At 47.9% G+C, this 56,892-nt stretch carries 57 protein-coding genes (2 of these 57 only partly in view); 21 read left to right on the top strand and 36 right to left on the bottom strand.

What is annotated here, in order from left to right; genetic code table 11:
* The 10 genes from SD53_RS13620 to glyA all read right to left on the bottom strand — a co-directional run.
* On the bottom strand, positions 1-2,584 hold the 5' portion of the coding sequence (locus SD53_RS13620; RefSeq protein WP_241481806.1) for a ligand-binding sensor domain-containing protein. Its footprint begins 452 nt before the window's first position; only the first 2,584 of its 3,036 coding nucleotides appear in the window; its start codon is at positions 2,582-2,584; its stop codon lies beyond the left edge, outside the window.
* Between the two features lie 32 nt (positions 2,585-2,616).
* On the bottom strand, positions 2,617-3,111 hold the full coding sequence (locus tag SD53_RS13615; RefSeq protein WP_046520724.1) for a phosphatidylglycerophosphatase A family protein: 495 nt from the start codon (positions 3,109-3,111) through the stop codon (positions 2,617-2,619).
* Positions 3,111-4,070: a thiamine-phosphate kinase gene (gene thiL, locus SD53_RS13610; protein ID WP_046520723.1), complete on the bottom strand. Its 960-nt coding sequence runs from the start codon at positions 4,068-4,070 to the stop codon at positions 3,111-3,113. The genes SD53_RS13615 and thiL overlap by 1 nt, the downstream gene beginning before the upstream one ends.
* Before the next feature lie 32 nt (positions 4,071-4,102).
* Positions 4,103-4,516 (bottom strand): transcription antitermination factor NusB, encoded by a 414-nt coding sequence (gene nusB / locus SD53_RS13605; RefSeq protein WP_046520722.1) that lies wholly within the window; start codon positions 4,514-4,516, stop codon positions 4,103-4,105.
* 9 nt (positions 4,517-4,525) lie between these two features.
* Positions 4,526-4,990 carry a 6,7-dimethyl-8-ribityllumazine synthase gene (gene ribH / locus SD53_RS13600; protein WP_046520721.1) on the bottom strand — a complete coding sequence of 155 codons (465 nt, stop codon included), beginning with the start codon at positions 4,988-4,990 and terminating at the stop codon, positions 4,526-4,528.
* A gap of 129 nt (positions 4,991-5,119) precedes the next feature.
* A complete protein-coding gene (gene ribBA / locus SD53_RS13595; protein ID WP_046520720.1) occupies positions 5,120-6,229 on the bottom strand; it encodes a bifunctional 3,4-dihydroxy-2-butanone-4-phosphate synthase/GTP cyclohydrolase II in 1,110 nt (369 codons plus the stop codon).
* A 23-nt stretch (positions 6,230-6,252) separates the two neighbouring features.
* Positions 6,253-6,903, bottom strand: coding sequence for a riboflavin synthase (locus SD53_RS13590; protein WP_046520719.1), 651 nt, complete (start codon positions 6,901-6,903; stop codon positions 6,253-6,255).
* Positions 6,888-8,012: a bifunctional diaminohydroxyphosphoribosylaminopyrimidine deaminase/5-amino-6-(5-phosphoribosylamino)uracil reductase RibD gene (ribD, locus tag SD53_RS13585; RefSeq protein ID WP_082101871.1), complete on the bottom strand. Its 1,125-nt coding sequence runs from the start codon at positions 8,010-8,012 to the stop codon at positions 6,888-6,890. Before ribD ends, SD53_RS13590 begins: the two co-directional genes overlap by 16 nt.
* Positions 8,013-8,465 (bottom strand): transcriptional regulator NrdR, encoded by a 453-nt coding sequence (gene nrdR / locus SD53_RS13580; RefSeq protein ID WP_046520718.1) that lies wholly within the window; start codon positions 8,463-8,465, stop codon positions 8,013-8,015. It lies immediately after the preceding gene.
* A gap of 75 nt (positions 8,466-8,540) precedes the next feature.
* Complete coding sequence (gene glyA / locus SD53_RS13575) at positions 8,541-9,794, bottom strand: serine hydroxymethyltransferase (protein ID WP_046520717.1); 1,254 nt, start codon at positions 9,792-9,794, stop codon at positions 8,541-8,543.
* 235 nt (positions 9,795-10,029) lie between these two features.
* Between glyA and dinB the strand changes: the two genes are divergently transcribed.
* Positions 10,030-11,082 (top strand): DNA polymerase IV, encoded by a 1,053-nt coding sequence (gene dinB, locus SD53_RS13565; RefSeq protein WP_046520715.1) that lies wholly within the window; start codon positions 10,030-10,032, stop codon positions 11,080-11,082.
* A gap of 117 nt (positions 11,083-11,199) precedes the next feature.
* Here dinB and SD53_RS13560 read toward each other — a convergent pair whose 3' ends face one another.
* Both SD53_RS13560 and SD53_RS13555 read right to left on the bottom strand, forming a co-directional pair.
* Positions 11,200-11,412: a cold-shock protein gene (locus tag SD53_RS13560; RefSeq protein ID WP_008898286.1), complete on the bottom strand. Its 213-nt coding sequence runs from the start codon at positions 11,410-11,412 to the stop codon at positions 11,200-11,202.
* Positions 11,413-11,701: 289 nt separating this feature from the next.
* Positions 11,702-13,018, bottom strand: coding sequence for a DEAD/DEAH box helicase (locus SD53_RS13555; RefSeq protein ID WP_046520714.1), 1,317 nt, complete (start codon positions 13,016-13,018; stop codon positions 11,702-11,704).
* A gap of 138 nt (positions 13,019-13,156) precedes the next feature.
* On the opposite strand from SD53_RS13555, the gene SD53_RS13550 reads away from it, so the two are divergent.
* Genes SD53_RS13550 through SD53_RS13530 form a run of 5 tightly spaced genes read left to right on the top strand, consistent with a single transcriptional unit; the run spans position 13,157 to position 15,952 of the window.
* Complete coding sequence (locus tag SD53_RS13550) at positions 13,157-13,699, top strand: DUF2058 domain-containing protein (RefSeq protein ID WP_046520713.1); 543 nt, start codon at positions 13,157-13,159, stop codon at positions 13,697-13,699.
* Positions 13,693-14,121 (top strand): alternative ribosome rescue aminoacyl-tRNA hydrolase ArfB, encoded by a 429-nt coding sequence (gene arfB, locus SD53_RS13545; protein WP_046520712.1) that lies wholly within the window; start codon positions 13,693-13,695, stop codon positions 14,119-14,121. Before SD53_RS13550 ends, arfB begins: the two co-directional genes overlap by 7 nt.
* Positions 14,114-14,998, top strand: a complete 885-nt coding sequence (locus SD53_RS13540; RefSeq protein WP_046520711.1) for a TraB/GumN family protein — start codon at positions 14,114-14,116, stop codon at positions 14,996-14,998. The genes arfB and SD53_RS13540 overlap by 8 nt, the downstream gene beginning before the upstream one ends.
* Positions 14,995-15,513: a GNAT family N-acetyltransferase gene (locus SD53_RS13535; protein WP_052749379.1), complete on the top strand. Its 519-nt coding sequence runs from the start codon at positions 14,995-14,997 to the stop codon at positions 15,511-15,513. The genes SD53_RS13540 and SD53_RS13535 overlap by 4 nt, the downstream gene beginning before the upstream one ends.
* The gene (locus tag SD53_RS13530; protein WP_046520710.1) at positions 15,497-15,952 is read left to right on the top strand and encodes a YaiI/YqxD family protein; all 456 of its coding nucleotides are present in this window, start codon (positions 15,497-15,499) and stop codon (positions 15,950-15,952) included. The genes SD53_RS13535 and SD53_RS13530 overlap by 17 nt, the downstream gene beginning before the upstream one ends.
* Here SD53_RS13530 and SD53_RS13525 read toward each other — a convergent pair.
* Positions 15,949-16,689, bottom strand: a complete 741-nt coding sequence (locus SD53_RS13525) for a class I SAM-dependent methyltransferase (protein ID WP_046520709.1) — start codon at positions 16,687-16,689, stop codon at positions 15,949-15,951. The genes SD53_RS13530 and SD53_RS13525 overlap by 4 nt on opposite strands.
* 46 nt (positions 16,690-16,735) lie before the next feature.
* Between SD53_RS13525 and gloB the strand changes: the two genes are divergently transcribed.
* The 3 genes from gloB to SD53_RS13510 all read left to right on the top strand — a co-directional run bounded on the left by gloB (position 16,736) and on the right by SD53_RS13510 (position 19,656).
* Complete coding sequence (gene gloB, locus SD53_RS13520; protein ID WP_046520708.1) at positions 16,736-17,491, top strand: hydroxyacylglutathione hydrolase; 756 nt, start codon at positions 16,736-16,738, stop codon at positions 17,489-17,491.
* 67 nt (positions 17,492-17,558) lie between these two features.
* Positions 17,559-19,133, top strand: coding sequence for a LysM peptidoglycan-binding domain-containing protein (locus SD53_RS13515; RefSeq protein WP_046520707.1), 1,575 nt, complete (start codon positions 17,559-17,561; stop codon positions 19,131-19,133).
* A gap of 34 nt (positions 19,134-19,167) precedes the next feature.
* The gene (locus tag SD53_RS13510; protein ID WP_046520706.1) at positions 19,168-19,656 is read left to right on the top strand and encodes a hypothetical protein; all 489 of its coding nucleotides are present in this window, start codon (positions 19,168-19,170) and stop codon (positions 19,654-19,656) included.
* Between the two features lie 11 nt (positions 19,657-19,667).
* Here SD53_RS13510 and SD53_RS13505 read toward each other — a convergent pair whose 3' ends face one another.
* The 14 genes from SD53_RS13505 to pspA form a co-directional block, all read right to left on the bottom strand.
* Entirely contained in the window at positions 19,668-19,877 is a 210-nt protein-coding gene (locus SD53_RS13505) for a hypothetical protein (protein WP_046520705.1), read from the bottom strand.
* A 60-nt stretch (positions 19,878-19,937) separates the two neighbouring features.
* On the bottom strand, positions 19,938-20,576 hold the full coding sequence (gene maiA, locus SD53_RS13500) for a maleylacetoacetate isomerase (RefSeq protein WP_046520704.1): 639 nt from the start codon (positions 20,574-20,576) through the stop codon (positions 19,938-19,940).
* Between the two features lie 83 nt (positions 20,577-20,659).
* On the bottom strand, positions 20,660-21,676 hold the full coding sequence (locus SD53_RS13495) for a fumarylacetoacetate hydrolase family protein (protein ID WP_046520703.1): 1,017 nt from the start codon (positions 21,674-21,676) through the stop codon (positions 20,660-20,662).
* A gap of 9 nt (positions 21,677-21,685) precedes the next feature.
* The gene (locus tag SD53_RS13490; protein WP_046520702.1) at positions 21,686-22,828 is read right to left on the bottom strand and encodes a homogentisate 1,2-dioxygenase; all 1,143 of its coding nucleotides are present in this window, start codon (positions 22,826-22,828) and stop codon (positions 21,686-21,688) included.
* A gap of 2 nt (positions 22,829-22,830) precedes the next feature.
* Positions 22,831-23,895, bottom strand: a complete 1,065-nt coding sequence (gene hppD / locus SD53_RS13485; RefSeq protein WP_046520701.1) for a 4-hydroxyphenylpyruvate dioxygenase — start codon at positions 23,893-23,895, stop codon at positions 22,831-22,833.
* Positions 23,896-24,110: 215 nt separating this feature from the next.
* Positions 24,111-25,673: a transcriptional regulator TyrR gene (tyrR, locus tag SD53_RS13480; RefSeq protein WP_046520700.1), complete on the bottom strand. Its 1,563-nt coding sequence runs from the start codon at positions 25,671-25,673 to the stop codon at positions 24,111-24,113.
* A 347-nt stretch (positions 25,674-26,020) separates the two neighbouring features.
* Positions 26,021-26,362: a 4a-hydroxytetrahydrobiopterin dehydratase gene (locus tag SD53_RS13475; RefSeq protein ID WP_046520699.1), complete on the bottom strand. Its 342-nt coding sequence runs from the start codon at positions 26,360-26,362 to the stop codon at positions 26,021-26,023.
* Between the two features lie 27 nt (positions 26,363-26,389).
* Positions 26,390-27,190 carry a phenylalanine 4-monooxygenase gene (phhA, locus tag SD53_RS13470; protein WP_046520698.1) on the bottom strand — a complete coding sequence of 267 codons (801 nt, stop codon included), beginning with the start codon at positions 27,188-27,190 and terminating at the stop codon, positions 26,390-26,392.
* 137 nt (positions 27,191-27,327) lie between these two features.
* Complete coding sequence (gene megL, locus SD53_RS13465) at positions 27,328-28,545, bottom strand: methionine gamma-lyase (protein ID WP_046520697.1); 1,218 nt, start codon at positions 28,543-28,545, stop codon at positions 27,328-27,330.
* 269 nt (positions 28,546-28,814) lie between these two features.
* A complete protein-coding gene (locus SD53_RS13460) occupies positions 28,815-29,828 on the bottom strand; it encodes a TIGR01620 family protein (RefSeq protein ID WP_046520696.1) in 1,014 nt (337 codons plus the stop codon).
* Positions 29,825-31,204 carry a YcjX family protein gene (locus SD53_RS13455; RefSeq protein WP_046520695.1) on the bottom strand — a complete coding sequence of 460 codons (1,380 nt, stop codon included), beginning with the start codon at positions 31,202-31,204 and terminating at the stop codon, positions 29,825-29,827. Before SD53_RS13455 ends, SD53_RS13460 begins: the two co-directional genes overlap by 4 nt.
* 49 nt (positions 31,205-31,253) lie before the next feature.
* A complete protein-coding gene (gene pspC, locus SD53_RS13450) occupies positions 31,254-31,664 on the bottom strand; it encodes an envelope stress response membrane protein PspC (protein WP_046520694.1) in 411 nt (136 codons plus the stop codon).
* Complete coding sequence (gene pspB / locus SD53_RS13445; RefSeq protein ID WP_008898263.1) at positions 31,657-31,893, bottom strand: envelope stress response membrane protein PspB; 237 nt, start codon at positions 31,891-31,893, stop codon at positions 31,657-31,659. The genes pspC and pspB overlap by 8 nt, the downstream gene beginning before the upstream one ends.
* 25 nt (positions 31,894-31,918) lie before the next feature.
* Positions 31,919-32,587: a phage shock protein PspA gene (gene pspA, locus SD53_RS13440; protein ID WP_046520693.1), complete on the bottom strand. Its 669-nt coding sequence runs from the start codon at positions 32,585-32,587 to the stop codon at positions 31,919-31,921.
* 183 nt (positions 32,588-32,770) lie between these two features.
* On the opposite strand from pspA, the gene pspF reads away from it, so the two are divergent.
* From pspF to SD53_RS13410, 6 genes are read left to right on the top strand one after another with little or no spacing between them, the layout of a single operon-like run.
* Positions 32,771-33,853 (top strand): phage shock protein operon transcriptional activator, encoded by a 1,083-nt coding sequence (pspF, locus tag SD53_RS13435; RefSeq protein ID WP_046520692.1) that lies wholly within the window; start codon positions 32,771-32,773, stop codon positions 33,851-33,853.
* Positions 33,850-35,466 (top strand): ABC transporter substrate-binding protein SapA, encoded by a 1,617-nt coding sequence (sapA, locus tag SD53_RS13430; RefSeq protein ID WP_046520691.1) that lies wholly within the window; start codon positions 33,850-33,852, stop codon positions 35,464-35,466. Before pspF ends, sapA begins: the two co-directional genes overlap by 4 nt.
* A complete protein-coding gene (locus SD53_RS13425; RefSeq protein ID WP_206539940.1) occupies positions 35,463-36,482 on the top strand; it encodes an ABC transporter permease in 1,020 nt (339 codons plus the stop codon). Before sapA ends, SD53_RS13425 begins: the two co-directional genes overlap by 4 nt.
* A complete protein-coding gene (locus tag SD53_RS13420; protein ID WP_046520690.1) occupies positions 36,483-37,376 on the top strand; it encodes an ABC transporter permease subunit in 894 nt (297 codons plus the stop codon).
* A complete protein-coding gene (locus tag SD53_RS13415) occupies positions 37,376-38,365 on the top strand; it encodes a peptide ABC transporter ATP-binding protein (RefSeq protein ID WP_046520689.1) in 990 nt (329 codons plus the stop codon). Before SD53_RS13420 ends, SD53_RS13415 begins: the two co-directional genes overlap by 1 nt.
* Positions 38,362-39,135 carry an ATP-binding cassette domain-containing protein gene (locus SD53_RS13410; RefSeq protein ID WP_241481805.1) on the top strand — a complete coding sequence of 258 codons (774 nt, stop codon included), beginning with the start codon at positions 38,362-38,364 and terminating at the stop codon, positions 39,133-39,135. The genes SD53_RS13415 and SD53_RS13410 overlap by 4 nt, the downstream gene beginning before the upstream one ends.
* Before the next feature lie 71 nt (positions 39,136-39,206).
* On the opposite strand, the gene ppiD is transcribed toward SD53_RS13410, so the two are convergent.
* From ppiD to tig, 6 genes are all read right to left on the bottom strand, one after another.
* Entirely contained in the window at positions 39,207-41,120 is a 1,914-nt protein-coding gene (gene ppiD, locus SD53_RS13405; protein WP_046520824.1) for a peptidylprolyl isomerase, read from the bottom strand.
* Positions 41,121-41,307: 187 nt separating this feature from the next.
* Positions 41,308-41,580 (bottom strand): nucleoid-associated protein HU-beta, encoded by a 273-nt coding sequence (hupB, locus tag SD53_RS13400; RefSeq protein ID WP_008898812.1) that lies wholly within the window; start codon positions 41,578-41,580, stop codon positions 41,308-41,310.
* A gap of 208 nt (positions 41,581-41,788) precedes the next feature.
* Positions 41,789-44,185, bottom strand: coding sequence for an endopeptidase La (gene lon, locus SD53_RS13395; protein ID WP_046520688.1), 2,397 nt, complete (start codon positions 44,183-44,185; stop codon positions 41,789-41,791).
* A gap of 147 nt (positions 44,186-44,332) precedes the next feature.
* Positions 44,333-45,607: an ATP-dependent protease ATP-binding subunit ClpX gene (gene clpX / locus SD53_RS13390; RefSeq protein ID WP_046520687.1), complete on the bottom strand. Its 1,275-nt coding sequence runs from the start codon at positions 45,605-45,607 to the stop codon at positions 44,333-44,335.
* A 66-nt stretch (positions 45,608-45,673) separates the two neighbouring features.
* The gene (gene clpP / locus SD53_RS13385; protein WP_046520686.1) at positions 45,674-46,279 is read right to left on the bottom strand and encodes an ATP-dependent Clp endopeptidase proteolytic subunit ClpP; all 606 of its coding nucleotides are present in this window, start codon (positions 46,277-46,279) and stop codon (positions 45,674-45,676) included.
* 141 nt (positions 46,280-46,420) lie between these two features.
* Complete coding sequence (gene tig / locus SD53_RS13380) at positions 46,421-47,731, bottom strand: trigger factor (RefSeq protein ID WP_046520685.1); 1,311 nt, start codon at positions 47,729-47,731, stop codon at positions 46,421-46,423.
* Between the two features lie 332 nt (positions 47,732-48,063).
* Here tig and SD53_RS13375 point away from each other — a divergent pair, with 332 nt between their 5' ends.
* The 4 genes from SD53_RS13375 to sugE all read left to right on the top strand — a co-directional run bounded on the left by SD53_RS13375 (position 48,064) and on the right by sugE (position 50,817).
* Entirely contained in the window at positions 48,064-48,777 is a 714-nt protein-coding gene (locus SD53_RS13375) for a DUF969 domain-containing protein (RefSeq protein ID WP_046520684.1), read from the top strand.
* Positions 48,770-49,708 (top strand): DUF979 domain-containing protein, encoded by a 939-nt coding sequence (locus tag SD53_RS13370; RefSeq protein ID WP_046520683.1) that lies wholly within the window; start codon positions 48,770-48,772, stop codon positions 49,706-49,708. The genes SD53_RS13375 and SD53_RS13370 overlap by 8 nt, the downstream gene beginning before the upstream one ends.
* Positions 49,709-49,720: 12 nt before the next feature.
* Entirely contained in the window at positions 49,721-50,365 is a 645-nt protein-coding gene (gene pcp, locus SD53_RS13365; RefSeq protein WP_046520682.1) for a pyroglutamyl-peptidase I, read from the top strand.
* 137 nt (positions 50,366-50,502) lie between these two features.
* Positions 50,503-50,817, top strand: a complete 315-nt coding sequence (sugE, locus tag SD53_RS13360; RefSeq protein ID WP_046520681.1) for a quaternary ammonium compound efflux SMR transporter SugE — start codon at positions 50,503-50,505, stop codon at positions 50,815-50,817.
* Between the two features lie 37 nt (positions 50,818-50,854).
* Here sugE and SD53_RS13355 read toward each other — a convergent pair whose 3' ends face one another.
* From SD53_RS13355 to SD53_RS13345, 3 genes are read right to left on the bottom strand one after another with little or no spacing between them, the layout of a single operon-like run.
* Positions 50,855-52,399 carry a cation:proton antiporter domain-containing protein gene (locus SD53_RS13355; RefSeq protein ID WP_241481804.1) on the bottom strand — a complete coding sequence of 515 codons (1,545 nt, stop codon included), beginning with the start codon at positions 52,397-52,399 and terminating at the stop codon, positions 50,855-50,857.
* Between the two features lie 10 nt (positions 52,400-52,409).
* Positions 52,410-52,973 carry an MgtC/SapB family protein gene (locus SD53_RS13350; protein WP_068226373.1) on the bottom strand — a complete coding sequence of 188 codons (564 nt, stop codon included), beginning with the start codon at positions 52,971-52,973 and terminating at the stop codon, positions 52,410-52,412.
* Entirely contained in the window at positions 52,970-53,281 is a 312-nt protein-coding gene (locus SD53_RS13345; protein WP_241481803.1) for a DUF1289 domain-containing protein, read from the bottom strand. Before SD53_RS13345 ends, SD53_RS13350 begins: the two co-directional genes overlap by 4 nt.
* Positions 53,282-53,406: 125 nt before the next feature.
* Between SD53_RS13345 and SD53_RS13340 the strand changes: the two genes are divergently transcribed.
* Positions 53,407-56,574, top strand: coding sequence for an amidohydrolase family protein (locus SD53_RS13340; protein ID WP_046520680.1), 3,168 nt, complete (start codon positions 53,407-53,409; stop codon positions 56,572-56,574).
* 215 nt (positions 56,575-56,789) lie between these two features.
* Positions 56,790-56,892, top strand: partial view of a 4,5-DOPA-extradiol-dioxygenase gene (gene ygiD, locus SD53_RS13335; protein WP_046520679.1) — the start only. It continues 677 nt past the right edge of the window; 103 of the gene's 780 nt are visible here — the first part of the coding sequence; the start codon lies at positions 56,790-56,792; its stop codon lies beyond the right edge, outside the window.

Here is a 56,892-nt window from a genome sequence, read left to right as displayed (position 1 = left end):
CGCTATCCCCTGCACTGTTGCCATACAGATCGTTAATCGATTTAAAATTATCCATATCCAGTTGCAACAAGGCGATACACTTGCCCTGTTGCAGCATGGCATCTCTGTTGTGTTGGTATTGCTCTATGTCTTTGGGTAACTGCTCAAACAGGAAACGACGATTTCGAAGCCCTGTTAAGGTGTCTTTGTGGGTCAGTTGCGATAGCTGCTCGTTGAGTTCATACAAACGCGCATTACTGCTTTCAAGCTCAGCAGTGCGCAAACGTACCAGTTTGCTCAATTCCTGCTGCTGCATCACCGCATTGCGCCGCCACAACCAGGCCAAACCATATAAGGCCAGTACAACCAGCAATAGCCACAACCCTTTGTAGACCACAGTTTCGGTAAATAACCGTGGCACAACCAGATCTAAACGAAGTTGTTGCTGATCAGTCCAGCTTTGACTGCTATAACGGGCCTGGACAACAAACTGATAACGCCCTGGTGGCAGGTTGGTATAGATAGCCTCACGGCGTTGGCCTACGTGTTGCCATTCGGTATCAAAATCTTTGAGCTGATAACGAAATTCAATAGCGTTGGCTTTGATAAATTCCAATGCACTATAGCTGATACTGATGTTGCGATCGGAGGTATCCAACACCAACTGACGTTGATCCGGTAGCAGAGCATAAGATTTTTGCCCGGTGACATCCTGCAGCAAAGGTTGTAACGCTCTGTCCGGTGCCATTTTTAACTGCAATGGCACAGCCACTAAACCTTTTAAACTGGGGTACCATAACTGATCCTGCCACTTAGCTACTTTGCTGTGGCCTGCACCATTACAACAGCGTCCGGGCGCTGTTCCCAGTTGCCGGTCATAAGGGGATAAGATCAGTTCGAAATTTAACAGCGGACTGCCATCGGCTTTTTGCGGGGGAGTAAATCTGAAGACGCCTTTTAAGCTACTGGCCCAGACATAATCCGTATCTTGGTCGTACCATAAACTGATCACCGGATCCAAAGGCAGACCATTACTGCTGTCATATTGCTGCCATTGTCCCTGTGCTGTTTTAATAAACAGGCCATCATCCAGGGTTGCGACCAGCATGTGCTGCCCAGGCAAAGTCAATACGCTGGTGATATAAGCACCGAACAGCGGCGTGCCCAAGCCGACTCTGTTAAGTTTCTCCTGTTGATACCAGTACAAACCACTGGTCGTACCGATCAGCAGATCATGCTTCTGAGCTTCAATCACAGTGACAAAACCAGACTCCAGATCCGCATTAAACGGAGCTGCCGTCAGCGTCTTGCCATCGTAGTGATAAAGCCCGCCAGCACCGCCAAACCAAAGGCCAGCCTGCGCATGAGGTTGTACAACCCGAATAGCGCTGGACGCTAATTCTTTAAAAGGACGACTGACTTTTTGATCATCAAAATTGTACAGCAGTAAGCCATTGTCTGTGCCGAGCCAGAGCTGGTTATTTCTATCATAAAAATCAAACACTGTGCTTTGTCCCAGCGCCTGATGGTCCACCAGCTCGATGAAGTGCTGATCTGATTTTAATAATCCAACATTGGTTTGCGTAGCCACCAAAAGACTGTTTAACCGCGCAGAATAACGCACGCTACGCACGACCATATCCTGCTGGCCTTGCCCTATCACACGACGCATTTTTCCGGGAGAAGCCCGATACAGGCCCTCACTGAAACTTGCCATCCAAATATTCTGGTCTCTGTCTTCAAAGATATCGCTAAACCAGGGCGAGCTCCCCAGCTCTTCCGCACTGATTTGCTGCCAATCCTGCCCCGCCTGTCGATGATAGAGTGTGTTGTAACCTGAGATCCAATCGTTACCGGAGCTATCGCGGAACAGTTTATAAATGGCAGAATTATCGGCACCGGATAGCTCACAACGCACCACCTGCTGTTGCTCATCCAGATGGAAATAACCCGACTCACTGGCAAAATGCAGGCTGTCACTAAACCAGCTTAAATCATAGAGCGGGTATTGCTGTAACTCTTCAGGTAGCGGGATGCGCTGAGTTTGGCCTTGTAGATCCAGCTTATACAAAGAACGGGCCGTGCTGATCCAAACCGCGTTTCCGGCTTTTTCCATCTGCATCACAGCCTCTTTTACGCTGTGAATACGGCTGACTTTACCTTGTTTAACCTTAAACAGATTCTCAGCCGCAACCCATAACTCATCTGGTGCCACCTGCACTATAGAGGTCACTTCGGCCAGAATAGGGTATCGGTCAAATTTTAAGGTCTGTGGATTAAAACCGGATAAACCCGCCTTGGTGCCAACCCACATATAACCTTGCTGATCCAACAGCAATTTATTGATGGAGTTACTGGCAAGCTGACGACTGTTTTTGGTGCTGAATTGAGTGAAATGGTGGCCGTCGAAACGGTTTAAACCATACAAGGTACCGATCCACAAATAGCCCTGCTGATCTTGACTGATGGCCCGGACTGAGTTGGAAGACAAACCGTCGGCACTGTTCCAGTGTTTGATATCAAAATCATACACAGAGCCTGTCTGGCTCTGCGCCGACAGGCAAAAGCAGAAAAAGACTAAAAAAACCAAAGGCGCAAAACGCACAAAAATCACCAGGTCGCAGGGAAAAATTTATCTTAACTAAAAGCTTGCCACTGCACCAGCGCGAACAGAATCAACCAACTGAAGAAACCTGCCAGCATATCGTCAATCATAATGCCAAAGCCGCCATGGACTTTTTTGTCCAATAAGCGGATCGGCCAGGGTTTGACGATATCAAAAAAGCGAAAGAGTAAAAAACCCAATAACAAAAAGTGCCATTCAAACGGAATACACCACATCGCCAGGCTATACCCCGCCACTTCGTCCCAGACGATAGCGCCATGGTCATGCTCACCAATATCTTTGGCCGTCTGACCACAAACGTAACACCCCAGCACAAAAGCAAATAATACCCAGATCAATGCAAACTGCGCCGTCAGAAGGGATTGCAGATAAATCAAAGGCAACGCAGCTAATGTACCAAAAGTACCTGGAGCTTTCGGCGCCAGTCCTGATCCAAAGCCCAAAGCGAGAAAATGGGTCCATTTTCTCAGGTCAAATGCAGCTTTTTTGTGTTCGGTGGTTGCCATTAAAAATGCTCAAACCCCTGATGCTGGTAGACAAAAGGCTGTTCGCCCTGCTTAAACTCCAGCTTGCCCACAGCGCCTGTAATGCGGCCAATACAAGTCACAGGCACACCATAAGGCGACAACAAGACTTCTAAGGAGCCGCGGCGATTCTCAGGTACAGTAAATAACAGTTCGTAATCTTCGCCCCCGGACAGAGCATATTTTAAGGCTTGTTCGGCATCGCAACTATCTTTCAGCGCCTGAGACATGGGCAATTTATTTACATCCACCACGACCCCCACTTTTGAGCGGCGCAGTATGTGTAATAAATCACCGGCCAGACCGTCTGACACATCCATGGCCGAACTTGCGATATTACGCAGTGCCTGGCCTAAAGCCACACGGGCCGTTGGATAATGAAAACGTTGCAGAATATGAGCGCGGTGCTTTTTACTGATTTCCACCTTATTTTGTACGAGCTGTAAGCCTAGAGCGGCGTCGCCCAAAGTGCCGGTTACATACAAATAATCGCCGTTTTGCGCACCAGCGCGGGTAATGGCTTTACCTTTAGGCACAACACCTTTGGCAATCATGGTTAAACTTAAAGGACCACGGGTGGTGTCACCGCCTATCAACTGACAGTTGTAGTAGTCTGCTGTTTCACTTAAACCTTCGGCAAAAGCAGTTAACCAGGCTTCATCCACTTTAGGCAAAGTTAACGCCAGCGACAGCCAGCAGGGTTCGGCCCCCATAGCGGCTAGATCGCTGACATTCACCGCCACCAATTTATGCCCAAGCGAACGTGGATCCACATCCGGGAAGAAGTGGATACCTTCGACCATGCTGTCTGTGGTGATCACCAGATCACAGCCTTCCCGCACCTGCAATACGGCACCGTCATCGCCAATACCAATGGCAACGTCTGTACGTTTACGGCCGGCTTCGGCAAAACAACGCTGAATTAACTCAAATTCACCCATAAAAAAGCCGACTTACGCCGGCTCTCCATTTTTTATTCGGTTCGCAGGCGTTTGACGGCTTTATCGAGTATGCCGTTGACAAACTTATGGCTGTCATCAGCGGCAAAGGCTTTGGCTAATTCGATAGCCTCGTTAATCACCACTTTGTAAGGCACATCCAAACGATATTTCAACTCATAAGCAGAAACACGCAATATGGCTTTTTCGACCAAATCAATCTCTTCAAACGGACGGTCTAAGAATGGTTTTACCGCTTCATCCAATACCGGATGATTGACAGCCACACCACGTAGAATATCCTGGAAATAGCCTACATCCAGGTGCTTGGTGTTTTGCTCCAGCAGTAACTGCTGCTCAATATCCCCTACAGGGTTTTTGCTGACTTGCCAGCTATAAACACCCTGAACGGCCAAAGAACGAGCTAAACGACGTGCATTAGGTTTCATCAACAAATCCTACAACTGAGAAAGAACGTTTACCATTTCTAAAGCAGACATAGCGGCTTCGCCACCTTTATTGCCCATTTTAGTACCGGCACGTTCTACGGCCTGTTCAATACTGTCGACCGTTAACACACCAAAAGCCACAGGAATACTGTGCTGCATCATGACCTGAGCCAGACCTTTCGTACATTCGCCGGCTACATATTCAAAATGAGGTGTTCCCCCACGGATCACAGCACCTAAGGCGATGATCGCATCGTACTTGCCACTGGCCGCTATCTTTTGCACAGCCAACGGCATTTCAAAAGCGCCAGGGATACGCACTACAGTGATGTCTTGATCAGCAATATCGCCGACACGCTTTAAGGTATCCACAGCACCGTCTAATAAACTTTCGACAATAAAGCTGTTGAATCTGGCCACAACGATGGCAAATTTTTTACCTTTAGCGGTTAACCCTGCTTCAATCACCTGCATTGGAGGTCCTTATTGCAATTTAGCTGCAAAAAATTGGTTTTAAACACCAGAATTCAAAAAAACGGGCGCCATGATAACACAAGATAGCCCGTTGCCTGCTACTGTTTCTGCAGCAGTTGTTACAGAGTCTTATTCAGACACATAGTCGACAACTTCCAGGCCAAAGCCCGAGAGTGCGTGATACTTTTTCGGCGCACTGAGCAGGCGCATTTTTTTCACACCCAAACTGGCCAGAATCTGAGAGCCCACGCCGACATTGCGGGAGGTGCCTTTCCAAAGTTCAGTTTTGGCTTTTTCGCCTTTATCCTCGGCCTCAAAGTTTTGTACCATCTGCACCAACTCAGCACTGCTCTCGTTTTTGCCCAACAGCACCAGCACTCCACCTTCATCAGCGATACGCTTCATCGCGCAGTGCAAAGAAAAACTGCGGTTAGCACCGCGGTCAGACAATAACAAATCACTGAAGGTATTGTGCAAATGCACCCGGACTAAAGTCGGCTGCTCTGCCTCCACTTTGCCTTTGACTAAAGCAAAATGAATTTGATTGTCGATGGTGTCGCGGAACGTAACCAGATTAAACTCGCCAAATTCTGTCGGTAACTGACAACTGGCCACTTGTTCAATAGTGGTTTCGTGCAAATTACGGTATTCAATTAAATCCGCTATGGTGCCAATTTTAATACCATGTTTTTGCGCAAAAATTTCCAGGTCTGGTCGGCGCGCCATAGTGCCGTCTTCGTTTAAAATTTCAACAATCATAGCCGCAGGTTCTAAACCTGCTAAACGGGCTAAATCACAGCCTGCTTCGGTATGACCAGCACGCACTAACACACCACCGTCCTGCGCCATCAATGGGAAGATATGACCCGGATACACAATATCTGTTGGCTTGGCGTCACGGGCGACAGCAGCTTTGACAGTGCGAGCCCGATCGGCTGCTGAAATGCCTGTGGTCACGCCTTCAGCCGCTTCAATCGATAAGGTAAAAGCCGTAGAAAATGGCGATAAGTTTTTATCCACCATCAGAGGCAGCTTTAACTGCTCACAGCGCTTTTTCGTCAGGGTTAAACAAATTAAACCCCGGCCATGAGTGGCCATAAAATTGACGGCATCAGGCGTGACGTATTCAGCCGCCATCACCAAATCGCCTTCGTTTTCGCGGTCTTCATCATCCATCAGAATTACCATTTTACCCTGACGAATATCTTCAATAATTTCTGCTGGTGTATTCAGTTGCATACTTTACCTTAGGCCCTAGAGCGTTATAAAAAACCACGTTGTTGCAATAAATCCATAGTTAAACCTTTGCTACCAGACTGCTGACGGCCTTGTAGCAAACGTTCTAAATAACGTGCGATTAAATCCACTTCCAGATGTACCTGACTGCCAGCTTTGAGGTTCATCAACGTAGTTTCACGTGCCGTATGTGGCACTATGGTTAAACGAAAAGCACTGGCACTTAACTCATTAACGGTCAGGCTAATACCATCCACCGTAATAGAACCTTTTTCGGCAATGTAATGGGCTAAGTCTGTTGGCATTTTGATCCAGACTTGCCAGGCTTCGCCAAATTTCTCAATTTTTTCGACACTACTGATGCCATCGACATGGCCGCTGACCAAATGGCCGCCTAAGCGCCCCGTCGCCAGTAAGGCTTTTTCTAAGTTCAGTAACTGCCCTATTTTATACTGTCCAAACAAAGTACGCTTTACCGTTTCCCCCGACACATCGGCGTTAAAGCTGTTGCCATGTAACGCAGTGACGGTCAAACACACGCCATTGCTGGCAATACTGTCGCCCAGTTTGACATCAGAAAAATCCAGACTGTGGGATTCAATCGTCAGTTTTAAATCCACACCTGAAACCTGAATGGCGCTGACCCGACCTGTGGCTTCTATTATTCCGGTAAACATGACTTTAACCTTGCTGTTAATTTTAGATCAGGCCCCAGTGTTTCCACTGAAGTCCAGGCAAAATGCTGAGCCTGACAAAGCTCTTGGTAGTCAGGTAACTGCAGCATGGCTTTGGCTTTGTCTCCTAACAACACAGGTGCCTGATAGACAATCAATTCATCCACTAAGCCTGCCTGCCACAAAGCACCGGCCAGCACGGCTCCGGCTTCAACCCACAAGTCGTTGATTTGTTCTTTGGCCAACACAGACATTAATTGATTTAAATTCAGGCCTGACTCATCGGCATCCAGCGCAATAAAACGCACCAGCGGATGCTCAAATCCGGCGCTGAATTGCTTATCATGCACCAGCACTATGGGGCCATTTTGTGAAAACAAAAGCTCCTGGCCTGTTAATTTAAGGCAACGATCTAAAATAACCCGGATGGGCTGACGCACAGAGCCATCATCCAGAGTGCTAATAGCCAGGTCTTCAGCTCGTACTGTTAAGCGGGCATTGTCAGCCAGCACAGTAGTGGCCGTTGATAAAATGGCATGGGATTGAGCGCGCATCAGTTGCACATCAGAACGGGACTCTGCAGAGCTTATCCACTGGCTTTTACCATTGGCAAGCGCAATACGCCCATCCAGACTGGCGGCAAGTTTGAGCCGGATATAAGGGGTTTGCCGCTCCATCCGGCTTAAAAAGCCGGGATTTAAGCCACGGGCTTGCTGTTCTAACAAACCCACCTGCACTTCTATACCTGCATCTTTTAAAATTTGAATACCACGGCCAGCCACTAAAGGGTTCGGATCCAGCATAGCTACTATGACTTTTTTCACACCAGCATTGACCAGCGCCAAAGCACAAGGCCCGGTTCGGCCATAATGACTACAAGGCTCTAACGTAACATAACAGGTAGCACCAGAGGCGAGATGTCCGGCCTGACGCAAGGCGAATACCTCGGCATGCGGACCACCGGCCTGACGATGGTAACCCTCACCTACTATTTCACCATCACGCACGATCACAGAGCCGACATTAGGGTTAGGAGCTGTGGTAAAACGGCCTTTTGAGGCAAGTTCGATGGCTCGGGCCATATACTGATGATCGAGTTCAGTAAAACTCACTTAGTTGTCTCCAAGCCGGGCAATTTCTTCTCCAAACTCACGGATATCTTTAAAGGAGCGGTAGACGGATGCAAAACGCACGTACGCTACTTTATCCAGTTTCACCAGCTCATCCATAATCAGTGTTCCCAATAACTGACTTGGTACTTCGCGCTCACCTGTAGCGCGTAATAAACTCTCCACTTTGCTGATCAGGGATTCAATTTGCTCTGTAGGCACAGGACGCTTTTCCAGTGCACGCATCACCCCACTGCGCAGCTTGGCCTCGTTATAAGGCTCGCGGGAACCATCGCGTTTTACGATGCGGGGCATCACCAGTTCGGCAGCTTCAAAGGTGGTAAAACGTTCATGGCAGGCGCCACATTCACGTCGTCTTTTTACCTGGGACCCGTCCGCCACTAAGCGGGAGTCTATAACTTTGGTATCGTCGGCACGACAAAAAGGACAAAACACGGAATTTCTCCGAAAAAAATGGCCGCATTAAGCGGCCATCATAACACTCTATCTTTGTTCAGTCATCGCGGACTATCAGGCATAAACCGGCAGACGGCGACAGACTTCAGACACCTGAGCCCGAACTTTGTCAATCACGCCAGCATCACCACGGCTGTCCAACACATCACAAATCAGGCTTGCCACTAAACGGGCTTCTGCTTCTTTAAAACCACGACGGGTAATAGCAGGAGTACCGATGCGTAAACCGCTGGTGACAAATGGCGAACGTGGGTCATTGGGCACAGAGTTTTTGTTCACTGTGATATGAGCCAGACCTAACCAGGCATCCGCTTCTTTACCTGTGATGTCTTTGTCGATTAAATCCATCAGGAATAAATGGTTTTGCGTACCACCAGACACGATCTTATAACCACGTTTGATCATTTCATCACACATAGCCACAGCGTTCTTCAGCACTTGCTGCTGATAAACTTTAAACTCTGGTTGCAGCGCTTCTTTGAACGCAACGGCTTTAGCAGCGATCACATGCATCAAAGGACCACCCTGACCACCAGGGAAAACCGCAGAGTTCAGTTTCTTTTCGATCTCTTCGTTTTTACGGGCCAGAATCAAACCACCACGGGGACCAGCTAAAGTTTTGTGAGTCGTCGTTGTGACTACATCAGCCACTGGCACCGGGTTTGGATACAAACCAGCGGCCACTAAACCAGCCACGTGCGCCATATCTACCATCAGGTAAGCACCGACTTTATCGGCGATTTCACGGAATTTCTTCCAGTCAATAATGCCTGAATAAGCAGAGAAACCAGCGATAATTAATTTTGGTTTGTGTTCCAAGGCTAAAGCTTCAGCCTGAGCATAATCAATCACACCAGTTTCAGGATGCAGGCCATATTGTACCGCTTTGTATAGCTTGCCTGAGGAGCTGACCGTAGCACCGTGAGTCAAATGACCACCGTGCGCCAGACTCATACCTAAAATGGTATCGCCTGCATTTAATAAAGCTAAGAATACTGCTGAGTTGGCCTGAGAGCCTGAATGCGGTTGCACGTTTGCATAATCGGCGCCAAATAACTCTTTCGCACGGGCGATAGCTAAATCTTCAGCCACGTCCACGTACTCACAACCACCGTAATAACGCTTATGCGGGTAACCTTCAGCATATTTGTTCGTTAACTGAGACCCCTGAGCCTGCAACACGCGTGGGCTGGCATAGTTTTCAGAAGCGATCAGTTCAATGTGATCTTCCTGACGTTGGGTTTCATTGGTAATGGATTGCCATAATTCCGGATCAAAATCGGCAATGTTCATTTCGCGCTTTAACATGCTTGCTCCCAGGGGGCCAAAAGGGCCAGGCTATTTACAAAAAAACTGCGCTGTATTCTACATGGAATCCGCCAAAGATGCAGCTATAAAATAGCCATCTAAACTTCCAAAAACAGATTTCGGATGGGTGGTCGGTGGAGTAATGATATAAGCTGTAAATATAACCAGTGTCTGACTTTACAAAAAACCAAAACTGGTCAATCATGTAACTGTATAAACCAACAGTGCTTTGAAAATGAAAAAAATCATTCATATCGACATGGACTGTTTTTTCGCGGCAGTAGAGATGCGGGACAGGCCAGACTGGCGCACTATTCCGCTGGCAATAGGTGGCAGTCGCACTGAGCGTGGTGTGATCAGCACCTGTAACTACCCCGCGCGTGTTTATGGTGTGCGCTCTGCTATGCCAACAGGACAAGCATTAAAACTTTGCCCTCACTTGCTGTTATTACATGGCAATATGGAAAAATACAAAGCTGCCAGCCTGCAAATTCAGGCTATTTTTCATCGCTACACCGACAAAGTAGAGCCTTTATCCCTGGATGAAGCCTATCTGGATGTCAGCGATAGCAGCTTATTTTCTGGCAGTGCCACTCTCATTGCTGAAGATATTCGTCGGGTCATTTTTGCTGAAACAGGCTTAACAGCCTCGGCTGGCGTCGCGCCGAATAAATTTCTTGCCAAAATCGCCAGTGATGAAAATAAGCCCAATGGCTTATTTGTATTGCCTCCGGAAAAAGTCAGCGACTTTGTCAAATTCCTGCCTTTACATAAAATCCCTGGAGTCGGTAAAAAAACCGCAGAGCGCCTGGCAAATTTAGGCTTTTATACATGTGCTGATATTCAAAATGCGCCCTTGCATACATTGGTGAAGCACTTCGGCAGCTTTGCTGACACTTTGATAGAACGTAGTTTTGGCCGCGATAGCCGTGAGGTGCAGAACGATTATCCGCGTAAATCAGTCGCAGTTGAGCACACTTATACTGAAGATTTACCGGATCTGGATGCAGGCCAACAAAGTTTGTCCGAACTGTTACCTAAACTGCGCCGCCGTATTGAGCGCTGTGAAGCTGCAGCCCATATTCAAAAAATTGGCATTAAATTGAAGTTCGCCGACTTTCAGCAAACTACTGTTGAGAAACAACAACCCGAATTAGATATGGCCAGCTTGAAACAGTTGTTAGAGCAAGCTTGGCATAGAGGTCAGGGTAAAAAAGTGCGGCTGGTTGGTATTCATGTCGGATTAAAAGCCCAGGAAGCTCAGGCTCAGCTGTCATTAGAGCTTTGATAACAACCTGAAACGAAATCTGAAACCAATTACAAGAAACATAGTTCCAGCGTCTCAATCACTGAATTTCAGGCATAAAAAAAGCCAACTTAAAGTTGGCTCTTTTTCAGAAAACTATTAACCGGTAACAGTTACGTTCTCAGCCTGAGGACCTTTTTGACCTTCAGTAACTTCGAAAGTTACGCGTTGACCTTCAACTAAAGTTCTGCGGCCAGTGCCATTGATAGCGCGGAAATGTACGAATACGTCTTTGCCGCCTTCACGCTCGATGAAACCAAAACCTTTATCTTCGTTGAACCACTTAACGGTACCGGAAATTAATTGTGACATAACATTCTCTTACTTTAACTAAATTTGCCAATTGTTTGGCGACTTAAATATTACCGGCCGTGTTCGAGCTAGTACATATTACGACCCCATTATCAGTGAACCCGACAACATGGTCAATAGCTATTACTGATCCGACAGAAAAATAGTTTTTCTGGCTTTGGCCGTTCCAGTTACTCTAAATAATTCTTCAGCCAAAACAATTGCTTGCAATAAAAACTGTCGAACAAATCTACAAAGTAACGACTTGAGTGTAGCACTATTTTCCGAATAAAAAACATACTACTGTAAATTATTTGATCTTTTTCTTTACAGGCGTCATACCATCATCACCGGCCTGATAAAAATTAGGTTTGGCGGCCGGCTTGGCTTTTGGCGTTACATCTGTTGATTTTGCTTTGGCTTTTTTCACCACAGCCTTAGGTTTCTTCACTGCTTTTGCCGGAGCATTCAGGTCTACACCTTTAAATTTAGCCGGCAAAGATTCTACTTTGTGCATAGGCAAAGGACGGCGTAAAAAGCTTTCTATAGCGCAAAAAGCAGCCCAGTCTTTGGGTCCTACAAAAGAAATGGCTATACCTTTCGCTCCAGCTCTGCCGGTGCGGCCTATTCGGTGTACATACTCTTCTGCATGTTTAGGTAAATCAAAATTCACCACATGGCTGACTTGCAGTAAGTCCAGACCACGGGAGGCCACATCTGTAGTGACCAGCACCTGATGTTTATTGGCAGCAAAGCCCTGCATCACTGTATTGCGCTGCCCCTGAGTAAGCTTGCCACTTAAACCTACAGCCGGATAACCTAAAGAGTCACATAGTTTGGCCAGACGATCTGTATCTTCACGGGTTGCAGTAAAAATGATCAGCTGACCTATTTGTTCCTGTTTCAACAAATAAGCCAATAACGCTTCTTTATGAGACAAGTGATCAGCAAAATAACAGCGCTGCTCTATATCTTCATGCTGCTGATATGAAGCGCCGACAGAAACCCGATGAGGTGACTTTAACAAGGACATCGCCAGCTCATTCACTTCGGCATGATCCAAAGTAGCAGAGAACATCAGCGTCTGACGTAAACGGTGATCGGCAGCTTTGTTGATTTCATTGAGCTGCGGCATAAAACCTAAATCCAGCATCCGGTCAGCTTCATCTAAAATCAGCATTTCCAGGCCCTGAATAAAAAAGCTTTTGTGCTGCAAGTGATCAACAAAACGGCCCGGCGTAGCCACTATGATGCTTGGCTGACGTTTCAGGATTTTCTCCTGATCGTTAAAGTTTTCACCACCTACAATCAAAGCGCTGGTTAGAGGCGTATTGGCAACAAATAAACGCAGCTTGGCATAGACCTGATGCGCCAGCTCACGGGTTGGCACCAGAATCAAAGCCCGGGCATCTTGTTTCGATAAAGGTCTGCTGCGCAGCAGGCGCTGCATCATCGGCAGCAAATACGCCAGAGTTTTTCCTGAACCGGTTTGCGAAGAAACCATCAAGTCTTTGCCTGTCATAGCGGCAGGCACAGCCTCCTGCTGAATTGGCGTTGGTTTCGCAAAGCCAAGGTGCTGGATAGAACGGACTAAACGAGGGTCTAACGCAAGATCGTGAAATAACAAGATAAGGTCCCGAACAAATTCGATAAAAGTGCCTTATCATAACGCATTTTTAGCATGCGCTGTTAGTCTGGCCTTCCGCTCTTTGCAGCGCCGCTTTAACATGAAACAATAACGCGCTAAAAGCGACAGGACATTTTTATGAGTAAATCACTGCAAGAACAGTTGCTCAAAGCAGGCCTTGGCAACGAGAAAAAATTAAAAGCGATAAAAAAAGAGAAGCACAAAGAGCGGGTGCAGGCGGGCAAACACGGCACCGTGGTGAATGAAGCTTCGGTGCTTGCCGAACAAACCAGACAACAGCAATTGCAGCGCGATCAGGAGTTAAACCGTCAGCGTAAAGCCGAACAGGATAAAAAAGCTCTGGCGGCTCAGGTCAAACAATTGATAGAGCTCAATACTATTGCACATCAAGGTGAAACCGCCTTTAACTTCACCGACGGTAGTCTGGTGAAACGTTTATACGTCAGCAACCGTATCCATGCCGAATTAACCAAAGGTCAGGCCGCTATCGCCAAACTGGCTGAGCAGTATTATGTGATCCCGGTCAAAGTGGCAGAAAAAATCCAGCAACGTTTAGCAGAAACCATCATAGTGCTGCATAACACAGGGCAAAGTGCCGAAGTGCAGGCGGAGGATGATCCTTACGCGGCTTATCAAATTCCGGATGATTTGATGTGGTAACTTTAGCTCAGGTTAAACCCGGCCTTGAACTTGATTTGGACGAGCTGGAGCTCAGCTATATTCGGGCTCAGGGCAGTGGTGGCCAGCATGTCAATAAAGTATCGACCGCAGTACAACTGCGTTTTGATATAGGGCGCAGCAGTTTACCCGACGAATTTAAGCAAAAACTACTGCAGTATCCGGACGATCGGATCAGCAAAAGTGGCGTGATTGTGATAAAAGCTCAGGCTCACCGTAGCCAGGAGATGAATAAAGAGGATGCAGTAGCAAAATTACTGCAACTGTTACAATCCGCCAGTTTTGAAGCGAAAACCAGACGCGCCACTAAGCCCACTTTTGGTGCCCGCATGGACAGGCTGAAACAGAAAACGCAGCATAAAGAACGCAAAAAATTGCGCGGAAAAGTAGGCGCTTATGATTAATCAGAGGTTTTTGGTAGTGTTCCGTATCTTGTGTGTTTTTTCGTTCGTCTTACTCAGTCATGCTGTATCCGCTGACGGGGTCTGGAAAGTCAGCAAAGGCCCTGAGTATTTTTATCTGGCGGGCTCGATTCATTTGCTCAGTGTTGACGATTATCCTCTACCACCTGAATACCTGACAGCGCTGAAAAACAGTGACACTCTGCTGCTGGAAACCGACTTGGAGCAACTCTCAAGCCCACTGGGTATCAAGCAGATGATCAGGCTAAACTCCTACCCTTCAGGTGAGAATCTGTTGCAACAGTTATCTGAACCCTTAGCCAAACAACTGGCCGACTATTGCAAAAAGAATAATATTCCGCTTGAGCAGATCACACGTTTTAAACCCGCTTTTGCCGCAGTGATGCTGACGACCACTCAGCTTCGGGCTCAAGGGGCTACAGCTCCCGGAGTAGATGCCTACTTGCAAGAGGAAGCGAAAAAAGCGGGGAAAAAAGTAACGGGGCTTGAAACTATGCAACAGCATCTGGCTGTGCTGACCGAACTGAATAACAGCGGTGCTGAAACCTTGATTAAAAGTACCATGGAAGATTTAACTGACAGCAGCGAAGACTTTGATGCAATGCGAAAAGCTTGGCGCAGTGGTGATTTGCAACAACTTGAGCATTTATATTTGGATGATTTAAAGAGTTATCCAGCCATCTACCAAAGCTTGATTGTGAAAAGAAACAATGCCTGGGTTAAACAATTGCTGCAGGCTCGTTATCAGACCCCGGTCTTTGTTGTGGTAGGCGCCTTGCATTTGGCAGGCAACGATGGCTTGATTAAGCAACTTGCACAACAGGGATATCAAATCACAAAAGTACAAGGCAGCTTATGAAACATCCGCCTTATCAGCTCAGTCCGGTTACTCCTGAACAATCAGCTTATCTGCATAATTGGTTTGATTCACAACAAGATTTGGATCAGTGGGGCGGTGAAGGTTTTGTGTTTCCGATTCGTGCTTTGCAGTTTTTGCAGCAATTGTATTTACCCGGGACTCAAAGTTATTGGTTGTATCAACACAGACAACGTGTTGCCTTTGGTCAGCTTTGCGACCGTTTTGACTGCAATCATCTGGCCCGTTTACTGGTGCATCCGGACCATAGAGGCCAGGGCCATAGTAAAACCTTAATCAAAGGACTGATTGCACAAGGTTTGCAGCAGCAACCTCAACGGGACTTTTCGTTGTTTGTTTATCGTAAAAACCATATCGCAGTGCAGTGTTACCAACAATTAGGTTTTGTCGAAGCCGAACAACCTGGCGTGGCCGATCCCTTGCTGTTTTTTATGAAATTAAGCCGTAAAGTGGCAAAACAATTGTTGAAGGACCATCAAGATGCCAATCTGGGTTGATGCAGACTCCTGCCCCAAAGTATTAAAAGAGATACTGTTTAAAGCCGCAGAGCGAAAACAAATGCTTTTGTATCTGGTGGCCAATCACAGCTTACCGATCCCCCGCAGCTCTTATATCAAAGCTGTGCAGGTAGAACATGGTTTTGATGTGGCAGACCGCTATATTGAACAGCGGATAAGCGACGGTGATTTATTGATCAGCAACGATATTCCGCTAGCCGCCGCCGTTGTCGCCAAAGGAGCGCTTTGCATCACCAGCAAAGGCCGATTACTGACACCAGATAATATCAGTGACCGACTGACGATGCGAAATTTACAGGAAGAGCTGCGCAGCAGTGGTGTGCAACTGTCTGGCCCTGCGCCTCTGGGTCCGCAGGACAAGCAACAGTTTGCCAATCAGTTGGATCAGTGGCTGCAAAAGCAGACCAAAACCAGTTAATCGTGATAGAGCCCCTGCCGGGCGCTGATGCCTTTGACGGAGGTTTGAAAAGCCGGAGTGCGTTGCCATTTCGGCCGGATGGGCGTCAAAGGCAATAGCCTTTTACGGGCAACCAGCAAATACGAAGCGCCAAAATAGCCCAGATAAGTTTCACACCACTGCTGCCACCTGCTCTCCGGTTTATGTTTGCCAAGTAAACTGGACCAGAAAAAACGTTGCTCATACATCACTTCAAAGCCTAATAAATGCAGCCAGTCTTTAACCCGGGATGGGGTAAAAAACCGGCCAGCCCAAGGCAATTGTTGTTTTACACCAGGCCAGAGTTTCATCAGTCCGGCGCTGCTTAACGGATTGTAACCGCTCAATAGCAGGTAACCATCCGGCATCAGGACACGATGAGCTTCCCGGACTATGTGGTGTGGGTCTGGGTAAAACTCCAGACAATGTGACAACAAGACAGCATCTATCGACTGCTCCAGAAAAGGCAATGCATCGGGCTCTGCGACCACTGAGGCCTGTTCAGCCTGTTCTGTTAAGTGGATCTGATGTTTGATAGTGCAGGCTGATGTATCTAAAGCGCAGCTTAAACTGCCCACTTTCAAAAGATGGTAGCCGAATATTTTCGGCCACCACTGATTCAATTGTCTTTCTATGGCGTTGGCCATGAGCTCCCCTTGCGGCAATTGCTGCCACTGTCTGGGGACTACTGTACTGTGGTAACTTAACGCAGGTTTCATCCGGTACACTACACCCTTATCAGAACATCAGCCATGGATAGTTAGTATGCAAGATATCATCGCCATAGCGGCTTTTAAGGATAACTATATTTGGTGCTTGCGCCAAGCGAAGTTGGCCCTGGTGGTCGATCCGGGCGACGCCTTGGCAGTGCAACAGTATTTGCAACAGCAGCAGTTGCAGCTTGCAGTGATCCTGATCACGCATCACCATCCGGATCATACGGGCGGCATTCTGGAACTGAAACAACTCTGGCCTGAGGCGGTGGTCTATGCCCCGGCAGCGGAGCAACATAAAATTCCTTATGCCGATCAATGGTTGGAGGAAAATCAACAGCTTGAACTGACTGATTTCAATTTAACCTTTAACGTGATGCAACTTCCTGGACACACCCTGGGTCATATTGCCTACTATTCAGCGCCCGTTCTGTTTAGTGGTGATACGTTATTTAACGCAGGTTGTGGTCGTTTGTTTGAAGGCACTGCGGAGCAAATGTGGCAAAGTTTGTCACGTATTTTGGCCTTGCCCGACCAAACGTTAATTTACGCCACACACGAATACACCCTGGCCAATCTGGAGTTCGCCCTGTGGGCAGATCCGGATAACAAAACATTGGTCAGCTACAAACACTGGTGTCAACAGCAACGAGCAAAGCAGCAACCTACGCTGCCAACGCCCCTTGCTGTGCAACGACAAATCAACCCCTTTTTAAGGGCTGAAGATATCGATTTGCAACACCGCTGGCAACAACATAATGCCGTGGATCTATTCACTGCATTACGATCCGCCAAAGATCGATTTTGATCCCTAACCTTGCTTTTGAAGGCTGAGCAGGTAACATAAGGCGGATTTTTTATTTTGGGAAAAGCGAATGCTGAAAAAATTATCTGTCGCGGTAGCGGCTGCACTGCTGGCCAGTTGTGCCGTTCCAACCCAACAGGATAAAACAGCAGACTCTGCTGACGGGCACTATGAGAGCTCGGATGCTCCTATTCAGGATAAAGCGGCTTCGGCTCAGCAAGTCGCCAATGCCTTGTTGAAACACAACTCGCCGCTCCAACCCGACGCTAAGTTAGCTCAGTACGACAACTTATGGCAGCGTATCGCGGATCAAATGACGTTGACAGTGCCAGATAATGACGATATCGAAACGCAAAAGCGATTTTTTATCCGTAACCAAAAGCTGCTGAAAACAGCCTCTGATAACGCTGCACCTTTTTTGTATCACATTGTCACCGAACTAGAACGGCGCAATATGCCGCTTGAGCTTGCCCTGCTGCCTATAGTGGAAAGCACCTATAATCCCAAAGCAGGCTCCTTTTCTGGTGTATTGGGGATTTGGCAATTCAGTTCGGGGACTGGACGTAACTTTGGGTTAAAGCAAAATGCCTGGTATGACGGCCGTCGGGACGTGATTGAATCCAGCCGCGCTGCGATGGATTATCTACAGTATCTGTATAGCAATGTTGAACAGGATTGGCTCAGTGCAGTCGCCGCTTTTAATGCCGGAGAAGGCAGAGTATTTAAGGCGATTGAGCGCAATAAATACCGCGGAAAACCGACAGATTTCTGGTCGCTGAATCTGCCGAAGCAAAACAGCATTTATATCCCCAAATTACTGGCGATAGCGGAGCTGCTGAAAAATGCGGAGAAATACGCTATCCCAATGCCTATGCTTGCTAACCAACCCCAAACTAAAGTGATCTCAATTAACCGGGGGCTGGATTTAAACAAAGCAGCAGAGCTGTTGGATATCAGTGTGGCCGAAATCAGGCGCCTGAACCCTGGCTTTAAAAGTACCACAGTGCCAAGCGCCAGTTATCAGTTAGTCGTACCTGTCAGCAGTCCAGATACTATTGGTCAGCAACTGGCAGCTTTACCTCAAGTCAAGGTCGCACCTGTGGCTTCATCTGGCCGCTACAAGGTCAAATCAGGCGATAGCTTAAGTAAAATTGCCGCGGCTCACAAAACCTCAGTTAAAGCCATACAGCAGGCCAATCAGTTAACCAATAGCCAGTTGAAGATAGGCCAGCAACTGATTATTCCCGGTCAGACAGCTATGGAACAGACCACAGCCAAAGCTCGCTTTGGTAAAACGTCCACCAGCCGCTCTGCGGCTCAAACCTATACAGTGAAAAGTGGCGATAACTTATGGGAAATTGGTCAAAAACTGAAAGTCAGTACGGAACAACTGACAAAATGGAATAAACTCACCGCCAAAACTCAACTCAAGCCAGGTCAAACATTAACTTACTACACCAAGTCAGGACAACAATCGACTACTAACGGCAAAAGTATGACCTATAAAGTCAAAGCAGGTGACTCTTTAGCCAGCATAGCCCAGCGATTTAAAGTAAAGGTTGCTGATATTGTGAAATGGAATAATATTAAAGCAAATAAGTACTTACAGCCCGGACAAGAACTCACCTTATATCTGGCGAGCTGAAGGCAGACGTGGTGAATAGAGGTTGAGGTGTTGTATGGTTAAAATGAGCTTGTTGTTACTCTTTTTGCTATGGCTGCCCAAGTCATGGGGCTACTTCACTGTGCCAGGTCATGGCCAGTTGGTGCTATTGGATGGGTCCAGACAAAGCTTACAGTTTGGTTTTGCTTTTACCCAGAAAAACGGCACTGACGTATTTCAGGCCGGAATACAGCAAGTCGAAGTGGCTGAATTACCAGACAAATACACTCTGGCCCTGGTGTTGCATCAGGATGAACAAATTTGGGTAACAGACTGGATCAATCAACCTTTACAGGGGTTTGAATGGACGCTGGGTAAACACAGTTTTAAGCTCAGTAAAAACACGGATCCGAAATACCAAGACAAAGCACGCGGCGGTTATGTCTTGATGTTTGACAAGACGCCCTACTTTTTTCATAAGAACATGGCACAAATTAAGTTTCACTTTACCAGAGATGGTGTCAGCGAAGTGCGTATCGAGGGTATGTTCACTCCGGGTCGTTAACAGTCCGCTGGCTAAGATTGATCCTCTTTTTGCAACTGCAACCGCGGAATAATGCCCCACAACAGACAGAGCGTGGGGGCCATCCAGTGAAACCACCAATGCCAATCCATAGTGCGGCCCTGGGTCAGCAGGTAGAAACTCAGTAACACTTGTGTCAACAAGCCCAGAGTTCCCATGTAAAACAAAACCGCATTCACAGGTTTTTTTGGCAATTTCATCATGCTGCTCTCTCCTACCACTGCACCAAAAGCAGAGTAACAAAAGCAACAAAACTATGCGACTTAAACCGCATCGGATTGCTGTTCAGGAGCCGCCTTTTGAAAAGCCTCTAGTTGATTACAACGCTGATAAATAGCGCTGATCAGTGGATAATCCGTCATCTCCAGTTGAAAACGTAAGGCGTTGTACACTTGTGGTACCAAACACAGATCAGCCACTGTCACTGTATCCCCAAAACAATAACGCCCTGCAGTACACTGCAGACGTTTCTCAAGCGCTGTGAAACCTATCGCCAGCCAGTGTTTTATCCACTGCATTTTTTCTGCTTCTGATAAAGCCAAAGGTCCGGTCAGATACTGCAGCACCCTCAAGTTGTTCAAAGGATGGATATCACAGGCGATATCCAGCGCAAAGGCCATCACTGCCGCTTTTTGTGCTGGATCTGCAGGGTATAAAGCAACGTGCGGGTAGCTATCCTCAAGATACTGAATAATGGCCAACGACTGATTCAGGCTCAGCTCACCATCTTCCAGGGTAGGCACCAGCTCCGCTGGATTTAATAGTTTATACCCGGCACTGTGCTGCTCGCCGCCATTATTGATCAGATGCACAGGACAATGTTCAACTTGCAGACCTTTTAAATTTAACGCAATACGCACTCTGTAGGCGGCGCTGGAGCGCCAGTAACCATGTAATTTCATTCTGTAATATCCCTGTGAGGCAGATACAAAAAAGCCAGTCGTCTCACACTCGTCAAACGACTGGCCTTATCACTCTAACCAAATTAAGCGCCGTATTTCACTACCTTTTGCTCTATAGCACCAAAGATGGAGTGGCCCGCTTTATCCAGCATTTCAATCCGAATGCTGTCACCAAACTTCATAAAGGATGTTTTAGGTGCGCCATCCCGGATGGTTTCAATCATCCGGATTTCAGCGATACAACTGTAGCCCAAACCGCCTTCATCAATGGACGTGCCGTAGTCTGTGCCTTGTTTGTTGGACACAGTGCCGGAACCAATCACAGCACCGGCACCTAAATTGCGGGTTTTTGCGGCATGAGCCACCAGTTGACCAAAATCAAAGGTCATATCCACCCCAGCGTTTGGTTTGCCAAACAGCTTACCGTTCAAATGCGACACTAATGGCAAGTGTAACTTGGCATCCTGCCAGTCAGCGCCTAATTCATCCGGTGTTACCGCGACTGGGCTAAACGCAGAGGCTGGTTTGGATTGAAAGAAACCAAAGCCCTTTGCCAGTTCATTCGGGATTAACCCCCGTAACGATACGTCGTTGACCAGCATCACCAGACGGATTTTATGCCGGGCTTCTTCAGCACTGATGGCCATAGGCACATCGTCGGTGATCACAGCCACTTCAGCTTCAAAATCAATACCATAGTCTTCGCTGACCACTTCAATTGCATCGCGTGGACCAATAAAGTCGTCTGAGCCGCCCTGATACATTAAAGGATCAGTCCAAAAGCTTGGTGGCATTTCTGAGTTACGGGCACGGCGTACTAACTCGACATGATTGACATAAGCGCTGCCGTCTGCCCACTGATAAGCGCGCGGCAAAGGCGATTCGCACTGTGCCTGATCAAAAACCTGTTCGCCTTGCACTGAGCCAGTGTTCAGTGCCTGATAGACTTCAGCTAACTGCGGAGCTGTTACAGACCACTGATCCAAGGCCTGCTGCAGCGTAGCGGCAATATGCGATACAGCGACGCAACGGCACAAATCACGACTGACCACCACGAGCTGGCCATCACGCTGGCCGTTTTTTAAACTTGCTAACTTCATTTTTAATCCTTACACAGCAGCCGGTTTGACTTTCCAGCTATTCACATAGTCCGGGTTTTCCGTGGCTAAAGCCGCGTCGCCGACAGAAAGCGCATCGCGGGTATCCAGCATCACAGCTACTTCGTCGGTGAATTTCTTTTTATACTCACGACCTGCCGCAAAGGCTTTTGGATGCGGTCCATGAGTAAACCCTGCCGGATGGAAAGTCACCATGCCACGTTCAATATTGTCGCGGCTGAAAAAATCCCCTGCATGGTAAAACAGCACTTCGTCGTAGTCGTCATTGTTGTGGTAAAACGGCACTTTTAATGCGCCCGGATCGCTTTCGATAGGACGAGGCACAAAAGTACAGACCACAAAACGTTGTGCGACAAAAGTGGTGTGCGCCGATGGTGGTAAGTGGTATCTGTGGCTCATTAAAGGCCGGATATCACGCCAGTTGATCCGCATCACCGCCAAATCACCGTGCCAGCCAATGGCGTCCAGTGGATTATAGGGATAAGTAATAACCGAGACCTCACCGTGACGTTTCACCTGCACCTTACTTTGCTGCTCGCTGTACTGCGCTTTGAAGGCCTCATCTATTTTTGGCGTGTCGATCATGGCCGCATCAAAAATCGCATGATTGCCGACCAAACCTTTTTCCGGTAGCTGGAAAGAATCATTGGTCGCTTCAATCATCAGCAAAAATAGCGGCTCCGTGACTTCTAACCGCCACATAGTCGAACGTGGGATCACCACATAATCGCCATCTCGCAAGGTTAAATGACCATAGTCACAAAACAGCTCTGCCGCCCCCTCGTGGACAAACAGTAGCTCATCACCGTCGGCATTCCGCACCAGATAATCCATCGACTCTGTTAAACGCCAGGTGCGCATTTTACAGTGTGCATTGTGCAATAAAGTCGGCACTTGCCATGGCGACACGTTTTGATTACCCGCTATGTTGTTAAAGTTGTACAAACGTGGTTTTAACGGCCCTTCCCAGTCACTCCAGCCGGTTGGCGCATGGGTGTGATGGAAATGGGTTGCCGGGCCGAAAAAGCCACTGCGACCGACTTCACGCTCATAGATGGCTCTGTCCGGAAAATCAGCATGAGCCTGACGGGAAATCTCGCCTTCTTTTAGCGGAAAAGACGCCCATTTACGCATAGTTAAATCACTCCACGGCGGATTTGATCTTCTTCAATGGATTCAAACAAAGCTTTAAAGTTGCCTTCGCCAAAACCTTCATTGCCTTTACGTTGAATGATTTCAAAGAATACAGGGCCGATCACAGTTTGGGTAAAAATCTGCAATAAAATACCGTCTTTCATTGGCGCACCGTCGATCAGAATACGCAACTGCTTTAACTGTTCCAGATCTTCAGTATGGCCTTCCACCCGGGCGTTCACACGCTCGTAATAGGTATCAGGGGTTGGCATAAAGTCCATACCCCGCTGGCGTAAAGTGCGCACTGTCTCGTAAATATTATCTGTGGTCAGCGCTATATGCTGGATGCCTTCACCTTTGTATTCACGGATAAATTCTTCAATCTGAGACTTATCATCTGAAGATTCGTTGATTGGAATGCGGATTTTGCCACACGGCGCTGTCATCGCCTTCGACACCAAGCCTGTTAGCTTGCCTTCAATGTCAAAATAACGGATTTCGCGGAAATTGCCGATGCGCTCATAAAAACCAGCCCAAACCGCCATATTGCCGCGACGTACGTTATGGGTCAGGTGATCGATGACTTCTAAACCCACCTGATTTTTTGCCATTTCGGACTGCCAGTTATCATGGAACTTAAAATCAACATCGTAGACAGAATTCTGGCCATAACGGTCAACAAAATACAGCAGGCTGCTGCCGATACCATAGACTGCAGGGATATTCAGTTCCATAGGGCCGACCTGATTCTGATACGGCTTAGCGCCGTTCGCCACTGCGTGTTTTAAAGCCTCTGCGGCGTCTTTGACCCGGAAAGCCATAGCGCAAACGCTTGGACCATGTTCAGCAGCAAATTGCTCCGCCTGGGAATTTGGCTGACCGTTCACAATAAAATTCACATCACCTTGTTTGTATAACCAGGCTTCTTTTGAGCGGTGTTTGGCCACTTCAGTAAAACCTAACGACTTAAATAGCTGCTTCAGATCTGCAATACCCTGCGCTGTGGCGGCAGTGTATTCAACAAACTCAAAACCGTCGGTACCCAAAGGGTTAATAGGGTCAAACATAAAAGTCTCCAGACAAAATTAGGCACATTTGTGCTTATCTTGCGCTTGCCGGAAAAAAAAGAAAGAGCGGCCCGAAGGATGACTAAACCGCTTAAAAAGGCCTGTTTTGTACATAAAACCTGACAAAAACATCATTTCGCTTAAATATGAAGCAAAAAGGCCCTAAAACGAGCTTTAGGGCCTTTTATTTGTAGAGCAAATCACACAATACGTATTTAAATTTTTACGCTCTTGCGGTTAATACCATATTCACGCAATTTATTCGCAACAGCGGTATGACTTAACCCCAGTTTTTTCGCCAATTGACGTGAGCTTGGATAAGCCGGATAAAGTTTTCTGAGCAAATCAGCTTCAAAATTTCGCACCGCTTCATCCAGGGTGCCGTCAAAGTCTTTTTCCAGATAACCAAAGTCGCTGGTGTAACTGGGGAGCTGCATATGCTCTTTATCCAGCTCGTACCCTTCAAGTAAAGTCACAGCGCGGTATAAAGCATTTTCTAACTGACGCACATTGCCAGGCCAGGGGTAGTGCTGCAGAAAATTGGCACAGGAGTCGGTCAGTTTTGGCGCTTTGCGACCCAAACGGGCGGCAAAACGGGCAATAAAAAACTCAGCAAGAGGAACCACGTCCTGTTTACGTTCACGTAGCGGCGGCAACGTCAGGGTCAGCACGTTCAGGCGATAGAATAAATCTTCGCGGAATTTACCTTCCTGCACCATGGCAGGTAAGTCTTTTTGTGTGGTGCAAATCACCCGCACATCGACTTTGACTTCATTTTCATCCCCCACCCGACGGAAACTGCCATCCTGCAAAAAACGGATCAGCTTGGTTTGCAGCTCACGCGACATCTCGCCGACTTCGTCAAGGAACACAGTGCCTTTGTTGGCCTGCTCAAAAATACCTTTTTTCGCCTCACTGGCGCCGGGAAAGGCGTTAGGGCCATGACCAAAAAGCTCTGACTCAGCGACTAAATCCGGCATGGCCGCGACGTTGACCGCTAAAAAAGGTTTACCTGTTCTACTACTGGCCGCATGGCAGGCGCGAGCCAGTACTTCTTTGCCCGTGCCAGTCTCACCCATGATCAGAATGGGGGCGTCTAACTGAGCCATTTTTTTCGCTTCACGCACCACTTTACGCATTAAATTGCTATGGGCATGCAGGTTGTTAAAACTTTCCTGATCGCCTTTTTTGAACACCACCATCTGCTCGCCTAAGCGGCTTTCAGATTTCAGGTTCAGTACAGCACCAGCCAGAATATCTTTGCCAGAATCATCCGGTACCAGCACGGGCAATAAATCAGCAATAAAACGTTTATTTTGAATTTCTACCTTGCGGGTTTGTGCCAGTACATCCTCACTCTCCAGCCAGCGGCTTAAATTAAAACCTTTGACCATAGCGGTGAGCGACTGACCTTCAATGGCACTGCGCTCCATTGACAGGGCCTCCAGCGCAGCTTCATTGATAATGGTGACATTAGCACGGGTGTCAACGGCGATGATGCCATCAGGCAAAGTGCGCAATAAGGTACACAATTCGTTGTGTTCACGCTCAGACGGCATAAAAGCTGTGGTTTTGACGTCGTCTACACCAGGAATACGGCGGATTTTCGCCATCAGCTCCTGAAACTTTTCAAATTCAACAGTCGGAAAAGACACAAAAATCCGGCCGAGAGTCGGATCAACCTCAATACCACGCAAATCCAACTGATAACCCACCAGGATATTCAGCACTTCCTGAGTGATCCCCAGTCGGTCCTGGCAATGAATTTCTAACCTCATGATACAAAACCACCTCATGCTTCTGCTTAGGTTTAATCATACGGTAAAGAGGCTCGGGCAGACCAGTATTATTTGTAAAGAAATATGCACAACCCCTTCGTACTTGAAGCCGCAGCGGCGTTGTCTGCGCTCTATCGCCCCAATAGGTTGAACACATCACTTTTAGCGTGACTTGCGCATTCTCGCTTCAATCCAATTACACATAGGACAACTATGTTCATGGGGACTCTTTCACTTGTCGCCTTGCTGCAACATCAATTACTTTGGGGTATGGGGGTATAACGGGTATAGAGGGAGTAAGGACCAACAAAGAAAAGGCCTGCAGAGGCAGGCCATCAAGGTCGGTGTTAAGACGCTAACAATGCATCTGTTTTAGCAGCGCAGATAAAGTCGTTTTTATGCAAGCCTTTAATCGAGTGCGACCACCAGGTGACTGTTAACTTGCCCCATTCCAGCAACAAGGCTGGGTGGTGACCTTCGTCTTCCGCTAACTGCGCCACTTTCTGATGAAAGGCCCAGGCCAGCTTAAAATTCTTAAACTTGAACTCGCGTTCCAATTGCAAAATACCGTCGCGCACGACTGGCGTCCAGTCTGGGATCTGATGCATCAACTGAGCTAATTCGTCATCCGATACCCTCGGAGCATCAGCACGACAGGCTTCACATTTGGCTTGTTTTAATTCAGACATTTTTTAATTCTCTGTGATGGGCCGCTGTTAGCTGGCCTTTTTTTCTTTAGGCGGAAATTTAGGAGCATGTAAGCCCAGGGCTTTGGCTTGTTGAACCATCGCCATCAAATCCAGTTGTGACACATCAAACAAATCATTGATGGAGTTAATCATAAAATACACGGGCTGCATAATATCGATGCGATAAGGGGTACGCAGTACATCGACGACATCAAAAGCTTTGCGCTCTGGAATATCAGAGCCTATAGCGTATTGTGTTTCACCGGGCGAGGATAAAATACCGCCGCCGTAGATGCGCAAGCCGTCCTTGGTAGTTAACAAACCAAACTCGATAGTAAACCAGTACAGACGTGCCAGATATACCCTGTCTTCTTTGCTCGCTGCTAAGCCCAATTTGCCGTAGGTATGGGTAAATTCAGCAAAAGCCGGGTGGGTTAGCATGGCGCAGTGACCAAAAATTTCATGGAAAACATCGGGTTCCTGCAGATAATCAAACTCTTCTCTGCAGCGAATAAAGGTTGCAACAGGGAACTCTTTGTTGGCTAACAGTTGGAAAAAGCGATCGAAGCTGATCAGTGCAGGTACTTCGGTCACTTTCCAGCCAGTCGCAGGCTGCAGCACCGCATTAATCTCAGAGAGCTGCGGAATACGATCCAATGGCAAGTTGAGTTTTTTCAGTCCATCCAGGTATTCATCACAGGCTTTGCCCTCAATGCAGGATAGCTGACGCTGCATTAACTCAGACCAGATTTGATTCTCTTCTGCCGACCAGTGAATAAAGCCATGTTCATCCGACTGGTGCGACACATATTGACTTGATTTGCTCATAGCACCCTGTTGTTTCGATCTCATCACGGTTGGATCAACCTTTTAGTTGCGGCCGATACTAGAGGATTGGACAACGACTGTTAACCCATGGTCGAGTTGACGTGAACGTCAACTCTGCTATTTTTGTAAAGCAATGGTTACAACGACAAGGGGCTCCTCTGCTGCTTTTGCTGCATCAGACTCAGCGCCTGCGTCAGGTCTGCAATCAGATCCTCGACATGCTCAAGCCCCACCGAAATACGGATTAAACCATCGCTGATACCAGCCATCTGTCGCTCTTCAGCGCTGTAGGGGCTGTGCGTCATAGAAGCCGGATGCTGAATCAGCGACTCCGCATCACCAAGACTCACCGCCAGACTAAACAACTTACATTGATTAATAAAATAACGACCATCATCCAGACTACCCTTGAGCTCAAACGCCAGCACACCGCCTGCTGCTTTCATTTGTTTGCCAATAAATTTATAGCCAGGATGCGACTTTAGCCCAGGGTAATAGACCTGTCCTACCGCCGGATGAGCTTCGAGGAATTCCGCTACTTTTTGCGCATTCTGACAATGCCTCTCCATCCGCACCGACAAGGTTTTTAAGCCTCGGATAATCAGCCAGGCATCATGCGGGCTAATGGTGGCCCCCATATCTTTGAGGGTCGTCAGCTTAATCTGGGTAATGTGCTCAGTGCTGCCGACAATAATGCCAGCCACTACATCGCCATGGCCGTTCAGGTATTTGGTTGCGCTATGCAAAATCAGGTCGATGCCGTAGTCGGCTGGTTTTTGCAGTAAAGGCGTCAGGAAGGTATTGTCGATCACCGAAACCAAGCGGTGCTGCTTAGCAAAGCGCCCGATAAAGTCTAAATCCAGCACAGTCAACGTCGGGTTGATGGGCGTTTCGGCAAAGATCATTTTGGTGTTAGCTTGAAGCGCTTGTTTGATCGCCTCATGGTCTGTCATATCAACAAAACTGACCTCGATGCCGTAGCGGGCAAACTGATGATTAAACAGTGCAAAGCTGCAGCCATAAATAGCTTTACTGGCGATCAAATGATCGCCTTGTTGTAAAAAAGCCATGGTGGCAGCAGCAACAGCGCCCATGCCAGTGGCTGTCGCCGCGGCATCCTCCATGCCTTCTAATGCTGCAACTTTCAGCTCCAGCTCTCGTGTGGTGGGATTGCCTAAACGGGTGTAAATGTAACCCGGCTCTTCACCAGCAAAACGCGCTGCGCCTTGTTCGGCGCTGTCAAAAACAAAAGTAGAGGTCTGGTACAAAGGCGTCGCTAAAGCGCCGTGGGGGTTTAAACCGGTTTTTCCGGCGTGGATACATACTGTATCCGGATGACTGTACTGCTTACTCATAAAACACCTGTTGCTGGATACCCTTCGTACTTGAAGCTGCAGCGTTGTTGACCGCACTCCTCGCCCCATTCACATAGCACAACTATGCTTATGGGGTCTCGCTCGCTTGTCGCCTGGTTGCAACACCAATTACTTTGGGTATGTATTTACTTGTTATGCGTTTTTTTATTTTATCTAAACAAAAGGTTATATCAGCGACAAGGCATATAGACATCTGACGGTCTGTGGCAGCACCGTCAGTTGCAGTAGAAATAACAGGAGATGTAGCGTTAAGTTGACAACGATTCGGCCTTGCCGAGTAAACGGCGCACTAAGGCTTTGCTTAAATCCAGCAGGCTCAGCTTTTGATGTTGCGCTAAAGGCAAAGGCCGTAATAGCTGCTGCGCGGCTAAACCTAAACGAGCCACCAGCATACCCGCTATTAAGCCCTGCCCTGCCCGCATCGATAATTTGCCGGTCAGTTCAGCGCCCAGCATATCAGAGCCCAGGTCCAGCGCCAGCTCTGAACTTCCCGCCCATAACAAGGCCGCAAATAGCCTTTTGATTAACAGCAGACTGCGCAGTTGCCCTAAAGAGGCACCATAAGTTTCAGCCATTTGCCGCAATAATTTGCTGGTGCGCCACAGCACCAAAAGCATGTCAGCCAGAGCAAAAGGACTGATAGCCACGGCCATAGCAGCATCAGCAGAGGCTTGATGAATTTGCTGACGTACTTTTGCATCCGCCTTGTTCAGTACAGTCAGTTCAAACAAATCCAACAGCTCCTGATCGCTGTGCTCTGGCTTTTTTTGTACTTTCCAATCTGCCACATCCTGTTTGGTTGATTCAGGTAATACAGCGGCAATATCCAGACAAAGTTGTTCGGCTTCACCGTATTGAATACTGGCATGAATACGCTGATGCGCCTGCTGCCAACTGCGGGTTTTGGCAAGTCGTCGCCACAAACGCCATTCACGCACCACCAGCAGACCGCCGAAGATGAGTAAAGCCGCACAGAACAGGGCGTTCAGCACAGTACTGATCCCCGGAGCGGTAAAAGCCTGCCCGATAGTGGTTACAGCGCTGTACAAAGCCACAGCCACTAATAACACCACACTACACAGCCCAGCCCAGACGAACGCAGATAGACGCCCTGATTTTGCCGGTGCAGGCTCAGCTTGGGGTTCAACCGAAAAATCTGCCGGGTCAAACTGCACAGCCTTCGTCATCGGCAGCCCTGAGTCCTGCTCAGAGCCGATAAAATCAGCGTCCTTAAAGCGTTTGGCTTGTTTTAGATCAGTCATGTCAATTTATCTCCTAGCAGGTACTCCAGCAGGTGATCCAAACGGATATGTTGCAGCAGTTGCTGTTTAGGCCATGGCAAAGGCGAAAGTTGCTGAAATTCAAACTGATGCGCGCTAAAAAGCTGATGATCTGGCCAGTAGCGAGGTACATCGCCCGGATAATAGGTCAGCGCCTCTGCTGTCTCGGCACTAAAACCGCGTAAACAAGCCTGCTGCACACCATTTTGTTTCACAAAACCTGCCTCACTGGCTTTAATGGCCGCTATGGCCATCACTTCGTAAGGGCAAAGCTGAAACTTCACACTCTGCAGATGCTGCAGCAGAAGTTGCTGCAATAACAACGTCAGCGCCTGATGCTGATCCGGGGTCACATGGTCCGCCTTACTGGCCGCAAACAACACTTTACTGATCCTTGGTTTAAAAATACGCCGCAGCCAATGCTCAGGGCCATAATCAAAACTTTGTAAAATCAGCAACAAACTTTGTTTCAGCTCCAAAAGTGCCGATTCACCGGCATTGAGTGCCCCCAGAATATCCACCAGAACCACCTGACGGTCTAACCCGGAAAAATACTGGCGGTAAAAAGGTTCAATCACCTGCGTCTGGTAGCTGATAAAATGCTTTTGCATCAAATCCACCAGCGCGCCACCTTGTACCAGTTGTTCCGGTAACAACGGCAGCAGTTGCAACAAAGGTGTACCAGCAAATTCACCGGGCACCAGCAATCGGCCTGGTTGATTTAAATACGCACCAGCCAGGTCGCGGAATTGTTGCAGTAAATGGCTGTATTCAGCACACAGCTCCTGCACAAAAAGCACTGAGGTATCATTTAAATCAATGGCCTGCAGGCGCTGCCTAAAACTCTCTGCGGTAGCAGCTCTATGGGGTTGAGCAAAGAGTGACCAGCTTTGTTCACACCACTCTTGATAACTTTGCTGCAGCATGGGTAAATCCAGCAGCCACTCACCAGGATAATCCACCAGCACCAGTTCAGTTTCCTGATGCTCCTGAAAACGGGCCCGTAAACCCGATCCAGGTCGATAACGCAACGTTAAGGTCAGTTGACTCCAGCGTACTGTTGATGGCGGCCAGCGGGCAGGCTGCTGCTGCAGATAACTTAAATTTTTTTCAAAAGCAAAACGCGGTAACTGGGGCAACTGATTATCATCAATACGTGCGCCTAGCCAGCGCTGCTGCATCACAGAAAAAAAGGGCAACTGTGTGGCGTTGCTTTGAGTAAGTTGGTGCACTATGGCGGTTAACAGCGCAGTTTTTCCTGCGCCGCTTAAGCCGGTCACACCTAATCTGAGCTGACGGTGAAAGGTGCGCTTTGCCAGTTGTTCTGAGTGCCAGCGCGCCTTTGTTAACCAATCCATGCAGTGTTCCTAGTGGGTGTGTTTTCGACAGAGTTGCTCTGTACTTAAACTATAACTTGCTGAGTTCTCTGTTCAGTTGAAACTTGGCAGAGGTGACATGAGTTTCCATGTCGCGTAAACGTAATTCCAGACTGTTAAATTGATTGGTCAGGTGGTGCAGCGCTGATTTTGGTGCTTCGCCACGTTGCCATACTCTGGTTTTAACTTCCACTGGCCGTTCATCGTAGGAAGGTTCAGTCAGGCCTTTTTTCGCTTCATGCACTGATTTTTTTTCCAGAATAAACCAGGCAGCTACATACAATACCGGTAATAACCCACCTAAACCCAACAGCACCGAAGTGACGACAATCAAGCGCACTAACCAGACTTCCCAGCCGAAGTAGTCTGCAATACCAGCACAGACTCCGGCCAGTTTGCCGTTGCGGTCATCCCGCAACAGCTCTTTGCGTATTTTAGTCATGTTTCTCTCTCCACTTCGGTGACTCCGCATCTAAAATCGCTTCCAGCGTTTTGATGCGGTCTGCCATTTTTTCGGCGCGATGAGACAACTCATTCAGTTGAGCCAGTTCACTGTCACCCAAACCTTCACCAATTTTGTTTTTACTTCTGTAGTGCATAAAGACCCACAGCGGTGCGACAAAAATCATGAACAGGATGAACGGTATACCAATGACCTCACTAATTTCCATTTTTAGCTCCTACAACGCCTGATGATCAGGCGTTATCTTTTTTAGACATTTTAGCTTTTAATTCAGCCAGTTCGTTATCGATTTTGTCAGATGAGGCCAATTCTGCAAACTCATCTTTTAAGGTCTTTTTGCCTAAATCGTAGGATTCAACCTGAGCTTCCAGTGAATCGATTTTTTGCTCATAACGCTCAAACTTGTACATGGCATCGTTTAAACGAGTGCTGTCTAAGGTGCGTTTTACATCCAAACGGGATGATACTGTTTTCTGGCGCATCAGCATGGCTTTCTGACGGGCCTTGGCATCCGCCAGCTTATCCTGAAGCTGAGCTACTTCATCCTGCAGCTTGCTGACATGCTCATCCAAATGAGTAATGTCGGCAGCCACTGCTGCAGCCTGGTCAGCCGCTTTCTGGCGTTCAATCAGCGCAGCACGGGCTAAGTCTTCACGTTCTTTGCTTAAGGCCAGCTCAGCTTTGGCTTGCCAGTCGGCGACTTCTGCTTCTAACTTAGCCACCACACGTTGAAGTTCTTTTTTCTCTGCAATGGTTTTGGCTGAGGTTGAACGTACTTCAACCAATGTGTCTTCCATTTCCTGAATAATCAGGCGGACCATTTTTTCCGGATCTTCTGCTTTATCTAATAAAGCATTGATGTTGGAATTTACGATATCTGAAAAGCGAGAGAAGATACCCATACTGTTTTACCTCTAAATGACTTGTTGGATTCGCTATTATCTATTCAGGTTTCTTGCCAACTTGCCAAAATAATTTAAATCATTGTTTTATATGCAATTTATTTATATCACAAAAAGACTATGCCAAGTTCATGTTATGAAATACACTACTTATTAGTTAATTTCACCACTTCGTGACCCCAGATGAGCAGAAGTTTTCAACAAGACAATTTAATAGGCCAATCCAACAGCTTTTTAAACGTATTGGACCAGGTGTCGCAAATCGCACCTTTGCACAAACCTGTACTGATCATCGGAGAGCGAGGCACAGGTAAGGAGCTGATCGCAGCCCGTCTACATTACCTGTCCCAGCGCTGGGATCAAAACTATTTAACGCTTAACTGCGCGGCGCTGAACGAGAATCTGCTGGAAAGTGAGCTCTTTGGCCATGAAGCCGGTGCCTTTACAGGCGCAGCGAAACGTCACGAGGGACGCTTTGAGCGCGCGAATGGCGGAACTTTGTTTTTGGATGAACTTGCCAATACACCCGCTATGGTGCAGGAGAAATTATTACGGGTGATTGAATATGGCGAATTTGAGCGGGTCGGTGGCAGTCGTTCGGTCAAAGTGGATGTGCGTTTAATATGCGCGACAAACGAAGATTTACCTTCGATGGCTGAACAGGGCGAATTTCGTGCTGATTTGCTGGACCGGCTGGCCTTTGATGTGATTACTCTGCCCCCGATGCGGGAAAGACAAGAAGATATTCTGGTGCTGGCCGAACATTTTGCCGTTAATATGGCACGCGAGCTGGGGTTTGAACTCTTTAGCGGCTTTAGCGAAAAGGCCAAACGTACGCTGTTAGACTATGATTGGCCGGGTAATGTGCGGGAGCTGAAAAACGTGGTGGAGCGCAGCGTCTACCGCACTAATAATCCTTATGTGCCGGTGCATCACATTCAGTTGGACCCTTTTGAATCGCCATTTCGCCCCAGAACCCGGGTGCGTACTGTGGACCGTAAGCCACAGGCAGATAAAGCAGTGGTAGCCAATAAAGAGCAAAGCAGCGATAATCAGCCAAGCACAGTCAACCCAGCTTCTGCTTTTGAATTCAATCAAGTGCAGGACTTTAAAGTCTTGTCGGAAAACTTTGAAATGAATTTGATCAAACAGGCGCTGGCTGCCTGTCAGTTTAATCAGAAGAAAACCGCTGAAGCATTGAATCTGACCTATCATCAGTTACGTGGTTATATGAAAAAGTACAAACTGCTGGACAGCCAACAATGATCAAAGCCTTACTGAGCCTGATGGTACCTTGTGGCTCACTCTTGATACTCAGTGCCTGTCAGCCTGATATCCCGGAAACTATCCAGCAAGGTATGGTGTACTGCGCCGAAGGCTCTCCAGAGAGTTTTAACCCGCAACGGGTCACCTCAGGCACTACTATTGATGCAATTAGTCAGCAGCTTTATGACCGCCTGCTGGACATTGACCCGGCGACAGGGGAATTGTTGCCCGCATTAGCCACCGCATGGCGTTTAAGTCCGGATGGTAAATCTTATTGGTTTACTTTACGGCCAGACGTGCAGTTCCACCACACAGCTTTTTTTTCTCCGGGCCGGCCTCTGAATGCAGAGGATGTGACTTTTACTTTTAATCGTATTTTACAAACTGAACATCCCTACCATCAGATCGGCGGTGCCAGTTACCCCTACTTTCAAAGTGTGGACTGGGGCTCTCTGGTTAGCTCTGTGGTAGCAGAAAACTCCACCACTGTACGTTTTGAACTGACCAGGCCCGACAGCTCATTTTTATCCAATCTGGCTACTGATTTTGCGGCTATTTTATCTGCCGAATACGCCGAACAACTGCTCAAACAGGGTACTCCTGAGCTGTTGGATCAACGTCCGGTTGGCACAGGACCTTTTTTCTTTAAAGAATATAAAAAGGATCAGTTTATCCGTTATTACCGTCATCCTGAATACTGGCGGGGTAAAACTGAACTGACCCAATTGGTCTTTGATTTAGTGCCAGACAACGCCAAACGTATGGCCAAATTATTAACCCATGAATGTGATGTAGTGGCTTATCCGCGTAACGCAGAGCTGAAACTCATCACCGAGCGGCCTGATGTCGAAGTCCAAAGTCAGATCAGCATGAATGTCGGATTCTGGGCGTTTAACACCCAAAAGGCACCTTTTGATAATGTGCTGGTACGAAAAGCGCTGGCCTATGCCATTAACAAAGATGCGATTTTAGAAGCTGTTTATTTTGGTTATGCAGATAAAGCGAAAACTCTGCTGCCCCCGACCTCCTGGGCTTTTTACCATGACTTGCCTGAGCAGCAGTATGATCCGGTCAAAGCCAAAGAGTTATTAGCTCAGGCTGGCTACCCCAATGGGTTTCGTATGGATATCTGGGCTATGCCAGTACAACGTTTGTACAACCCAAACGCATTAAAGATGGCCGAACTGATGCAAGCAGATTTAGCCAAAATTGGCGTCCGGGCCAGCATAGTGTCGTTTGAGTGGAACAGTTTCAGACGTAAGCTGTCAGAATTTGAGCATGATTCAGTGTTGATTGGCTGGTCGGCTGACAACGCCGATCCGGATAATTTCTTCCGGCCACTGTTAAGCTGCAGCGCCGCCCAATCAGGCAGTAACAGGGCCAATTGGTGCGATCCTAACTTTGATACACTGATTAATCAGGCCTTGTTAACCGCAGATGTAAAACAAAGACGCAGCTTCTATTTAACAGCCCAGCTTTATCTGGACGAGCAAATGCCATTGGTCAGTATTGCTCACTCCAAACGTTTTCAGGCCAAAAGTGTCAAAGTCACAGGGGTCACCATTAACCCCTACGGCGGTATTTCGATGGCCGCAGCGAGAAAATCCTTATGATGCTGCATTATTTTTTACGCCGTGCTTTTTTAATAGGATTTGTTTTTGTCGCCTTAACTGTATTGGCTTTTAGTTTAAGTTATCTGTTCCCGGGTGAAGTGCTGAATAACATCTCCGGCCTGACCGATATTCAGCCGGAACAACGGCAGCAGTTGATTCAGTATTATGCGCTGGACCAATCTTTGTTGCAGCAATACATAGCCTATGTGAACCGTATTCTGGATGGTGAATGGGGCTTATCATTTTCCAGCCAACAACCAGTGTTATCTGAAATTATCGCTGTATTTCCAGCCACACTGGAACTGGCCAGCTACGCGTTGATTTTATCTTTTGTATTGGGCATCCCTCTGGGATTATTTGCCGCGGTCAAGGCCGATAGTGTGTTTGGCAAACTGATTTCTGCAGTCACGCTGGTGGCCTACTCCATTCCTATTTTCTGGTGGGCGCTACTGCTGATCATGTTGTTTTCGCTGACCTTAGGCGTATTGCCAACAGCAGGACGGATTAGCGTGTTATTTGACATTCCAACCACTACAGGTTTTATGTTACCGGATATCTGGTTGTCTGATATTGACTATAAATCCGAAGCCAGTCAGGACGCTTTTCGGCATTTGTTGTTACCGGCCATAGTGCTGGCCACTTATCCAACGACTGTGATGATCCGTTTCACCCGCGATTCTATGCTGGCGGTGCTGGAGCAAAGTTATATAAAAACAGCCCGGGCCAAAGGCTTAAGCCGCTTTGAGGTGTTGTATCACCATGGCTTACGTAATGCACTCTTGCCTGTGATCCGACAAATTGGTCTGCAGTTTAGCACTCTGATCACCCTTGCCATGATCACCGAAGTGATCTTTTCCTGGCCGGGCATAGGCCAATGGCTGCTGGATAGTATCTATCAGCGTAATTATCCGGCTATTCAGGGCGGTTTATTGGTGGTGTCCTGTTTAGTGATCGTCGTGAATATGCTGACAGAAATTCTGCATACCTTGTTTAATCCACTGGCCAGGAAAGCATAAATGAAAAAATTCCGGCTGTATTTCGAGGAACAAAATCGCGGGCCCTTAACCCAGCTCTGGCAGCAATTCCAGCGCCAGCATGCAGCAGTGTTTGGACTGGTGATGTTTGCTTTTTTCCTGTTGTTGACGTTGTTTGCACCGCTGATCACGCCACATAATCCTTATGTGCAAAATCCGGATCTGCTGTTACTGGCCCCTTCCTGGAGCGATCAGGGGTTAGTGCAATATCCATTTGGTACCGATGATTTAGGCCGCGATTTGATGTCGCGTCTGATGAAAGGTGCGACCTACACCTTCGGTATCGCGCTGGTGACTGTGATGGGAGCCCTGCTGATGGGCTTGGCTTTGGGTGCTATGGCAGGCATGAGTAAAGGTGTTAAATCCAGTATTTTTAATCATGTATTGGATTTGGCATTAACTATCCCCTCTCTGCTGCTGGCCATCATTATAGTGGCGGTATTAGGCCCTGGACTGTGGAACACCACCTGGGCCATTATGCTGGCGCTGTTACCGCAGTTCGTGCATGGCATCCGCAATGCGATACAAGACACCTTAAAACAGGATTTTGTCGCGGCGTATCGGTTGGACGGTGCTTCGAACTGGCAGGTGTTGCGTTACGCTGTTTTGCCGAATATCTGGGAGCATATAACTGTGATGGCGACCATGGCACTTTCAACCGCTATTCTGGACATAGCCGCTTTGGGCTTTTTAGGCTTAGGTGCACAAGCGCCTACCTCAGAATGGGGGGTAATGATCGCTGATGCGCTGGATTTAATTTATCTGGCGCCCTGGGCCATAGCTTTGCCGGGTATCTTAGTTTTTGCTGCAGTGTTGTCCGTAAACCTGGTAGGTGACGGCTTACGGACAGCGATGAAAAAGCGGCGGGAAAACTGATGATTTTGCTTGATATAAAAAACCTGACGATAGAGCTGGAGACTGCTGAAGGCTTAATTCGCGCTGTCGACAGAGTCAATCTGACCATAAGAGAAGGCGAAATCCGTGGCCTGGTGGGTGAGTCTGGCTCAGGCAAAAGTTTAATCGCCAAAGCCATAGTTGGGGTGCTGAATAAAAGGTGGCATATCACCGCAGACCGTTTCAGTTGGGCAGGTCAGGATTTGCTCCGGCTCTCCTATGAAGAACAGCGTAAAATCATAGGCCGTGATATCGCGATGATTTATCAGGAACCCAGCCGCAGTATGGATCCAACCGCTCCTATACTGGAACAGCTTATTGAGTCTATCCCGGATTCAGAACTGGAAAGCAGTTGGTGGGGCCGGCCATTCGAGCGTCGGAAAAAAGCCATAGCTTTGCTACATAAAGTCGGGATCCGCGACCATCAGGCGATTTTTAACTCCTACCCTTACCAGCTACCTGAAGGGGTCTGCCAAAAAATCATGATTGCTATGGCGATTGCAAAAAAGCCCAAGCTTTTGATTGCCGATGAACCCACCACAGCACTGGAAAGTACCACTCAGGCACAGTTATTTCGTTTATTAGCCAGCTTTAATCAGCTCAAAGGCATGTCTATTTTACTGATCAGCCACGAGCTGGAAACGGTAGCCCGTAACACCCAAACCTTAAGCGTGCTGTATTGCGGTCAGTTGGTCGAAGCTGGTGAGACAGCCACTATTTTGAAACAACCTTTGCATCCTTACACTGATGCATTGATTAAAAGCGTGCCGGAGTTTCAGCCAGATCTTGCCAGTAAACAGCCGTTGTATGCGTTGCCTGGCAGTATTCCAACCTTGCAACACTTGCCGATAGGCTGTCGTTTAGGGCCTCGTTGCCCCAATGCGCGTAAGGAATGTGTCAAAACACCAGTGCTGGATCGCTTACAAAACCACTATTTCAGTTGCCATTTTCCACTGCAGGGTAAGAAATGATGACCACGCCTTTATTGGAAATCCGCCAACTGTATAAAAGTTATCAGAAAGCCCAGGGTATCTTTGGCCGTAAAACCATTCAGGCGTTGTCAGATATCAGTTTTAGCCTGTACCCTGGTCAAACCCTGGCGATAGTCGGTGAAACCGGCTCAGGCAAAAGTACACTGGCCAAATTACTGGTCGGCATAGAAACACCGGACAGCGGTGAAATATTGCTGGAGGGTGAAGCGGTCACCATCAGTGACTATAAAAAATACAATCACGTCATTCGTTACATCTTTCAGGACCCTGCCCGTTCGTTAAACCCGCATCAGAAAGTAGGACAAATGCTGGATGATGTATTGCGATACAGCACGCAACTGGATGAAGAACAGCGTCAGGATAAAATTCATCAGACCCTGCAGCAATTAGGTTTAATGGAAGAGCATGCGGATTATTATCCTCATATGTTCTCAGGCGGCCAATTACAGCGTGTAGCGCTGGCCAGAGCCCTGATTATGGATCCGAAGCTGTTGATACTGGATGAAGCCTTAACAGCACTGGATCCATCGCTAAGGGCTCAGATTGTAAACCTGTTACTGGAACTGCAAAAAAATACTGGTTTATCCTATTTGCTGATCACCAACCACCTGCGGCTGGTGCGGCATATCAGCGACAGCATGTTGGTATTGCATCAGGGCAAAGCCCTGGACTACGGCCAAACTCATGAGGTGTTCAGCAATCCACAGCACGATTACAGTAAAAAGCTGATTAAAAGCGCACAAAGTTAACGACTTAGCTGAAACGACAGAAAACAAAAAACCAACCTTGCGGTTGGTTTTTTTAGTTCTGATAAGCCTGATTACTCGTCAGCCGCTGCCGCAGGTAAGGAGCGGGTTATGTCGGCATTGGCTTTTAACGCAGCCAATAAAGCGCCAAAACTGCTTTGTGCTTTCTGCTCAGCAAACTGCTGCAACTGCTCAACCGGCGGCTTGGTTGTGACTTCAGTCTCTGTCACTTTAGTGACCGCGACTAACGCCGCATCACCAGAGGCCAGATTTAACATCGCCACAGTAACAGGTTGAGCTTCAGTAGGTTTTGCCAGTTCAAAGGCTTTAGTACGGATATCTGAGTCGATATCACCACCAAAACGGGTCACGGCAGCCTTAGTCTCAAGTGGCAGCTTCGCAGCGGCAACCACATCAGCTAAAGACTTACCAGCAACGACTTCCGCCAACAAAGCTTCGGCTTTTGCTTTGGCCAGCTCCGAGCTCTTGGTTGCGATCACCGCCGCTTTTACCTGTTCTTTGACTTCTTCAAGCTTCTTGGTGGTTTCCGGCTGATGTGCATTCACCCGCACCACCACCACATGCTGTGGAGCCACTTCAATCACATCGCTGTTAACACCGGCACTGATAAAGTCTTCTGAGAACAAAGTTTCCAGTACTTTGGGGGCTGTTAATTCAGCGGGTGCATTGGCGCGGCTAAAGGCAGGCACAGAGACTACTTTCATACCGACCGCTTCTGCAGCTTCTTGCAGGCTGTCGGCAATCTCAAAACTCTTCTCGCCTAACAACTGCTGCAACTCAGTAAATTTCTCTGCCGCTTTTTCTTCTTTCACAGTCGCCAGAATTTGTTCTTTTACATCAGCAAAAGCTTTTACGGAGCCCGGCTGGATATCGGTCAGCTTGATAATGTGATAACCAAACTCAGTTTTCACCACTGGGCTGATATCGCCTGTTTTCGCTAGGGCATAAGCCGCTTTTTCGAATTCAGCATCCATCACACCTTTTTCGATGAAATCCAAATCACCGCCCTTCTCGGCAGAAAAAGTATCGGCAGATTGGGTTTTTGCCAGCTCGGCAAAATCAGCACCTTGTTGTAGCTGAGCCGCTAAGGCCTCTGCTTTGGCCTTGATCTCGGCATTGTCTTCAGCAGACTCTAACAGGATATGCGAGACACGGCGACGCTCTTCGGTCTGATAACGCGCCTGATTGGCATCGTAATAGGCTTGCAGATCAGCGTCAGCCACTGTAATAGTCTTGGCTATATCAGCGGCTATTAACTGCACATAATCCACAGCGACAGTTTCAGGTGAGACAAACTGATTAGTATTGCTTTGGTAATAGTCCTGCAGCAACTGGTCATTAATTTCAACAGCGGAAGCAAAATCAGCCGCTTTTAATACAGCGTACTGAATATCACGACTTTGTTGCTGTAATTTAGACAATAATTGCATTTCGGACACAGTCGCAAATTCTGAACCCGCTAACCCCACTACCAACTGATTGGCGGACATTTGCGCGCGTAAATAATCGCGGAATTGGTTCGGCTCGTAGCCGTTTTGACGCAAAAGTGCGATGTAACGGTCATTATTAAACACACCGTCCACCTGAAATTCTGGCATAGAGCGGATAGTGTCACGTAACACCTCATCGCTCACCATTAAATCTAATTGAGTCACCAACTGACGCTGCAGTTGTTCGTCAATTAATTTTTCCAGTACAGAACTGCGGAAATTATTCATGTAGTTGCTGTCCGCTGACAACATGCCAAACATCTCACCAAACTGCTGCTGCATTCTGGCTCTTTCGTTTTGGTAAGCGGTATCAAACTGCACTTTGGTGATTTCATCGCCGTTGACTGTGGCAACAGGCACTTCGCTGGTGTTGCCAAGATAACTGCCAACCCCGGCTAAAGCGAACGTCAGGATCACAAAACCAAGAATGACTTTGGCGATCATGCCCTGCGAACCATCTCTGATCTTTTCTAACATTGTATCTACGTCTCTTTTGGCAACTTTTGGTTGTCTTAAAAAAAAAGCGCATCTTAGCAGATACGCCTTTTTCATAAAAGCTGTGGCAGCGTCAGGCTTAATGCGTCTTGCTTTTTCTGTCGGGAACACTCGGATCCAGACAGAACCATCAGCTTCATAGGCCTGGCCGGTCAGCCAGGCGTTCAGCTTAGTTTACGCTGTCTTTCAGCGCTTTACCTGGCTTGAACGAAGGAATTTTCGCAGAAGCGATTTGGATAGTTTCACCAGTTTGTGGATTACGGCCTGAACGTGCAGCGCGCTCGCGAACTGCAAATGTACCAAAACCAACTAAGGCTACTGAATCGCCTTCCTTAAGAGCCTCAGTAACAGCGTCGATGAACGCGTCCAGAGAACGACCAGCTGCCGCTTTAGAAATATCTGCACCAGCAGCGATTTTGTCGATAAGTTGAGACTTGTTCACAATATCATCCCCTTCAATTGTTATTATTTTCAACAACTACAGTAATTTGCTTCGTTGTAGTAGCGTGTTTGTTATATCAAGCCTGTTGTGGGCTTGCAAGCACAAAACGACGCTCTACAAAAATTTCTGTTAGGCCACAACCCTTGCAGGACAAGGGCTGCGTCGAAACTGCCCATAACTTAACACAGCCAGAGCAATTGAAAAGCCCCTAAGCCGGATTTTTTACGCTTTTTTTGCTTTTTGCTGGATTTTTTTCCACTTCAAGCACCGACATGCCCGTTGGCGGCTCTTGCAGCGCCAATTCCAGTACTTCGTCAATCCATTTCACGGCACGAATTTCGATATCGCCTTTGACATTATCCGGAATATCTTTTAAATCCCGTACGTTGTCATGCGGTATTAATACCCGTTTGATGCCACCACGGTGTGCTGCGAGCAGTTTCTCTTTCAGGCCGCCTATAGGCAGAACTTCACCACGCAGGGTAATTTCACCTGTCATGGCCACATCTGCCCTGACCGGGTTGCCGGTTAAACTAGACACCAGCGCTGTTACCATCGCTATACCAGCGCTTGGACCATCTTTTGGTGTGGCGCCTTCTGGTACGTGCACGTGAATATCGCGCTTCTCGTAAAAGTCTTCGTTAATACGCAGCTTTTCAGCACGGCTTCGAACCACGGTCATGGCCGCCTGAATCGACTCTTTCATCACATCGCCCAACGAGCCTGTGTAGGTCAGCTTGCCTTTACCTACCACAGCGGCAGCTTCAATGGTCAGTAAATCACCACCGACAGAAGTCCAGGCTAAGCCCGTGACCTGACCGATGCGGTTACTGTCTTCGGCTTTACCATAATCATGGCGCTGTACCCCTAAAAACTCTTCCAGATTGTCCTGATTGATCACGACTTTTTTAAGGTTTTTATCCAGCAGAATGTTTTTTACCGCTTTGCGGCATAACTTGGAGATTTCACGCTCTAAGCTACGCACACCGGCTTCACGGGTGTAATAGCGGATAATGCCGATAATAGCGCTGTCTTCAATCTCAATTTCGTGCGGCTTTAAGCCATTGCGTTCAATTTGTTTGTTGATCAGATGCTGTTTGGAAATATTCAGCTTCTCATCTTCGGTGTAGCCCGCTAAACGAATCACTTCCATCCGGTCCAGTAAAGCAGCCGGAATATTTAAGCTGTTCGATGTGGCAAAAAACATCACGTCGGATAAGTCGTAATCCACTTCCAGATAGTGATCACTGAAGGCGGTGTTTTGCTCAGGGTCCAACACCTCCAGCAAAGCGGCCGCCGGATCACCGCGGAAATCAGACGCCATTTTGTCAATTTCATCCAGCAAGAACAGCGGGTTACGCACGCCAACTTTGGCCATTTTCTGAATGATTTTGCCGGGCATAGAGCCAATGTAGGTGCGTCTGTGACCACGGATTTCCGCTTCATCCCGCACGCCACCTAAGGCCATACGCACGTATTTACGGCCTGTGGCTTTGGCCACCGACTGGCCCAGTGAGGTTTTACCTACGCCTGGTGGTCCGACTAAACATAAAATCGGGCCTTTTAATTTGTTGACGCGCTGCTGCACCGCCAGATATTCCAGAATGCGTTCTTTGACTTTATCTAAACCATAGTGGTCCGAGTCCAGAATACGCTCTGCGCCAGCCAGATCTTTTTTCACCTTGCTGCGTTTTTTCCATGGCACATTAGTCAGCCAGTCGATGTAGCTACGCACTACAGTGGCTTCGGCTGACATAGGTGACATCATTTTTAACTTCTGCAGTTCAGCCGTGGCTTTAGTGCGGGCTTCCTCCGGCATTTGCGCCTGCTCAATTTTCTTCGACAGAGTTTCGAATTCATCCGGCGTATCTTCCAGCTCGCCCAGTTCACGCTGAATGGCTTTCATTTGCTCATTCAGGTAATACTCGCGCTGACTTTTTTCCATCTGTTTTTTCACGCGACTGCGAATACGGCGCTCGACCTGCAGAATATCGATTTCGCTTTCCATCATCGCCATCAGGAACTCTAAACGTTCCGTCACATCAATGATTTCTAACACCTTTTGCTTGTCGTCTACCTTCAATGGCATGTGCGCTGCCATGGTATCTGCCAGACGTGCAGCATCATCTATGCCAGACAGTGCGGTCAGCACCTCAGGAGGGATCTTTTTATTCAGTTTGATATAGCCCTCAAACTGATTGACCGCTGAGCGTAAAATCACTTCTTGCTCGCGGCTGTCCATTTCCGGTGTCGGAATTAAATCCACATAAGCGGCGAAGGTGTCTTCCGTATCAGTAAATTCAACCAATTGAGCGCGTTTGCCACCCTCCACCAGCACTTTGACTGTGCCATCGGGAAGCTTCAGCAATTGCAAAATAGTGGCGACAGTACCTACCTGATACAGATCAGAATCTTTAGGGTCATCCAGCGTGGCGTCTTTTTGCGCAACTAAAAAGATTTGTTTCTCTTTTTCCATCGCGGCATCCAGGCATTTGATGGATTTAGCCCGGCCAACGAACAGCGGGATCACCATATGCGGATAGACGACCACGTCTCTTAATGCCAATACCGGCATATGCAAACGTTCAGTCTTTGCTACTGTCATGAAATCTCTCTCGAATTATTTACTGCAGGTGACACGATTGAACAGTATATGGGGGCTGTTTATGTCACTTCAATGAGTTAGCGCGGTAAAAATGCGGCCGGAGTAAAATTAAATCACTGACTTAATCGTACTCTGGCCCTTATTTAATTACACAGAAGCTGCCGCTTCTACTGTTTCATAGATCAATATGGGTTGAGACTCACCACGGATCACTGTTTCGTCAATCACCACTTTGCTGACATGCTCCATAGACGGTAAATCGTACATGGTATCGAGCAAGACATTTTCGACGATAGAACGTAACCCACGGGCACCGGTTTTACGCTCCATGGCTTTTTGCGCTATGGCTTTGAGCGCATCTTCGCGGAACTCCAGCTCAACATTTTCCATCTGGAATAAGGCGCCATACTGTTTCACCAAGGCGTTTTTCGGCTCACTTAAGATTTGCATCAGTGCAGCTAAATCCAGCTCAGTTAAGGTGGCAACCACAGGCAGACGACCAATAAACTCTGGAATTAAACCGTATTTGACTAAATCTTCCGGTTCCACATCTTTAAAACTCTCGGTCAGACTGCGGCTTTGTGACGTGGCACGCACTTCGGCAGCAAAACCTATGCCTGAACCTTTAGCGCAGCGCTGTTCAATCACTTTATCCAGTCCGGCAAAAGCGCCACCACAGATAAACAGAATTTTTGAGGTATCAACCTGCAAGAACTCCTGCTGTGGATGCTTACGACCGCCCTGAGGCGGTACTGAGGCGATAGTGCCTTCAATCAGCTTTAACAGCGCTTGCTGAACGCCCTCACCTGATACGTCCCGGGTGATGGACGGATTGTCAGATTTACGGGAAATTTTGTCGATTTCGTCGATATAAACAATACCACGCTGGGCTTTTTCTACATCGTAATCGCATTTTTGCAATAACTTCTGAATAATGTTTTCGACGTCCTCACCGACATAACCTGCTTCAGTTAAAGTAGTGGCGTCGGCCATGGTAAAAGGCACATCCAGCAAACGGGCTAAGGTTTCAGCCAATAAGGTTTTACCACTGCCTGTAGGACCAATCAGCAGAATGTTACTTTTGCTCAGCTCAACATCCTGTTTATGCTGCATGCTGCGTAAGCGTTTGTAGTGGTTGTAGACCGCCACTGCCAGAACTTTTTTCGCATGGTCCTGACCTATGACGTAATCGTCCAGGTGGGCACGGATCTCTTTGGGCACCGGCAATTTATTGCTGTCGCGTTTTGGCGAAATATCTTTGATTTCTTCGCGAATAATATCATTGCACAAATCAACACATTCATCGCAGATATAGACCTGCGGGCCTGCGATCAGTTTGCGCACTTCATGTTGTGATTTGCCGCAAAAAGAGCAATACAACAACTTGCTGCTTTTCTCGCCATCAGAGCGATGATCAGACATGTAACTTCCTCTTCCACTACAGAGGGATGGCCGACTTGAACGCCCCTAACCACCCCTGAATTAAACTTACTTCGCATCCCTTTGAGTTAATATGGCATCGATCAGGCCATATTCCAAGGCTTGCTGAGCACTTAAGAAGTTATCACGCTCTGTATCTTTACAAACCTGTTCATAAGTTTTGCCACAGTGCTCTGCCATCAGACGGTTTAACTTCTCTTTAATCGTCAGAATTTCGCGGGCATGAATTTCAAAATCTGTGGCCTGGCCCTGGAACCCACCCAAAGGCTGGTGAATCATCACCCGGGCATTGGGTAAACAGTAGCGTTTGCCCTTCGTACCGCCAGATAACAAAAACGCCCCCATACTGCAGGCCTGCCCCACACAGACGGTGGCGATATTTGGCTTGATATACTGCATGGTGTCGTAAATCGACATCCCTGCAGTGACAGAGCCGCCCGGCGAGTTGATGTAGATATAAATATCTTTTTCCGGATTCTCAGACTCTAAAAATAATAACTGAGCGACAATCAGGTTGGCCATATGATCTTCGACCTGACCCGTTAAGAAAATCACCCGCTCTTTTAACAAACGCGAGTAAATATCAAAAGAGCGTTCACCCTTAGCGGTTTGCTCAATCACGATAGGAACTAAGGCATTCACTAATTCATTCATTCTCGGCTCAAATGCCATAATGCGGTTTCCTTTATTGAAAAGAGGGGCCTGATATAGCCTGAATAAGGTAGCTAAAAATAAAAATGGCCCGAACTATGATGCTCGAGCCATTAAAACTGCCTGACAAACAGATGTCAAATCTTAGTTTGCCGCTTGTGGATTCATGATCTCGTCAAACTTGGCTTTTTGTTCTGTTACTTTGGCTTTGGTCAGAACCAGGTCAATCGCCTGTTCTTCTAAAGCGACATTACGCATGCCTTGTAACAGTTCTTTGTTGCTGTTGTAGTACTGGATCACTTCTTGTGGATCTTCGTACGCAGAAGCCACAGTTTCAATCAGCGCCTGAACGCGGGCTTCTTCCACCTGCAGTTTGTTGGTTTTGATCACTTCACCTAACAGCAGGCCCACTTTAACGCGGTCTTTGGCTTGTTCAGTGAACAGAGTTGCTGGCAGTTCTGGTAATTTTTTCGGATCCAGATTGTTGCCAAAACGCTGCAGCGCCTGACGACGTAATACATCGATTTCGCTGTCGATCAGAGCTTGTGGCACTTCCACTTCGTGAGTGGCTAACAAACCTTTGATCACCTGATCTTTGACACGGGCTTTGATGCTGTTGTTCAGCTCACGCTCCATGTTCTTTTTCACTTCAACTTTTAACGCATCCACAGTAGCTTCGGCCAGGCCGAACAGCTTAGCGAACTCGTCGTTCACTTCCGGTAACTGCTGAGCTTCAACTGCTTTCACCGTCACAGCAAACTTAGCCGCTTTACCTTTTAAGTTTTCGGCATGGTATTCAGCCGGGAAAGTCACGTCAACCGTCACTTCTTCACCGGCTTTTTTACCAATGATGCCGTCTTCAAAACCTGGAATCATCCGGCCCTGGCCTAATTCTAACGTGAAGTCAGAAGCTTTACCGCCTTCGAACTCTTCACCATCGATAGATCCGACGAAATCGATGACCACGCGATCGCCTGAAGCGGCAGCAGCGTCAGTTTTTACCCATGTTGCATGTTGCTTACGCAAAGTGCCTAACATGGTTTCTAAATCGTCTGCAGTGATCTCAACCACTGGCTTGGTCACTTCGATTTTGTCCAGAGCGTTTAATTCAACTTCCGGGTACACTTCGAAGGTGGCGGCGAATTCTAAATCTTTGCCTTCAGCCAATTGGCCAGGAGCAAAAGTAGGAGCACCAGCCGGAGTCAGTTTGTTGGCAATGATGGCTTGATAAAAGTGATTTTGCATCTGACGTGACGCCACGTCTTGCAATACAGACAAGCCAAACATTTTTTTGATCATAGCGACAGGTGCTTTACCTGGACGGAAACCATCAATACGGCGATTTTTCGCAATATTTCTTAATTCTTTTTCTACTTCAGTGCTGATGGCAGCAGCTGGAACAGTAATGGTCAAACGGCGTTCTAAACCCTGTGTGGTCTCAACAGAAACTTGCATCTTGTTACCTCAAAATCAAATCGGGCGTCTCGCTACGCCATCTTTTCGCTTGTCCGGGCTCTGTCTTTAGGCACACAATCCAGACCTGTTATATAGGACGCGGCATTATAGCGAGGGTTTTTCGTTGAGTCGAGCTTTTGATACAACATCAGGTCTGACGCGGCTTAGCGGCCTAATTTCATCTAATTTTTCTCTCGAAAGATTCGCTGTTTCGAATAAAAAACTACAAAAGGCAAGCATCGCTTTTCCACTGATTTTTAGCGTTTTGCACTCGCCTTCTCCCGTCATTTTGTGTAGCAATAGTCTTGCATCCCCCTAACAACAGGACCCTTATGATTGATTTCAGCCTTTGGCCTTTACTTGGCATTGCCGTGGTGATGCTCGGGTTTTTATTAAAATTTAACCCTGTGCTGGTGGTGACAGTCGCAGCTTTTGCCACTGGCATGGTGGTCAAGATGCCGGTACTGACCTGGCTGGAGTCTCTAGGCACCGCCTTTCTAAAAACCCGCAGTTTGCCGCTGATTTTGTTGTTACCTTTGGCTGTGGTGGGTCTTTTAGAACGTCATGGTCTGCGCGAGAAAGCCCAGAGCTGGATCCAACAGATCAAAGCCGCTACTACCGGACGTTTATTGCTGGTCTACCTGGCGTTACGTGAAAGCAGCGCCGCAGCCGGATTAACCAGTTTGGGTGGACACCCACAAATGGTCAGGCCTTTGCTTTCTCCCATGGCAGAAGCGGCTTTTGAGCAAAAACATCAAAGCCTGCCGGATAAAATTAAATACCAAATCCGCGCTATGTCAGCCGCAACCGACAATATCGGCTTGTTCTTTGGTGAAGATATTTTTGTCGCCTTTGGCGCCATTATTTTGATGCACACCTTCTTGCGCGAGTCCGGCATTGAAACCGAGCCATTGCATATCGCGCTGTGGGGCATTCCTACCGCTATAGCGGCTTTTTTGATCCACGGTACCAGGTTGGTGCGCTTTGACGCTTATCTGGCTCGTCAGCTTCAGCAGCAACTGACCCGGGAACAGCGCCATGATTAGTATGACTTTGCTGTATTACATCGCTGCGCTGCTGTTTTTTGCTGTAGCGTTTTTTAGCTTTAACGACAAAAGATACAGCAGCGCCTTGTTCTGGTGCAGTTATGGCCTGATTTTCTTATTAGGCGATTTGATGCCGCCTGCTCTGGTCGGAGGCTTAGTGGTGCTGATGGCTTTCGTGGCGGGTTTTGGTGGTGTCAAAGGTGGCAACTACCAGACGCTTGCACTGCAACAACGGCTAGACTCGGTTAAACGTCTTGGCAATAAATTATTTATCCCTGCCCTGATGATCCCCGGACTTACGGTATTTTCAGCTTTGGTTCTGGTGCATATTCAGGGCGATGGCTGGTCTTTGCTGGATGCAAAAAACGCTACGTTATCAGCGTTAGGTTTAGCCGCCTTTTTTGCCGTATTGGCCGCTTTGTATCTGACCAAAGAGAGACCGCAACAAGCTCTGAAAGAGTCCTCACGCTTGATTGAAGCGATAGGCTGGGCCTTTTTATTGCCACAGTTACTGGCTACTTTGGGGTTGTTGTTTAATCAGGCCGGTGTCGGTGAAACTGTATCGCAGTTAACCAGTTTGTATTTAAATTTAAATCATCCTTTGCTGGCTGTGGCTTGTTATGCCTTGGGCATGGCCTTATTTACTGTGATAATGGGTAATGCTTTTGCCGCTTTTCCGGTGATCACCGCAGGCATAGGTATTCCACTTCTGGTGCTGCAGCACGGTGGCGATCCGGCCATTATGGCCGCTATCGGCATGTTTTGTGGCTACTGTGGCACTTTGCTGACCCCAATGGCGGCGAACTTTAATATAGTGCCGGCGGCACTTTTAGAGCTGCCGGATAAAAATGCGGTGATTAAAGCTCAGGCACCAACCGCACTGCTACTGCTTGGCGTCAATATAGCGCTGATGTATTTGTTAATGTTTTAAACCGGAGCAGCTATGCACAGCATTTTATTAACTGGCTTTGAGCCTTTTGGTGGCGAACAAACCAATCCGTCCTGGCTGGCCGCACAGCAGTTGGATGGTTATCAACTGGACGATGAGGTGCAGATTGTCAGTCGGCAACTGTCCTGTGAGTTTGAGCAAAGCCAGCAGCAACTTAAAACAGCCATTGCTGAATTAAACCCTGTACTGGTGTTGGCTATAGGTCAGGCTGGCGGGCGCACTGAACTGTGTTTTGAAAAAGTGGCCATTAATTTTATCGACGCCCGTATAGCAGACAATGCCGGACAGCAGCCGATAGATAAAACTGTAGTTACAGAAGGCCCTGCCGCCTACTTTACCACTTTGCCTATCAAAGCTATGGTCAATAGCCTGAAGCAAGCGGGCATACCTGCAGCAGTGTCGTACACAGCAGGGACCTATGTCTGCAACACAGTATTCTATGCGCTGATGCACCAACTGCGCGATACACCCAAAGTACGGGCAGGTTTTTTACATATCCCTTATGCTCCGGAACAAGCTATAGGCAAGTCAGTCGCTTCGATGCCGGTGGATATGGTCGTGCGGGCATTAAAACTCTGTTTGCCTGTGGCATTGCAAAGCAGCGAAGATATGCAAATAGCAGCAGGGACGCTCGACTAGATTTGGGCTTCAAGCTTGCCTTAAAGCGTCTGCATGGTTAAAATTGCGGCGCTTTTTTCAACTATGGCCTGTTGGGACGACCCAATAGCGCATCTTTATATCGGGGACGACCCCAACTTCAAACACTGGAATACCTTATGAACTGGTTATTGCTTGTTGCGGCTGGCTTATTGGAAGTCGGTTGGGCTGTGGGTTTAAAATACACTGAAGGTTTTACTAAATTCTGGCCATCGGTCTGGACTCTTGGCGCAATGCTTTTGAGCATTACCCTGCTTGGCCTGGCGATGCGCGATTTGCCCGTCGGTACAGCCTATGCGGTCTGGACCGGCATAGGTGCGATCGGCACTGTGATAGTTGGAATTTACCTGCTCGGCGACCCGGCAACAGCCGGGCGCCTGATTAGCATTGCGTTGATCTTATTAGGCATTATCGGCTTGAAACTGAGTTCTTAAGTACACAAGGGGCACTGCGGTGCCCCCGCTTACAAGGTTACAGGGTAATATGTTGCCGTACCCTTTCACCTAAACCTACACCAGCTTCTGACATGGTCAGATAAGTGTGATCAGCACCCGCCGCCATGATAGCTGCAGCTTCATCTTTATGCATACTGTGCGACACAATCAATCCAGCAAAACCTGCTTGTCGCAGTTTTTTAGTGGCGATCACTTTAGCTTCCACGTCATTTAAACACAGCACCACAGCTTTGATGCCCCCCAGGGTTAAGCCCTGCCAGAACACCTGATCTTCCGCATCAGCGAATAGTACGTTATTGCCCTTATCCTGATGCTCCGTCACTTTAGCCGGATCTGAGTCTAAGGCGACCAGATGACACTTGTGTTCCAGATACTGATAAGCCGCCGAACCGGTGCGGCCCATGCCCATAATCAATACTTCCGCATCCCCCAAAGACACAGGTTGTTCGTCCGGATGATGAATATCACGCTCAAACGGAATAAGCCGGTGCGCCAAACGTTCATACAAAGGGTGAGCAAAGCGGTTTAAAGGGGCTGACACGACAAAAGATAATGCTACTGTTAAAGCCAACGGGATCAGAAATTGTGGCATCACACTGGCAGCAACAATAAGCGCAAACTCACTGTAATTACTCAGCACTAAACCCGATAAAAAAGCACTACGGGCTCTTAATCTGAACATCACCAACAACGCAAAAAACAGTACAGCTTTAAAGGGCAGTAAAGCGGTCATCAACGCCGCAAAAAGCCAGGCCTGCTGATCCGGCAAACCGCCTAAACCAATTTGCAGAAAAAAACCGACCAGAAAAAACTCTTTTAACCCCCACAAGGTTTTGGACAACTCCCCTGCTCTGTTATGCCCGGCCAGCAGAGCGCCAAACACCAAAGCACCTAATTCAGAACTTAAACCTATGAGATGAAATCCCGAACCGCCAAGCACTACAGCCAGCATCACGCCAAATAAAATCTGTAAATCATCATGGCCGGTTAAATCCATCAGCTTATACAGCAAAGGCCGTAACAAAGGCACCAGCAGCACCAAAGCCGCAAAAGGTGACGGGGTAATGCCCTGAGTAAAACTCAGCAGCGCCATGGCTATCAGGTCTTGCATTACCAGAATGCCGATAGCGACCCGGCCATGGAAAGCGCGGATTTCCCTTTTGCCTTCCAGCACTTTGGCGGCCAGCACTGTGCTGGAAAATGCCAGAGCAGCAGCAAGCATCAACGCATGAAACCAATCCGGTTCAAAGGTCAGATAAATGATAGGGGTGTACAACAAAGCCGAACTGGCAAAATGAGCCAGACTCCCCCCTAAAACTTCTGGTTTACCTAAACTGCGGATATTGAGTTTTAAACCGACAGTAAATAACAGCAATAATACGCCCAGATGCGCCACATGGGCGATAATGGCATTGCCCTCTTTGGGCAGATCCAGTTCTGTTGCCGAGGCCGTGATCATAAAACCGGCGGCTAAATAGCCAATCAAAGGCGGTAAACCAATTAAGCGCACCAACAAACCCAGGCTAAAAGCAAAACCTATCCATACCGCTTCTAACAACATAACGATCCTTTTATTTTTGCTGCTCTTGTGAGGACTCTGGCGTTTTAGAGTCTTTTTCTGTTTTGCGGATCACCCAGTCTTTGGCGGTTCTGTGCACACCACGGCGCAAGGCGCTGCTGGCATTTTCCAGCATATCCACACCGGTCAACACGCCCACCACCACCACAGATAACCAAATCGCCACCTGATAATGACCCAAGCCTGTAGCAACCCCTATAGCAGCCAGCACCCAAATAGTAGCGGCCGAGGTGACTCCCACCACTATGCCCTCTCGGGTTAGCATCACACCAGCACCAAGAAAACCTATACCAGTCACCACCTGACCGATAATCCGGCTTGGATCGGTCACCACATTCCCCACCATACGATTGGCATCAAGCACGGCATGGCCCAAAGGCAACGACAAAGCGACAAATAAGTAAGTGCCCAGCGTGATCAGAATAGAAGTGCGGATCCCAGCGGGTTTACCACGTAACTGTCGCTCCAGACCGACAATAGCCCCTGTCAACAAAGTAATACCTATGGCATGCCAGGATAAAGGACTGATATCAAACCAGGAGGGGTCCAGCATCATAGCGTACCTCCTGTCACTAACTTCTGCGCGTTGCGGGCCCGTGCCGCTCTCCACTCCGCTTCGGTCATGGGCACCGTCTCACCCACACTGCGGGCGAGCGCTTTACGTTGTTGGATATTCAATGCAATTTGTTGATACTGTTCCGGCGTTTTTTTACGCCAGTCGACAATTTCATCCATATGACGGTAACAACCGACACAAATTTTATCTTCGTTTAGCCTGCAACAGGCGACACAAGGAGAGTCCACTTCAGCTCCGGCTTTTTTGTCTAACTCCCTCCAGTGTAACCATTTTTTTAAGCAGGCCAAAGTTTTACTCCACCTAACCTGTCATCAATCCGAAATGTAGGGCTTTTAGCCGCAGTTTTTGCTCTGAGGCTTTACCCTGCCAAGGCTTTATGGCAGCGTACGGTCAAACAACAAGAGGTCCACCGATGAAAAACTATAACTACAGTCTGATAGCTCTGGCTTTATGCTCCACTTTGGCCGTTGCCGCCGATGATAAAAAACCTGCCTGGAATGTCGATAAACCAAGCGGAAAATTCACTGATATCAAAATCGATGTGCAACAAGGTACCTGGATGAATGTCAGTGTCAGCCCGGATGGCAAAACCATTGCCTTTGATTTATTGGGCGATATTTACACCATGCCGATCAATGGTGGCAAAGCCAAGGCCCTGACCTCTGATATTGGCTGGCAAATGCAGCCCGTGTTCAGCCCGGACGGCAAATACATCGCTTTTACCAGCGATCAGGGCGGCGGCGACAATATCTGGGTAATGAAAGCCGACGGTTCAGAGCAAAAAGCGGTGACAGAAGAAACCTTCCGTTTACTCAACAGCCCGGCCTGGAGTCCGGATGGCGAGTTTATTGTCGCCCGCAAACACTTTACCGCCGGTCGTTCTTTAGGTGCTGGCGAAGTTTGGCAATACCATAAATCCGGTGGTGCTGGTGTGATGCTCACCGCCAAAGCCAATGATGAAAAAGATTTAGGTGAACCTGCTTTTTCACCTGATGGTAAATACATTTATTTCTCGCAGGACGATACGCCGGGTAAAACCTTCCATTACAGCAAAGACTCAGAACAAGGCATTTATGTCATAAAACGTTTTGAACGCGAAAGCGGCAAAATTGATGTGCTGCTGCAAGGTGCAGGTGGCGCTATTCGCCCAACCCCTTCGCCGGATGGCAAGTATTTAGCTTATATCCGCCGGGTTGATTTCCAGACCAGCCTGTTTTTATACGATTTAGAAAGCGGCGAACATATCCAGTTAGATAACCAGTTAGACCGCGATATGCAGGAAACCTGGGCTATTCATGGCGTTTATCCTACCTTAAGCTGGACCCCGGACAACAAAAAGCTGGTGTATTGGGCCGGTGGTAAAATCAATAGTCTGGATATCGCCAGCAAAACCAAAACAGACATTCCATTTTCTGTTGAGCGCAGTAAAAAAATTCAGCAGGCGGTTAAATTTAAGCAGGATTTAGATAAAGACCAGTTGGATGTCAAGGTGCTGGGTAACCTGCATATCTCGCCTGATGGTAAAAAGGCGGTGTATTCGGCTTTAGGTCATTTGTATATCAAAGAGTTAAAATCAGGAACTGTCAAACGCCTGACCAGTCAGAACGAGCATTTTGAGTTTTACCCACAGTTTTCCCGTGACGGCAGCAAGCTGGTGTATGTCAGTTGGCACGACACAGCACAAGGCCGGGTGAAATTGCTGGATTTAGCCACGAGCCAAAGCCGGGATTTAACGCCAGAACCCGGCAAGTATGTAGAGCCCACCTTTAGCCCGGACGGCCGCACTGTGGTGTACCGTAAATCCGGCGCAGGGTCGTTACTGGATAAAAAGTGGTCACTCAATACCGGCCTTTATGCGGTCAGTGTCAGCGGCGCCGATACACCCAAACTCATCAGCCGTAATGGCTTTGCACCTATGTTTGGCAAAGACAGCAACAGAGTATTTGCCCAGGATTATGGTGCATCCCCGACTTTGCTCAGCATCGATTTGACCACAGAGCAGCAACGCCCCTTATACACAGCCAAATATGGTACCGAGTTTAAGTTATCGCCGGATGGCAAGTACTTAGCTTTTGTCGATCGCTTTAAGGTTTATGTCACACCTTTTGCCGAGCGTGGCGCTGTGATTGATATCAGCGGCTCAGACAGCCAATTCCCGGTCAAACAGCTCTCGGTCAAAGCCGGTACTGATATTAGTTGGACGTCCGACAGCAGCAGCTTGTACTGGCATTTAGGGCCAGAGCTTTATCATCACAGTATTGCCGGTTTGTTTGATGTGAACAGCAAGGTCAAAATAGACACGAAAAACGGCAGCAATATCGGCTTTACTGTGCCTATGGATAAACCTCAGGGCCAAATCGCTTTTGTCGGCGGCCAGGTCATTACCATGGAAGGCGACAAAGTGCTGCAGGATGCGGTGGTGCTGGTCGAGGGTAATAAAATCAAAGCTGTAGGTTCCAGGGCTGAGGTGAAAATTCCAGCCAGCACTGAAGTCATCGACATTACCGGCAAAACCTTATTGCCGGGTTTATTTGACGCCCACGCCCATGGCGCTCAGGGCGTGAATCAACTGATCCCCCAACAAAACTATGCTAACTACGCCAGTCTTGCTTTGGGGGTCACTTCTATTCATGACCCATCCAATGACACGCAGGAAATCTTCACGGCCAGTGAATTACAAAAAGCCGGTATCACAGTAGGCCCGCGTATTTTCTCCACTGGTACTATTTTGTACGGTGCTTATGGTGCAGGCTATACCTCCCATATCGACAGTCTGGATGATGCGAAATTTCACTTAGAGCGGCTGAAAAAAGTCGGCGCTTTTTCGGTGAAAAGCTACAACCAGCCCCGGCGCAATCAGCGCCAGCAGGTGATTGAAGCGGCACGTGAACTGGAAATGCTGGTGGTACCTGAAGGCGGCTCTTTGCTGCAGCATAACCTGAGTATGGTGGTCGACGGTCACACCACACTGGAGCATTCGTTGCCTGCCGCTGTGCTGTATGACGATGTCAAACAGTTATGGCAACAAAGCAACACCGCCTATACCCCTACACTGGTGGTGGCTTACGGCGGTATTTTTGGCGAAAACTACTGGTACGATAAAACCGATGTCTGGAAACATCCGCGTTTAAGCCAGTATGTGCCTGCCGATGAACTGCGGCCACGCAGCATGCGTCGTCCTAAAGCGCCGGATCACCACTACAACCATTTTTCTATTGCCAAAATGGCCAAAGCCTTATCGGATTTAGGCGTAGTCACCAACATTGGTGCTCATGGTCAGCGTGAAAGTTTAGGTGCGCATTGGGAGATCTGGATGTTTGCCCAAGGCGGTATGAGCCCGCTGGAAGCTTTGAAAACCGCCACTATTAACCCGGCCAAAACCTTTGGTATGGATCATCAACTGGGCTCCATCACAGCAGGCAAACTGGCGGATTTGATTATCCTTGATGCCGATCCGCTGAAAAACATTCAGGACACCGACAAAGTGAAATACAGCATGGTCAATGGCCGTTTGTATGACGCCGAATCAATGAACCAGATTTACCCTGAGAAAAAACAACGGGCCCCCTGGTTTTTTTAACTCAATCGACCAAAGGCATAGGGTCAAGCTCTGACTCTACAAAAGCCAGAGCAGTAACTCAGACAAAACCGGCTTAGTCCGGTTTTGTTGTTTAAATCTAAAGGTTCTCAGCTCGATAAAGCATCGAATAAATCGAACAAAAGAGGCACATTTTCGCCATATTCAATCAAAGTTATAGCTTCTATACTGCTTTTTTACCTTCGGAGAGCCAGACTATGTCGATTCAACCTGCTTTATTTATTGGCCACGGCAGTCCTATGAATGCGCTGGAGCAAAATGCCCAGGTACAGCGATGGCAATCTGTAGTCAAAGGCCTGC

This window comes from Rheinheimera mesophila, assembly GCF_000986865.1.
GTDB lineage: Bacteria > Pseudomonadota > Gammaproteobacteria > Enterobacterales > Alteromonadaceae > Pararheinheimera > Pararheinheimera mesophila.
The sequence above is the reverse complement of the archived record's forward strand: the minus strand, read 5'-3'. Positions and strand labels throughout refer to the sequence as shown.

What these genes read in the sequence shown, in the direction of transcription:
- SD53_RS13455 (WP_046520695.1), bottom strand. Translation starts at nt 31,204, where the DNA reads ATGGATTGGTTAACAAAGGCGCGCTGGCACTCAGAACAACTGGCAAAG.
- SD53_RS13355 (WP_241481804.1), bottom strand. Translation starts at nt 52,399, where the DNA reads ATGTTGTTAGAAGCGGTATGGATAGGTTTTGCTTTTAGCCTGGGTTTG.
- ribBA (WP_046520720.1), bottom strand. Translation starts at nt 6,229, where the DNA reads ATGCAACTGAATACACCAGCAGAAATTATTGAAGATATTCGTCAGGGT.
- ribH (WP_046520721.1), bottom strand. Translation starts at nt 4,990, where the DNA reads ATGCAGGTGATTGAAGCAGGGTTAACCGCTAAAGGTAAAAAATTTGCC.
- SD53_RS13420 (WP_046520690.1), top strand. Translation starts at nt 36,483, where the DNA reads ATGAAAAAATTCCGGCTGTATTTCGAGGAACAAAATCGCGGGCCCTTA.
- glyA (WP_046520717.1), bottom strand. Translation starts at nt 9,794, where the DNA reads ATGTTAAAGCGCGAAATGAACATTGCCGATTTTGATCCGGAATTATGG.
- sugE (WP_046520681.1), top strand. Translation starts at nt 50,503, where the DNA reads ATGAACTGGTTATTGCTTGTTGCGGCTGGCTTATTGGAAGTCGGTTGG.
- SD53_RS13460 (WP_046520696.1), bottom strand. Translation starts at nt 29,828, where the DNA reads ATGACTGATCTAAAACAAGCCAAACGCTTTAAGGACGCTGATTTTATC.
- SD53_RS13490 (WP_046520702.1), bottom strand. Translation starts at nt 22,828, where the DNA reads ATGCGTAAATGGGCGTCTTTTCCGCTAAAAGAAGGCGAGATTTCCCGT.
- SD53_RS13590 (WP_046520719.1), bottom strand. Translation starts at nt 6,903, where the DNA reads ATGTTTACCGGAATAATAGAAGCCACAGGTCGGGTCAGCGCCATTCAG.
- SD53_RS13535 (WP_052749379.1), top strand. Translation starts at nt 14,995, where the DNA reads ATGAAACATCCGCCTTATCAGCTCAGTCCGGTTACTCCTGAACAATCA.
- clpX (WP_046520687.1), bottom strand. Translation starts at nt 45,607, where the DNA reads ATGTCTGATCATCGCTCTGATGGCGAGAAAAGCAGCAAGTTGTTGTAT.
- SD53_RS13375 (WP_046520684.1), top strand. Translation starts at nt 48,064, where the DNA reads ATGATTGATTTCAGCCTTTGGCCTTTACTTGGCATTGCCGTGGTGATG.
- ppiD (WP_046520824.1), bottom strand. Translation starts at nt 41,120, where the DNA reads ATGTTAGAAAAGATCAGAGATGGTTCGCAGGGCATGATCGCCAAAGTC.
- SD53_RS13475 (WP_046520699.1), bottom strand. Translation starts at nt 26,362, where the DNA reads ATGTCTGAATTAAAACAAGCCAAATGTGAAGCCTGTCGTGCTGATGCT.
- SD53_RS13415 (WP_046520689.1), top strand. Translation starts at nt 37,376, where the DNA reads ATGATTTTGCTTGATATAAAAAACCTGACGATAGAGCTGGAGACTGCT.
- SD53_RS13370 (WP_046520683.1), top strand. Translation starts at nt 48,770, where the DNA reads ATGATTAGTATGACTTTGCTGTATTACATCGCTGCGCTGCTGTTTTTT.
- phhA (WP_046520698.1), bottom strand. Translation starts at nt 27,190, where the DNA reads ATGAGCAAATCAAGTCAATATGTGTCGCACCAGTCGGATGAACATGGC.
- SD53_RS13350 (WP_068226373.1), bottom strand. Translation starts at nt 52,973, where the DNA reads ATGATGCTGGACCCCTCCTGGTTTGATATCAGTCCTTTATCCTGGCAT.
- tyrR (WP_046520700.1), bottom strand. Translation starts at nt 25,673, where the DNA reads ATGAGGTTAGAAATTCATTGCCAGGACCGACTGGGGATCACTCAGGAA.
- megL (WP_046520697.1), bottom strand. Translation starts at nt 28,545, where the DNA reads ATGAGTAAGCAGTACAGTCATCCGGATACAGTATGTATCCACGCCGGA.
- SD53_RS13505 (WP_046520705.1), bottom strand. Translation starts at nt 19,877, where the DNA reads ATGATGAAATTGCCAAAAAAACCTGTGAATGCGGTTTTGTTTTACATG.
- nusB (WP_046520722.1), bottom strand. Translation starts at nt 4,516, where the DNA reads ATGAAACCTAATGCACGTCGTTTAGCTCGTTCTTTGGCCGTTCAGGGT.
- thiL (WP_046520723.1), bottom strand. Translation starts at nt 4,070, where the DNA reads ATGGGTGAATTTGAGTTAATTCAGCGTTGTTTTGCCGAAGCCGGCCGT.
- SD53_RS13550 (WP_046520713.1), top strand. Translation starts at nt 13,157, where the DNA reads ATGAGTAAATCACTGCAAGAACAGTTGCTCAAAGCAGGCCTTGGCAAC.
- SD53_RS13425 (WP_206539940.1), top strand. Translation starts at nt 35,463, where the DNA reads ATGATGCTGCATTATTTTTTACGCCGTGCTTTTTTAATAGGATTTGTT.
- SD53_RS13510 (WP_046520706.1), top strand. Translation starts at nt 19,168, where the DNA reads ATGGTTAAAATGAGCTTGTTGTTACTCTTTTTGCTATGGCTGCCCAAG.
- pspA (WP_046520693.1), bottom strand. Translation starts at nt 32,587, where the DNA reads ATGGGTATCTTCTCTCGCTTTTCAGATATCGTAAATTCCAACATCAAT.
- SD53_RS13530 (WP_046520710.1), top strand. Translation starts at nt 15,497, where the DNA reads ATGCCAATCTGGGTTGATGCAGACTCCTGCCCCAAAGTATTAAAAGAG.
- SD53_RS13495 (WP_046520703.1), bottom strand. Translation starts at nt 21,676, where the DNA reads ATGAAGTTAGCAAGTTTAAAAAACGGCCAGCGTGATGGCCAGCTCGTG.
- SD53_RS13515 (WP_046520707.1), top strand. Translation starts at nt 17,559, where the DNA reads ATGCTGAAAAAATTATCTGTCGCGGTAGCGGCTGCACTGCTGGCCAGT.
- sapA (WP_046520691.1), top strand. Translation starts at nt 33,850, where the DNA reads ATGATCAAAGCCTTACTGAGCCTGATGGTACCTTGTGGCTCACTCTTG.
- SD53_RS13615 (WP_046520724.1), bottom strand. Translation starts at nt 3,111, where the DNA reads ATGGCAACCACCGAACACAAAAAAGCTGCATTTGACCTGAGAAAATGG.
- tig (WP_046520685.1), bottom strand. Translation starts at nt 47,731, where the DNA reads ATGCAAGTTTCTGTTGAGACCACACAGGGTTTAGAACGCCGTTTGACC.
- pspF (WP_046520692.1), top strand. Translation starts at nt 32,771, where the DNA reads ATGAGCAGAAGTTTTCAACAAGACAATTTAATAGGCCAATCCAACAGC.
- maiA (WP_046520704.1), bottom strand. Translation starts at nt 20,576, where the DNA reads ATGAAATTACATGGTTACTGGCGCTCCAGCGCCGCCTACAGAGTGCGT.
- SD53_RS13540 (WP_046520711.1), top strand. Translation starts at nt 14,114, where the DNA reads ATGATTAATCAGAGGTTTTTGGTAGTGTTCCGTATCTTGTGTGTTTTT.
- clpP (WP_046520686.1), bottom strand. Translation starts at nt 46,279, where the DNA reads ATGAATGAATTAGTGAATGCCTTAGTTCCTATCGTGATTGAGCAAACC.
- hppD (WP_046520701.1), bottom strand. Translation starts at nt 23,895, where the DNA reads ATGTTTGACCCTATTAACCCTTTGGGTACCGACGGTTTTGAGTTTGTT.
- SD53_RS13560 (WP_008898286.1), bottom strand. Translation starts at nt 11,412, where the DNA reads ATGTCACAATTAATTTCCGGTACCGTTAAGTGGTTCAACGAAGATAAA.
- pspC (WP_046520694.1), bottom strand. Translation starts at nt 31,664, where the DNA reads ATGACTAAAATACGCAAAGAGCTGTTGCGGGATGACCGCAACGGCAAA.
- dinB (WP_046520715.1), top strand. Translation starts at nt 10,030, where the DNA reads ATGAAAAAAATCATTCATATCGACATGGACTGTTTTTTCGCGGCAGTA.
- SD53_RS13410 (WP_241481805.1), top strand. Translation starts at nt 38,362, where the DNA reads ATGATGACCACGCCTTTATTGGAAATCCGCCAACTGTATAAAAGTTAT.
- SD53_RS13525 (WP_046520709.1), bottom strand. Translation starts at nt 16,689, where the DNA reads ATGAAACCTGCGTTAAGTTACCACAGTACAGTAGTCCCCAGACAGTGG.
- pcp (WP_046520682.1), top strand. Translation starts at nt 49,721, where the DNA reads ATGCACAGCATTTTATTAACTGGCTTTGAGCCTTTTGGTGGCGAACAA.
- pspB (WP_008898263.1), bottom strand. Translation starts at nt 31,893, where the DNA reads ATGGAAATTAGTGAGGTCATTGGTATACCGTTCATCCTGTTCATGATT.
- gloB (WP_046520708.1), top strand. Translation starts at nt 16,736, where the DNA reads ATGCAAGATATCATCGCCATAGCGGCTTTTAAGGATAACTATATTTGG.
- SD53_RS13340 (WP_046520680.1), top strand. Translation starts at nt 53,407, where the DNA reads ATGAAAAACTATAACTACAGTCTGATAGCTCTGGCTTTATGCTCCACT.
- lon (WP_046520688.1), bottom strand. Translation starts at nt 44,185, where the DNA reads ATGACAGTAGCAAAGACTGAACGTTTGCATATGCCGGTATTGGCATTA.